Source organism: Ruegeria spongiae, assembly GCF_023502395.1.
Classification (GTDB): Bacteria; Pseudomonadota; Alphaproteobacteria; order Rhodobacterales; family Rhodobacteraceae; genus Ruegeria_C; species Ruegeria_C spongiae.
In genome coordinates this window covers 1-56922 of the sequence record NZ_JAMFMB010000008.1, presented here as the reverse complement: position 1 = coordinate 56922, position 56922 = coordinate 1, and the positions used below count along the sequence as shown (strand labels likewise).

Below are 56922 nucleotides of genomic sequence, written 5' to 3'. Positions count from 1 at the left end.
GATGTCAGCGATCTCTCGGGACATTGGGCGCGCACGCAGGGCTTTATCGGCATCGCGGAACAGTTCCTGCAAGCCTCGGGCAGTGCGCTGGATCAGCAGGCGCGACAGCGGCAGATGGTCGAGCGCCTGATCACCGAATGGCACAGCGACCCGCCGGGACATCCGGTCCTGCTGGCCGGCTCCACCGGGTCGCGCGGCACGACGATGTTGCTGATGAAGGCGATTGCACAGCTGCCGCAAGGGGCGCTGATCCTGCCGGGTTTCGATTTCGATCAGCCCGACCGTGTCTGGGACAGGCTCGACGATGCGCTATCGGCCGAGGACCACCCGCAATACCGTTTCGCCAAGCTGCTGCGCGAGCTTGGGTTGACCCCGGCGGATGTGCAGCCCTGGACCGGCGAGCCCGCGCCCTGCCCGCCCAGAAACCAGCTGGTGTCCCTGGCCCTGCGCCCTGCCCCGGTCACCGACGCCTGGATGAGCGAAGGTCCGGCGCTGAATGATCTGGCGCATGCGACTGGCGAGCTGACGCTTCTCGAAGCACCCTCGCCCCGGTCCGAGGCGCTTGCCATCGCCCTGCGCCTGCGCGAGGCCGCCGAGACCGGGCAGAAAGCCGCGCTGATCACGCCCGACCGGATGCTGACCCGACAGGTCAGCGCCGCACTGGACCGCTGGAATATCCTGCCCGACGACAGTGCCGGACTGCCCCTGCAACTGTCACCGCCGGGTCGGTTCCTGCGTCATGTGGCGGGCCTGTTCACCAAGCGGCTGGACGGCGAAGCGCTTCTGACGCTGTTGAAACACCCGCTTTGCCACGACGGGGCCGAGCGCGGCGCGCATCTGCTCAACACCCGCGAACTTGAGCTGGACCTGCGGCGCAACGGGCCACCCTTCCCCGAAGGTCCGGGCCTTGCCGGGTTTGCCGAACGCAAAAAGATCTCGGCCGATTGGGTCGGCTGGATTACCCACCATTTCTGCGGCCAGCTTGTTCGGAAACACCTGCCGCTCAGCACCTGGGTGCAGCGCCTGCGCCACCTGGCCGAGGGGATCTCGGCCGGGCACACGGGCGTCGCGGGCGGCCTGTGGGACAAGAACGCCGGCCAGAAGGCGCTGTCGCTGATAGACGAGCTGGAGCGTGAGGCGGCCCATGGCGGCGAACTGTCCGCCCGCGATTTCGCCGACCTGATTGGCGCATTGCTGGCGGGCGAAGAGGTGCGAGACCGCGATGCGCCGAATGAAAACATCATGATCTGGGGCACGCTCGAGGCGCGTGTACAAGGGGCCGACCTGTTGATCCTGGGTGGGCTGAACGATGGCAGCTGGCCCGAGGCACCCAACCCCGATCCCTGGCTGAACCGGCAGATGCGCCATCGGGCGGGGCTTTTGTTGCCGGAACGGCGGATCGGCCTGTCTGCGCATGATTTCCAGCAGGCAATCGCCGCGCCCGAGGTCTGGCTGACCCGTGCGGTCCGCTCGGACGATGCCGAAACCGTGCCCTCGCGCTGGGTGAACCGCCTGACCAACCTGTTGCGGGGGCTACCTGCGCAGGGCGGCGATCAGGCGCTGTCGGAGATGCGCGCGCGCGGCGCGCTCTGGCTAAAACGCGCCGATCTGCTGGAGGCTGCGCCTGCGATCCCACCGGCGCCACGCCCCTCGCCGCGCCCGCCAGTCGCAGCCCGGCCCCGGCAGCTATCGGTCACTGAAATCAAGCACCTGATCCGCGACCCCTACGCGATCTATGCCAAACATGTGCTGCGGCTGCGCCCCCTGGACCCTCTGGTACAGGCACCCGACGCTTTGCTGCGCGGAATCGTCATTCATGAAATCCTCGAAACCTTCATCAAGGACAGCCTGCTCGATGGTGCAATCCTGCATCGCGATGCCTTCCTGAAGCGCGCATTGGCCTTGTTAGAGACACATGTTCCCTGGCCCACCGCGCGTAAGCTTTGGCACGCCCGGCTGGCCCGCATTGCCGACGCCTTCCTCGCAGCAGAGGTTGAACGCCGCAATGACGGCGGTCCGATCGCCTTTGAGGCGCGCATGAAAAAACGCCTCGATCCACTTGATTTCACGCTGGTGGGCCGGGCCGACCGGATCGACCAGAACGGCCGTGGAGCCCTGTGCATCTATGACTACAAGACCGGCTCACCACCCAGCGAGAAACAGCAGGCCCGCTTTGACAAACAGCTTCTGATCGAGGCGGCGCTGGCCGAGGAAGGCGGGTTCGAGAGCATTGATCCGACGCCGGTGGCGCGCGCAGTCTTCATTGGCATGGGTGGCAGCTATTCCGAGATACCCGCCCCGCTGGACAACGAACCGCCCGAACGGGTCTGGGCTGAGTTACGGCAGTTGATTGAGGCGTATTTTCAACCCAATCAGGGATTTACCGCGCGCCGGATGCTGCACCGGGACACTGATCGCGGCGACTACGACCATCTCGCCCGCTTCGGTGAATGGGACCGCACCGCAACCCCCTGCCCCGAGGACCTGACATGAGCGCCCGCAACGATGCGACCGAGCGGCAGGTGCAGGCCGCACGGCCCGATGCCTCGACCTGGCTGGCGGCCAATGCCGGGTCCGGCAAGACGCGGGTACTGACCGACCGGGTCGCGCGATTGCTGCTCAGCGATGTGGAGCCGCAGCACATCCTCTGCCTGACCTATACCAAGGCTGCCGCCAGCGAAATGCAGAACCGGCTGTTCAAGCGGTTGGGCGAATGGGCGATGCTGGACGATGCGGGTCTGATGGCACAGCTGACTGATCTGGGGCTGGACGACACCGTCGATACCACCCGGCTGGCCCATGCCCGCACTCTGTTCGCCCGAGCGATCGAAACGCCCGGCGGGCTGAAGATTCAAACCATCCATTCCTTCTGTTCCGCGCTGCTGCGCCGGTTTCCGCTGGAGGCCGGGGTCAGCCCGCAATTCTCGGAAATGGAGGATCGCGCCGCCGCGTTGCTGCGCGCGGAAATCGTTGAAGATTTCGCCGATGGCGCACAAGCTGCGCTGATCGAAGAGATCGCCCAGTTCGTGACCGACACCGATTTCGATTCTCTGACTCAGGCCATCACGCAGAACCGGATCGGATTTCAGACAACACACGACTGGTCCGCGCTTCTGGACCTATTTGACCTGCCGCAAGGCTTTGACGAACAGGCACTGTCAGCGTCGGTGTTTCTTGGCGGTGAGGCAGAGCTGATCCGCACGATCCGCCCCATCCTGACCGACAGCGGTGGCAACAACGCCAAGGCGGCGGCCAAACTTGCCGCCTTCTCCGAGGCCACGCTGACGCAGTTGCCGGTTCTGGAAAGCGTCTTCCTCACGGGTGCCTCGGCCAAAGAGCCGTTCAGCGCCAAGATCGGCAGCTTTCCCACCAAGGCGGTGCGCGAGGGGCCAATGGCCGCGCTGATGCCGCAGCTTGAGGCGCTGATGCGACGGGTTGAAGAGACGCGCGAACGCCGTCTCGCGCTGACCGCGGCCCGCAAATCGCTGGCGCTGCACCACTTCGCCGCAGCTTTTCTGCCCGAATATGAGCGTCGCAAACAATTGCGCGGCTGGCTGGACTTCGACGACCTGATCTTCAAGGCGCGGCAGTTGCTGAACGACCCTGCCGTCGCCGCCTGGGTGCTCTACCGCCTTGATGGCGGCATCGACCATATACTCGTCGACGAAGCACAGGACACCAGCCCAACCCAATGGGACGTGATCGAGAAACTGGCGCAGGAATTCACCGCCGGAGAGGGCGCCCGCCCGGAGGTGGAGCGCACGATCTTTGTCGTGGGCGACAAGAAACAGTCGATCTATTCCTTCCAGGGTGCCGACCCCGATGCATTTGACAAGATGCAGGCGCAATTCGGGCAGCGCTTGGATGATTCAGGCTCTAAGCTGCACAATCTGACGTTGGAACACTCGTTCCGGTCCTCTCCGGCGATCCTCAGACTGGTCGATCTGGTCTTTGAGAATCAGGGCGAGGCCGGGTTCCGCAAGGACGCGCAACACCGCGCCTTCAAAGGTGATCTACCCGGTCGGGTCGACCTTTGGCCGGTGGTCGAGAAGGTCGAAGAGGACGAGGATCGCGACTGGACCGATCCGGTGGACAGGCCTGGCGCGCGCCATCACACGCTGGTTTTGGCCGACCGGATCGCGGCTGAGATCAAGGCGATGATCGACGGCGACGTGACCATCCCTGAAGATGGCGACAAAGCCGGTACAATCATCCGCCGCAGGGTGCGGCCCGGTGACTTTCTAATCCTCGTGCAGCGCCGTTCGGATCTGTTCGCCGAGATCATCCGTGCCTGCAAAAAGGCCGACCTGCCCATCGCCGGGGCCGACCGGCTGAAAGTGGGTGCCGAGCTTGCCGTCAAGGATCTGGCCGCGCTGCTGAGCTTTCTGGCAACGCCCGAAGACAGCCTGTCGCTGGCCACCGTGCTGCGCTCGCCGCTCTTTGGCTGGAGCGAGCAGCAACTGTTCGATCTGGCGCATCGGCGTGAGGAGATGTTCCTGTGGCAAGCGTTGAGGGGCAGGGGCGAAGCATTTCCCGAAACCCTCGCGATGCTTGGCGATCTGATGTCGCAGACCGATTTCCTGCGCCCTTATGATCTGATCGAGCGCATCCTGACCCGCCATGACGGGCGGCGAAAGTTGCTGGGGCGGTTGGGGGCAGAGGCCGAGGATGGGATCAACGCCCTGCTGTCGCAGGCGCTGGCCTATGAACGCAGCGACGTGCCCAGCCTGACCGGATTTCTGGTCTGGATGCAGACCGACGATCTGGAGATCAAACGCCAGATGAGCGGGGTTGGCGATATGATCCGGGTGATGACGGTGCATGGCGCCAAAGGGTTGGAGGCCCCGATCGTCATCCTGCCAGATACCGGCGCGCGCCGGGCACCCACCGATGCCGAGGTGATGCGGGCAGGGGATACGCCGGTCTGGCGGGTGTCGAAAGATGTCTCACCCGCAGTGATCGCAACCGCACGGGCGGAGGCACGAGAGAAGCAGATGAACGAGCGCCTTCGCCTGCTATATGTGGCTCTAACCCGAGCTGAAAAGTGGTTGATCGTCGCCGCGGCAGGCGATTTGGGCAAGACAGGTGACAGTTGGTACCAGATGGTTGAGGCCGCGATGGGTCCCTCCGGTGCGACCCTGCTGCCAGACGGGCAAACCCGGCGTCTGGAACATGGCGATTGGGACGGGTTGCCGCTGGTCGAGGAAAGCGCAACACCAACACCAACCGCCGATCTGCCCGATCTGTTCCTGCAAAACCCGCCTGAACCTGCACCGCGACCAAAACCGATCAGCCCGTCTGATTTGGGCGGCACAAAGGCGCTGCCGGGGGATCAGGGACAGGACGAAGAAATCGCGAAGCGGCACGGGACAGCGGTGCATCTGCTCCTCGAGCATCTGCCGCGATGTGATTCTGCGGATTGGCCTGCGCGCAGCGAAACCCTGCTGCCCGATCGTGACATGGCAGACCGGGATCTGGCATTGAATGAAGCAAGCGCGGTTCTGCGAAATCCCGCGCTGGCCCATAACTTTGTGCCTGAGACATTGGCCGAGGTCGCCGTGACCGCGCCGATGAACGGCCATCGCATTCACGGCATCATAGACCGTCTGATCGTCACCCCCGATCACGTTCAGGCCATTGATTTCAAATCGAATGCCACGGTTCCGGATACTCCGGAAACCTGCCCCGAAGGCCTGTTGCGCCAGATGGGCGCTTATGTCAGTGCCTTGAAACAGGTCTATCCCGACCGGCGGATCGAGGCGGCGATCCTGTGGACCCGAACCGGTACGCTAATGCCCCTGCCACACGATCTTGTGACGGATGCGCTGTGCCGCACCCAGATATCTTGACGTTGCATAGAAGGCTACATAGGTTCACTGCCCAAGCCCACCCCATTCAGGAGACATCGTAATGTCCACCGTAGCCGTCACCGACGCCACTTTCGACGCAGAGGTCAAGAACTCCGACATTCCCGTCGTTGTGGATTTCTGGGCCGAATGGTGTGGCCCCTGCAAGCAGATCGGCCCCGCTCTGGAAGAGCTGGCCAGCGAGTATCAAGGCAAGATCAAGGTTGCCAAGGTCGATGTCGACAGCAACCCGAACGCCGCCGCCGCCATGGGCGTGCGCGGGATTCCGGCGCTGTTCATCTTCAAGGACGGACAGGTTGTTTCGAACCGCGCGGGCGCGGCCCCCAAAGCGGCGCTGCAAAGCTGGATCGACGACTCGATCTGAACCGACCCAGCCCGGACCGAACAAAGGCGCCCCAACCGGGCGCCTTTTTTGTTGCGCCGGACCCCCGGCTGGGCACACTGCATGGATCGAGGAGGACCATCATGGCGAAAACACGGGTTCTGGTAGAGTTCGGCATGGGCACATCGCTCAGGCGCGCGGATTACACCGAAGCGGCGGCGCGCGCGCTCAGGGATGCGCTGTGGCGCAACTCGGTGAACATGGCCGAGCTTTTTGGGTTTCCCAAGGACGCCATGATCGTCGAGGCCGAGATCGGTGTACAAGAGCCCGAACAGGTCGATGCCGAAGCGCTGAAAGCCGTCTTTCCCTATGGCCAGCCACGGATCACGGTGGTTCAGGGAGGTCTCGACATCGACAAACCAAGCGGCGCGGGCCGCACGGTCATGGCCAACGCCGCCATCTCGGTCTTCTTTGACATGGAATCCACAGGTGAGGAGCCCGCGCAATGAGCATGAAACGCATCATCCTGGAAATGGGTTTTGGCACCAACCTGCATGGCATGGATTATACCAAGGCGGCCCGCCGCGCGGTGCAGGACGCGCTGCATCGCTCTTCGGTTACGGTGATGTCCTCGCTGGGCATGGACCATACCGAGATGGAGGTGCGGGTCACCATTGGGGTGCAAGACCCCGATCAGGTCGATTGTGATCTGGTGGCTGCTGATCTGCCGCGCGGCAAAACACTGTCGGTACGCGCCGTCAAGGGCGGGCTGGATGTGGGTGGGTTGCCATCGGGCGACCGCCATATCGTGGCAACCGCGGCGATCGAGGCGTTTCTGCCCGATCAGCAGGGTGCATTTAGGCTATCCAGCTAAAGAAAAAGCCGCCCGGGGAGAACGGGCGGCTCATCTATCTTGGTGGTTCTGAGATCCGGATCAGATCAGGGCGATTTGCTCGCGGGTCAGACCGATATCATCCAGCTGAGCGTCGCTCAGGGCCGACAGTGCCTTGCGGGTCTGACGGGCTTCGTTCCAGTCCACGACCGAACGAACGGCCGATACGCATGCGTCAATGACGCGGTGGATGGTGATTGCGCCCAGCGGCGCGTGTGCTTGTACAGAGGCATTTGCCATTGCGCTGTTCCTTTGATGTGTGGTGTCCGATCTTGTCGGTATGAGGCTCATCTAGACCCGCCGGGTGAGTCTCATAATTGCTCGTTCGACAGCCCCGAATTGCACGCTGTGCATAACAAATAGGCAACGTCACAACCGGCACCATCAGCCGCGCGGCGACGACGCCCCTTGTGCGCCCTCACGCTGCGATCCATATAGACCACGATCAGATGGAGGCATTCATGGCGGATAACGAGTTTCCCGGTTGGCACGGCACAACGATCATCGGCGTCAAGAAGGACGGCAAGGTCGTGATAGCCGGGGATGGGCAGGTCTCACTTGGCCAGACCGTCATCAAGGGCACCGCGCGCAAGGTGCGCCGCCTCAGCCCCGGCGGGTTTGATGTGGTGGCCGGATTTGCCGGATCGACGGCGGATGCCTTTACCCTGCTGGAGCGGCTCGAGGCCAAGCTGGAGGCAACGCCAGGTCAGCTGGCGCGTGCCAGCGTCGAACTGGCCAAGGACTGGCGCACCGACAAGTATCTGCAAAAGCTCGAGGCGATGCTGATCGTCACCGATGGGTTAGACATGTTCGTGATCACCGGGGCAGGCGACGTGCTGGAACCGGAACATAACGTGGCCGCTATCGGGTCGGGTGGGAACTTTGCCCTGGCTGCGGCGCGTGGGCTGATGGACAGCGACCGCAACGCCGAAGACGTGGCGCGCGCCGCCATGGCCATCGCCGCCGATATCTGCGTCTACACCAATGGCAACCTGACCGTGGAATCAATTGGGGGCTGAGTGTGTGCCCCAGCCCCCCGGGCTCCGTGCGTGAGTGGTGGCGCCCGTGCTTCGACTTCCGGGGGGAAGCGCGAAGACTGACAGGGATATGATGTGGACAGGGCCACGTTTGTAGCCCCGATCACGACGCGCTGATCGGGCGTGTGCTGGAATGTGAGCGGTTATTTCAGAAGTGCCCGCAAATCCTTGCTGCGCCAGCCGCGATAGGTGCCGATCAGGCCAAGGACCGCCGACACAAACACGATGTAGAAGGGCAGCCGGATGTCGACGCTCATCAGCCCGCCGCCGATCAGCGACATGACCCCGCCCGCAAGGCAGAACACCGCCGTCGTTACCCCCATGACCCACCCCTGATCGCCTTCGGCAACACTGGAGGAGAACAGCCCAAGCAAGGTGGGATAGGCAACGCCAAAGAAGAAATAGAACAGGAAGACCGGCACATAGGTGAGCGCTCCGCTGGGGCTGAAGGCGAAGGCCAGCGTGCAGACCATCATCGTGGTCAGGGATACCCGCAGGATCGTGTGTTTGGTAAACCTCTCCTGCGCCGGCTTCACCAGGAAGGTGCTGGAAAAGGCCAGCGCCACACCAATGGTCACCATCAGGATGCTGGCCCCGACCACGCCGTAGCCAAAAGCGCTGGTCTGAAAGTTCTCGGCAAAGACGTAGAAGGTGACGTTGGCGATCATGAAAAACGCGTAGACCGGCAGCAGTTTCAGAACCAGCGGGTGATCCTTCACCGCGATCAGGCTGTCGGTGATATCGGCGGGGCGAAAGACAAAGGGCGCCCGCTCGGTCCGCAGATCCTTGAAGAAGAACAGCACCAGGAAGATCGCGACCAGAACCAGCAGGAAAGCCCCGTAAAAGGGCGTCTTTAACGAGGCCGCCCCAAACAGGGGCAGGTTCGACAGCGCCGCCCCAATCAGCGGCCCGCCGACCAGACCAAAGCTGATGCCGGTGACAATGTAACCCATATTACGGTCGCGGTCGGCGGCATCGGTGCTGCCGTCGATCATCGCCGCCTGCGCGATCGGCTGGTTTCCGGCGGTGAAGCCGGTGATGCTGCGCCCCAGGATCAGCAGCAGCAGACTGTCGAGATAAAGCGACGCGATGGTCAAGGCATACCCTACCAGCGCCCCGCCAAGGCAGATCAGCAACGCGTTCTTGCGCCCGATCGCGTCCGAAACTTTGGACACATAGACGACGCCCAGAAACCAGGCGAGAAAGAAGCATCCGATCACCAGCCCGTAATAGAAATGCCGCCGCCCGGTCGGCGTTGCCTCGGGCAAAAACCCGGCATCGGTCTGCATGATCAGCGAGTTGATGATCGGAAAGACCAGCCCCTGACCAATCAGATCGACAAACACCACAAAGAGCAGGGTGATCTTGGCAATTTTGGTCATGATGGGCCCCGCGCGCTGTGGTCTTTTGCGGCCAGCCTAACAAATGTCTGGAATATTTCCATATTTTCCGGGCTGCACGGGGATCGGCATGTGTCTGAGGGCAGAACCGAAATGCGGCCCCCAGACACAGAGCACGTGAGCGGCGCTCAGTTGATCTTGGCCACGCCCAGCGGCACGCCGGCCACCTCGCACCAGATGTAGACCTCGTCATAGGCCGATACATCCCAGGTCGCGGGCACCGCATATTGTTGCTTGCCCGTCAGGTGCAGCAGGGCACCCAGTTTGGTGTCGGGGTCATAGCTGCCGCCCTTGCCAAAGGCGACGCGGGGGTCAGGGCCGCCATCCAGCGAGAAGTCCTCGCCAAGCTCGACGATGTAGCGGTCCCCGTCCTTGAAGACCCGCACCGATCCCGAGGTCTCGTGGTTGGAGCGGCCCTCGAAACTGCCCTTGGCTCCACCGGCGATGGCCGTGCCCGCAGTGGCAAGCGTCAAAAGCGTGCCGGTGGCGGCAGCGGTGGCGAACAGTGAACGGCGGGTCATCATGATAGGGGGTCCTTCCGGTTGAGACATTGGCAGAATTGCCTTGCCGCAATCTGTGTGCAGGCCACATAAATAAAACCGTCCTTCACAAACCCCTGAAAACGCGTGTTCATTCCGTGTGAACCCGTGAGATTGCCGTGATCTGCTTGCGTTTTCCCGCGCCATGCTTAGGTTCCCCACGAAACAGAGAGACCGAGAGATCATGACCGACCTGACGCCCCGCGAAATCGTATCCGAGCTGGACCGCTTCATCATCGGCCAGCGGGACGCCAAGCGCGCCGTGGCCGTGGCCCTGCGCAACCGCTGGCGGCGCAAGCAGCTGAGCGATGATCTGCGCGATGAAGTCTATCCCAAGAACATCCTGATGATCGGCCCCACCGGCGTCGGCAAGACCGAGATCAGCCGCCGGTTGGCCAAACTGGCCCGCGCGCCCTTCATCAAGGTTGAAGCCACGAAATTCACCGAGGTTGGTTATGTCGGTCGCGATGTCGAACAGATCATCCGCGATCTGGTCGATGCGGCCATCATCCAGACCCGCGACTACATGCGTGAAGATGTCAAACCCCGCGCCCATGCCGCCGCCGAGGAACGCGTGGTCGAGGCCATCGCAGGCTCGGATGCCCGCGAGTCGACGCGCGAGATGTTCCGCAAGAAGCTGAAGTCGGGAGAGCTGGACAATACCGAGATCGAGCTGGAGCTGAGCGACAGCTCCAACCCGATGTCGATGATGGAAATCCCCGGCCAACCCGGCGCCAATATGGGCATGATGAATCTGGGCGATATGTTTGGAAAAGCCTTTGGCGGGCGCACCGTGAAACGCCGGATGACCGTCGCCGACAGCTATGAGATCCTGATCAGCGAAGAGGCCGACAAGCTCTTGGACGACGAGATCGTCAACCGCACCGCATTGGAGGCGGTGGAACAGAACGGTATCGTTTTCCTCGACGAGATCGACAAGGTTTGCGCCCGTACCGAGGCCCGCGGTGGCGATGTCAGCCGCGAAGGCGTTCAACGCGACCTGCTGCCGCTGATCGAGGGCACCACCGTCAGCACCAAACACGGCGCGGTGAAGACCGACCATATCCTGTTCATCGCCTCAGGTGCCTTCCACATCGCCAAACCCTCGGACCTGCTGCCCGAACTGCAGGGCCGCCTGCCGATCCGGGTTGAGCTGCGGGCGCTGACTGAAGAGGATTTCGTACGCATCCTGACCGAGACCGACAACGCGCTGACCCGGCAGTACACTGCGCTGATGGGCACCGAAGAGGTGACGGTCACCTTCACCGATGATGGTATCGCGGCACTGGCAAAAATCGCGGCGGATGTGAACCAGAGCGTCGAGAATATCGGCGCGCGTAGGCTCTATACCGTGATGGAACGGGTGTTCGAAGAGCTGTCTTTCACTGCGCCCGACCGGTCCGGTGACGCGGTCACCGTCGATGCCGGGTTTGTTGAGGCAAATCTGGGCGAATTGACGAAATCAGCCGATGTCAGTCGCTACGTTCTCTAGACCTCGGCACGAAATCCTCTAGCGTGGGGCCGCATTCAAACCGGAGTTTTGATCATGCGGCCCGTATTGTTCGGTCTATTCGCAATTGTCCTTACCGCTTGCGTTGACCGCAGCGTCAATCCGATCGTCCCAGAGGCGCTGGAGGTCGGCGCGCCCTATACGGTCTTTGTCGCCTCAAGCCGCGCCAGGGAACCGGACGGAACGTATGGGTTTCGACGCTCTGACCGGCTGAACCTTCTCGAACTCACCGTTTCGATCCCGCCCGCGCATCAACCCGGCGAGCTGAATTTCTCTTACGCAAACCCCGATCCCGAGCGCCAGTTCGCCCTTGCGGGCCAGCGGGAGTTTGCAAGCCAGCACGATTTCAACGCCCGCGTGGCACAGAAATTGCGCGGCTTTGACCCCAAAAACCGCGAGGTCGTGATTTTTGTCCACGGCTACAACACAACCCAGGTCGAAACCGCCTTTCGCGCCGCGCAAATGGCGCATGATGTGGACATCCCCGGTCAGCTCATGATGTATTCCTGGCCCAGCCGGGGCCGGGCTTATGGGTATGCCTACGACCTCGACAGCATGCTGTTCGCCCGCGACGGGCTGGAGAGCTTTGTCCGGCAGGTCAAGGCTGCGGGGGCGAAACGGGTGGTATTGGTGGCCCATTCCATGGGCTCGGCCCTGACGATGGAGATGCTGCGCCAGGCCGAGCTGAAAAATCCCGGCTGGGCGCGCCGGACCTTTGCAGGCGTGATCCTGATCTCACCGGATCTGGACATCGACCTGTTCCGCGAACAGATGGGCGAGATCACAGACGTGCCGCAACCCTTTGCCATTCTGGTTTCGGAAAAGGACAAGGCGCTGGGGTTTTCCGCCCGGCTGCGCGGCACGGCAGACAGCGAACGGCTGGGCAATATCAGCTCAATCCAGAAAATCGCCGACCTGCCGGTCGAGGTGATCGACACAACCGCATTCAGTGACGACGCGGCATCCTCGCATTTCGTGGCGGCGACCTCGCCCTCGCTTCTGGCGATGTTCAGGGCGGTCCGCCCCCTGCAGCGCGCAATTGAACCCGACCGCCTGGCGGTCGAGGCTCTGTTTCCGGCAAGCGGGCGCACAGGGTCCGGCGCAAGCTCGGTCACGTTGCGCGGACCGCTGTCCGGCGACGAAAGATGAGCGATGGCGGGTTGCGACGCTACCTGATCCGCAATGCCCGCTGGCTGGGCGCGGGCGGGTTGCTGAGCTTTCTCTCCTGTTTCGGACAAACCTTTTTCATTTCGGTTTTTGCCGGAGAGATTCGCGGTGAATTCGGACTCAGCCATGGCGGCTGGGGTGGGATATATTTCATTGCCACCGCTTTGTCGGCCATCGTCATGATCTGGTCTGGTGTCATGACCGACTGGTTTCGGGTCCGCATCCTTGGCCCGGTTGTACTGCTGGGGCTGGCTGTCGCGTGCCTCGGCATGGCTTTGAACAGCTGGGTCGTCCTGCTGCCGGTCGTGGTCTTTGGCCTGCGTCTGTTCGGTCAGGGGATGAGCATGCATATTGCGCTGGTGGCAATGGCGCGCTGGTTTCAGGCGACACGGGGCAGGGCATTGGCGATCGCGACGCTTGGCTTTGCCATCGGCGAGGCGGTGCTGCCCTTTGGTTTCGTCAAGGCAATGACGCGCTTTGACTGGCGTGATCTCTGGATATTCTGTGCGTTTGTCTGTTTGGCGGGAATTCCGATTCTGATGTGGCTGCTCCGCCGTGAGCGTACGCCGCAGACCCTGACCAAGGGCGAATCGAGCACCGGCATGAACAATCATCACTGGACCCGGGGCGAGGCCATCTCGCATACCTTGTTCTGGTTCATCGTACCGTCAATACTTGGCCCGTCCGCCTTCATGACGGCCACCTTCTTTCATCAGGTACATCTGGCCGAGGTCAAAGGGTGGGAGCATCTGACCTTTGTGTCCATGTTCCCTGTCTATACCGGGCTGTCGATCCTGACCGCGATTGCAACCGGTGTGGCGCTGGACAGGTGGGGCACCGCCCGCATGATGCCATTGTTCCAATTGCCCATCGCACTGGCGTTCCTGATATTTGCCTTCGGCACCAGCGTTGTCGGCCTTTTGTTGGCGTTCGTGCTGATGGCGCTGACGGCAGGGGCAAATGCAACCCTGCCAAGTGCGTTCTGGGCCGAGTACTACGGCACCGCCCATATCGGATCAATCAAGGCCCTGGCCACGGCTGTCATGGTGCTGGGCTCGGCCATCGGTCCGGGACTGACCGGGCTGCTGATCGACGCCGGAATCGGAATGGAAACCCAGTTTTTCTGGTTTAGTGCCTATTTCCTGATGGCCTGCCTGCTGGTGTGGGTCGGCATCAGCCGGGCTCAGAGCCCGCCGCGCGAGCGTCGCAGATACACGTAATAGGCCCCGTCACCGCCATGGCTGACATGGGCAGGCGTGACCTGCAGCACCGCCTGCGCCAAAGGCGGCAGTGACAACCATTGCGGCACCTGATTGCGCAGCACACCACGCGGCGTCGGGATCGGACCGGGTTCGTCGCGGTCCTTGCCCTTGCCGGTGATCACCAGAACCAGCCGTTTGCCCGAAATTTGCGCCGACAGGATAAACCGCACCAGCGCCGGATGGGCGGTATCGATCCGCATCCCGTGCAGATCCAGCCGCCCCTCGGGCTTGATGCGGCCGCGCTTCATCTTTGCAAACGCCTTTTGATCCATTTGCAGCGGCAACGCGGAAAGCCGATCCGTCACAGCAGGTTTCAGATGGCTGCGCTGGGGCTTCTGCTTGGCCGATTGACCAATATCAAAAGTTTCGATCCGGGGCAGTGGCGTTTTGGTGGGTTTGGGTTTCGGCAGAACCGCAGGGCGCACCGGGTCTGGTTGCTGCGGATGCAGCCGCTCGGTGCGGTCGACGACCTTTTTCCAAAGGTCGATCTCATCTGGTCGCAGTTTCCGCCGTGTCATCACAGACCATCCGGTGCCAGCGCATAGGCGCGTTGGATCGGCAGCAGGACCACCATCCGCCCCGGATCCCTGAGCCGGCCGGCAGCCCGGCCCGCGGCATCCCCGGTTCCAAAAAAGACATCGGCCCGTTGCGCCCCTTTGATGGCGGATCCGGTATCCTGCGCGATCATCAGGCGGCGGATCGGGTCCTTGCCATCCTTCTCCAGCCAGACCGGTGCGCCCAGCGGCACAAAAGCCGGATCAACGGCAATGCTGCGCAGGGTGGTGACAGACCGGTTCATCGCCCCCAACGGGCCGACGCCCGCAGGCAGGTGTTTGAGTTCGCGGAAGAACACGTAAGATGGGTTGTGAAACAACAGATCAGCGCCCGCCGCCGGGTTGGCCCGAACCCAGCGCTTGATTACCTCGGCGCTGACCTGATGCGCGGCAAACAGGCCCCGACGCACCAACTCACGCCCGACCGAGCGATAGCTGTGCCCGTTGGCCCCGCCATAACCCACCCGGACGGTACCGCCATCCGGCATCCGAATGCGGCCTGACCCCTGAATCTGCAGAAAGAACAGCTCGACCGGGTCATCGACCCAGGCGATCTCCAACCCTCGGCCTTCCATCACGCCGCTGGTCAGAATATCGCGGCGATGCAGCCACTGGCCAGCCTCCCGCGCCTCGGGCGGCATCTTGTAGACGGGGTATTTGTAAGGGCCACCGGGACCGCGCGCGCCGTTCAACTCAGGCTCGAAATACCCGGTGAACAGGGGGTCGGCCCCATCCTCGATCAACACAGGGCGAAAGAACAGCTCGAAAAATGCTCGCGCGCCCGTTGCACCTTGTTCCCGGCCCAACGCACAGAGCGCCCGCCAGTCCGGGTCATCCAGATCGCCACAGGTGTTCAGAAAAACCGAAAGAGCGGCGGAATGGTCATCCGCCGCCCAGCCATCCAGGCTGTCATACTCCAGCACGGTATGCGTGGTCTCTGCCCCTGATGGGGGTCCCGCAACCATCACGACACCTGCCAGAAAAGCCGACCGGAGCGCCGCAATCATGCGTCCGTGGCGACAAGCAGCCAGTTGGGATCATCGGTGCCCATGGAGCGGGCAAAGGTCCAGGTGTCTTTCTGACGTTTGATCGTGTTCGGATTGCCCTCGACGATCTCGCCATCGCTGTTGCGCACGACCGAGGTCAGTTCCCCGACAAAGCGCATGCTGATCTGGGCCAGGTTGGTGTCCTTGTCGAATGTGACATTGGCTACCGAGGTCTCGCGCACACCGACAAATTCGGACTCGATCGTCAGGCCCTGATCCTCGCGGGCCGCGACAACCGACACAAAGGTGTCAAACACCTCTTCGGCAAGGAACGGCTCGATCTCTTTCAGGTTGCCATGTTCGAACCCCATGACGATCATCTCATAGGCGCCGCGTGCGCCCTGCACGAATTCGCCGACCGAGAAGGCCGGTTCGATCCGTTTCATTGCCGCCAGCGCGTCGGCCGCGTCGCTGCCTTCGTCAACATGGTCGGTGATGTCGTGGTCGGGCCCACCCTCGATCACTTCGAAGTCGCGCTTTGACCGGCCGTCCGGTTGCTGCGTGACAGGTGGTTTTTCAAAGCCTTCACGCGTCCCCAATACGCTTCTGAGGCGCAGGATCAGGAAGATGGCAATGCCGGCCAGCACAAGTAACTGGATCAGGGGTGAGTTCATTTTGTCCTCGTCTTAGACCTCAGGCTTTGTAAGCAGAGCCTCTCGTCATTATGTAGGGGCTAGGCGGGGGCAAGTCCACCGCTCAACCCGGCGGAAAGGACCCTGAAAATGTATCTGCTTCTGGCGTTTCTGCTGGTACCGATCATCGAGATTGCGCTGTTCATCCAGGTCGGCGGCCTGATCGGCCTGTGGCCGACGCTCGCCATCGTGGTTGGCACCGCGTTTCTAGGGACCTGGCTGGTGCGGACACAGGGGCGGATGGCGCTTGGCGAATTGCAACGCTCCTTTGCGGAACTGGACGATCCGACCGAGCCGCTGGCGCATGGCGCGATGATCCTTCTGTCGGGCGTGCTGCTGCTGACACCGGGATTTTTCACCGATGCGGTGGGTTTCGCACTGCTGATCCCCGGCGTGCGGGTGGCGGTGTTCCGCTATCTGCAGAAACGCGTGGTGGTCACGCGGTTCCAGATGGGTCCCGGCCCGCAGCACAGGCATGATTTCCGCGATCAGGGCAGGGGCGACGTGATCGACGGCGAGTATGAAGAGGTGCACCGCCCGCGCGATCCCAACGCACCACCTTCAGGCTGGGTCGAAGGGCCCGACCGGCATTGAGGTGACCGGATCAAGCTGCTAAGCATTGGCGGATTTTTCATTCAGGAGTGGTTTCATGGCCGAAGACGACGCTGCAGCAGATCAGGAACAGCAGCAGGCCCCGCAGGTCCAGATGCGCGTGCTGGCGCAATTCATCCGGGACCTGTCCTTTGAGAATGTGATGGCGCAAAAGGGCGCCTCGGGTCAGATTGAACCGGACATCAATGTCCAGGTCAGCGTCGATGCGCGCAGACGTCAGGTCGAGCACCAGTATGATGTGACGCTCAAGCTGAATATCACCAACAAGGCCAAAGGGATGGACGACGTCCTGTTCTTGATGGAACTGGATTATTACGGCATCTTTCATGTCGAGGGCATTCCGCCAGAGCAGTTGCAGCCGTTTCTGCTGATCGAATGCCCGCGGCTTCTGTTCCCTTATGTGCGCCGGATCGTCAGCGACATCACCAGCGATGGCGGCTTCCCGCCGCTGAATCTGGACCAGATCGATTTCGTGCAAATCTATCGCCAGCGCCTGGCGCATGTGCAGGCGCAACAGAAAGATCAAAAGGCCGACGCCTGATCTTGCCTCCCGCGCCTGACCGGATCAGGCGCGGGTCCACAGGGCGTTTTCGCCCAGTTTTTCCACAAACGCCTCGTGTGCCTTGCGTTCCGCGTCGCTGATCCGCGCGGGCAGGGACTCCGCGCGCGGCTGCGCGCGCCAGTTATCCTCGGCGGCTGATCCGCCACGACCCCCGGAACTGGACAGTCCGAAATCGGGCTGCCGCCCCCCGATCAGTTCCAGATAAACCTCGGCCAGAATTTCGGAATCGAGCAAAGCCCCGTGCAGCGTGCGCGCGGTGTTGTCGATATTGAAGCGGCGGCACAGCGCGTCCAGCGTCGCAGGCGAGCCCGGAAACCGCTTGCGTGCGATGGCCAGCGTGTCGATGGCCTGCTCCGACGGGATTTCCGCGACTCCTATCCAGCGCAGTTCAGCGTTGAGGAATTTCATGTCGAAGGCGGCGTTGTGAATCACCAGTTTGTCGTCACCGACAAAATCGCGGAATGCCTGGCCGATCTTGGCAAAAACCGGCTTGTCCTTGAGCAAGACCGCGCCGGGCGCGGGTGTCTGCGGTGGCTCCAGCAGGTCGGGGCCGATCCCATGCACCTCGAACGCCTCCTGCGGCATGGATCGTTCGGGGTTGATATACTGGTGATAGGTGCCGCCCGAGGCGACATGGTTCCAAAGCTCGACCGCCCCGATTTCCACAATCCGGTCGCCGCTTTGCGGATCGAACCCTGTGGTTTCGGTATCGAGTACAATTTCACGCATGTGCCAGCCCTGTCCGTATCTGCCCGACAATATCATGAACCTGCCGTCTGGCATGGTCCAGCGTGTCGGTGATGATCACGTAATCCGAACGGGCGCATTTTTCATCGTTCGGCATCTGTTTCGCCCGGATTTGTTCGAACTGCGCCTCGCTCATGGTGCCGCGGTCCAGAACCCTTTGACGTTGCAGATCGGCAGGGATCGTCACGCAGACCACCGCGTCCATTGCTGCATCACCGCCTGTCTCGAACAAGAGCGGGATGTCAAAAACCAGAATATCAGCCTGCGCCGATTGGCGAAACCGGGAGCGATCCTGGGCCACCAGCGGATGCACGATGGTCTCGATCTGTTTCAGCGCCGCCGAATCATCCGCGATGATCCGTTTCAATGCGGCGCGGTCCACAATGCCATCGACCACCGCATCGGGAAACCGCGCTGCAATTGGCGCAACCGCCGCGCCTTTGTCATAAAGCCGATGGACCGCCGCATCCGCATCCCAGAGCGCGCAGCCTTCTTCGACAAACATCGCCGCCGTGGTGCTTTTGCCCATGCCGATCGAACCGGTCAGCCCCAGGCAGAACCTCATCTGAGCGCCGCCGCCCGCGTCGCCTCGTCCACCACGGGGCGTTGCCCGAACCAGCGTTCGAATCCGGGCACGGCCTGATGCAGCAACATGCCCAGACCATCGACAATGGTGCATCCGGCCTCTTCAGCGGTCTGCAACAGCCGGGTCTTGAGCGGTGTGTAGACCAGATCGGTCACCACGCAATCGGGTGAAAGCCCGTCCAGCGGCACGCGCAGCTCGGGTTGACCCTGCATACCCAGCGAGGTCGTGTTCACCACCAGCCGCGCCTCTTCGACCACATTGCCCGCCTGCACCCAGTCGGCAACCACAACGCGCTGACCGAAATCATCCTTCAGCCGTTCAGCACGAGGACGGGTACGGTTGGTCAGAATGATCTGGGGCACACCGGCTTCGGCCAGCGAGGCGACCACCGCCCGCGCCGCGCCACCCGCGCCAAACACAACCGCCGGGCCTGCGGTCGGATCCCAGTCGGGCGCGCCCTCGCGCAGGTTCGAGATGAACCCATAGCCGTCGGTGTTGTCGGCATGGATCAGCCCGTCAGCGCGAAAAATCAGCGTATTCGCTGCCCCGATCAGTGTCGCCCGGTCGGTGACCTTGTCGGCGATGGACATCACTGCCTCTTTATAGGGGATCGTCACGTTGAGCCCGACAAACCCGGCCTTGGGCAGAGTGCGAATGACGGTTTCGAGATCCTGCGCGGTCACATCAATGGGGATGTAGAACCCCGATATCCCCATCGTGGTCAGCCAGTGACGGTGAATGAACGGAGACTTCGAATGTGCGATCGGGTGCCCGATGACACCGGCCAGTGGTATCCGCATGTCAGTCATTGGTCGATAACCCCCCGCAAAACCAGATAATTGAGCAACTCCAACAAAGGGATACCCAAAACGTTAAAATAGTCGCCGTCAATGGCGCTGAACAGGCGGACACCTTCTTCTTCCAGCTTGTAGCCGCCGACCGCGTGGCGGATGCTGTCCCAGTTCCGCCGAACGTAGCTTTCCAGATAGGTATCGCTGCTGTCCCGCATCCGCAGCCGTACCTGACCCACATGGCGCCAGACCGGCTTTCCCCCTTCATATATCACGGCCGCCGACAATAACATGTGCCGTTTGCCACGCATCCGCTGCAACTGCACCAGCGCCTCTTCGGGCGAGGCGGGTTTCGACAACAGCTGCCCCTCGAAATCCAGCACCTGGTCGCAGCCTAGCACCATTGCCTCTGGCGCACGTTCGCTGATCCGCCGCGCTTTCCATTCGGCCAGCGTATCGGCGATGTCACGAGGCGCGGCGTTTTCGGCCAGCAGCGCAGATTTGATCTGATCCTCGTCCACGCGCGGGACCCGAACGTCGAAGGGAACCGCCGCGTTGCGCAGCAACTGCGACCGGATCTCGGAACCAGACGCAAGCAGGAGTGGGACAGACATGTGGAAAACCCCGTGAGAAACTGTGTGGTTCGGCGTGAACCCTTTGCATGATTTTCCGCAAAAGGCGCAAGAGCGTTGAAACAAGCGATTGCATCCCGAAAACAATCGACACCTATCCCAACGGGACAAGGATAAGTCGCAACCCGTGGTCAAACCCGATCTTCCCAAGTTATGTCGGATTTATCCACATGTCACAAGTCTATTCCATTCCGTAAACAATTGATTATTAATGTTTTAATCTGCTCTCAACAGGTTCGCTCCACCCCCCTCGAAACTTTTCCCTATTGGGGATAAGCAAGGGCAGAACTCGATAATCCACCGAAATCCTTGCCCCAACAAAACCATCATCCTTTTTCTTTTCTTTCTTTTTTATTAGGGAGGGTCCGAGCAAGGCGGGACAACATGACCGATTTTCTTTTCATTCTCTATCCGTGGATCAAGTCGCTGCACATCATGGCCGTGATCTCCTGGATGGCGGGTTTGTTTTATCTGCCCAGACTGTATGTCTATCACGTCGAAAACGCCGGCTCGGTCGAGGGTGCGTCAGCGATCTTCGAGACAATGGAACTGAAGCTGCTGCAGGTGATCATGCGCCCGGCAATGATTGTCAGCTGGGTCTGTGGTCTGATCCTGGTGATGACACCGGGTATCGTCGACTGGGGTTATGTCTGGCCCTGGACCAAGGGCGCTTCGGTGATTGCGATGACATGGTTTCACCATTGGCTGGCGCTCAGACGCAAGGACTTTCTGGCCGGGCGCAACAGTCTGACCGGACGGCAATTTCGCATGATGAACGAGGTTCCGACGATTCTGATGGTGATCATCGTTGTCTCGGTGGTGGTAAAGTTCTGACGGGCATTTGACTCCACCCTCTGCGCCGCCTATGTAAGCCGGGTCTGCCCGTCCGGGTGGAATGTTTTCCAAGTCCATGAATGTCTGTGCCGCCTTTGTCGCGGCCAAGGGTCCTATCACCATGACAACCGAATCCCTCAATCTTGCCGATCTCAAAGCCAAGAGCCCCAAAGACCTACTGGCGATGGCCGAAGAGCTGGAGATCGAAAACGCCTCGACCATGCGCAAGGGCGAGATGATGTTCCAGATCCTGCGCGAACGTGCGGACGAGGGATGGGCCATTGGCGGCGATGGCGTCCTTGAGGTGCTGCAGGACGGTTTCGGCTTTCTACGGTCGCCTGAGGCGAACTACCTGCCGGGTCCGGATGACATCTATGTCTCGCCCGACATGATCCGCCAGTTCAGCCTGCGCACCGGTGATACCATCGAAGGTCAGATCAAGGCCCCGAACGACACCGAACGCTATTTTGCCCTGACCAATGTCACCAAGATCAATTTTGAAGATCCCGAAAAGGCGAAGCACAAGATCGCCTTTGACAACCTGACACCGCTCTATCCCGATGAGCGCCTGAAGATGGAGGTCGAGGACCCCACCATCAAGGACAAATCAGCCCGGGTGATCGATCTGGTCTCGCCGATTGGTAAGGGCCAGCGATCGCTGATCGTGGCACCGCCGCGGACCGGTAAAACAGTGATCCTGCAAAACATCGCCAATTCGATCGAAAAGAACCACCCCGAGTGCTACCTGATCGTCCTGCTGATCGATGAACGCCCCGAAGAGGTCACCGACATGCAGCGTTCGGTCAAGGGCGAGGTCGTGTCCTCGACCTTTGACGAACCGGCAACCCGGCACGTGGCAGTGTCGGAAATGGTGATCGAAAAAGCCAAGCGTTTGGTCGAACACAAACGAGATGTTGTGATTCTTTTGGACTCGATCACAAGACTTGGTAGAGCTTTCAATACCGTGGTGCCTTCCTCGGGAAAGGTCCTGACCGGTGGTGTCGATGCCAACGCGTTGCAGCGTCCCAAGCGGTTCTTCGGCGCGGCGCGGAACATCGAAGAGGGCGGATCGCTGACCATCATCGCCACCGCGCTGATCGATACCGGCAGCCGGATGGATGAGGTGATCTTTGAAGAATTCAAGGGCACCGGTAACTCGGAAATCGTTCTGGATCGCAAGATCGCCGACAAGCGCGTCTTCCCGGCCATCGACATCCTCAAGTCTGGCACAAGGAAAGAGGATCTGTTGGTCGACAAGGGCGATCTGGCCAAGACCTTTGTTCTGCGCCGGATTCTCAACCCGATGGGCACCACCGATGCCATCGAGTTCCTGTTGTCCAAGCTGAAACAGACCAAGACCAATTCCGAATTCTTCGATTCGATGAACACCTGATCCTGTTCGTGACCATCGCGGGGCTATCGGTATGGACACCATCTTTGCGCTGGCCAGCGCGCAAGGCAAAGCTGGCGTTGCTGTAATCCGTCTGTCTGGGCCCTCGGCCCGGATGGTGGCCGAGCAGATGTGTGGCGCAGACTTGCCCGCGCGCGGCATGCGGTTTCATGCGCTAAAGGATCTGTCCGGCGCGTTTCTGGACGACGCGCTTGTTCTGAGTTTCCAGGCCCCCGCCAGTTTCAGCGGCGAAGATGTGGTGGAATTTCAGACCCACGGTAGCCCGGCAACCATCACCGCCCTGCTGCGCTGCCTGTCTGAACATGAGGCGCTGCGGCTGGCGGAACCCGGCGAATTCACGCGCCGCGCGATGGAAAATGGCAAGCTCGATCTGGCTCAGGTCGAAGGGCTGGCGGACCTGATCGACGCAGAAACTGAAGCGCAGCGCAAACAGGCGCAGGCAATTCTGGCGGGCGATCTCGGCAAGCTGGCCGAATCCTGGCGTCGCGATCTGATCCGGGCGGCCTCACTTCTGGAAGCGGTGATTGATTTCGCCGATGAAGAAGTACCCGTCGATGTGACGCCCGAAGTGCGCGCGTTGCTCGGCAAGGTCACTGCAGATCTGGAGCGCGAGGCCGATAGCGTCAAGATCGCTGAACGTATCCGCACCGGTTTTGAGGTCGCAATTGTTGGCCCTCCCAATGTGGGAAAATCAACCTTGCTCAATACTTTGGCCGGGCGTGAGGCGGCGATTACCTCGGAATTTGCGGGGACGACCCGCGACATTATCGAAGTCCGCATGGATCTGTCAGGCTTGCCAGTTACGCTGCTTGATACAGCGGGATTGCGCGACACCGAGGATTACGTCGAAGGCATCGGTATCCAGCGCGCCAAAGACCGGGCAGAAGGCGCGGACCTGCGCGTCTTTCTGAGCGAGACGCCGACCGACCTGCAAATCGCTGCCCAGCAAGATGATATTCATGTGCGCCCCAAAGGAGACTTGCGCGGTGATCGGGTCGGTTCGGTCTCCGGTCTGACCGGGGAGGGGGTCACGCAGCTGGTCGAGCAGGTTTCCGAAAGATTGCTCAACCGCGCGAGCAGTCGCGGCATCGCGACACGCGAACGCCACCGAGTGGCGATGATCACAGCACTGGCCGCGCTGTCGAATGTGTCTTTGATCCTCGACTCCGGCCCGGATCAGTATGATATAGCTGCCGAAGAGCTGCGCACAGCGATCCGTGCGCTCGAGTCGTTGGTGGGTCGTGTGGATGTCGAGAACTTGCTGGACGAGATCTTTGCGAGTTTTTGCGTGGGAAAATAAGGAGTGTTTCACGTGAAACATTCAGAATTTGATGTCGCCGTAATCGGGGCAGGGCATGCAGGCTGCGAAGCGGCCCATGCCGCCGCGCGTCTTGGCGTACGCGTGGCGCTGATCACTCTCAAGCGTACAGATATTGGCGTGATGTCCTGCAATCCGGCAATTGGTGGGTTGGGCAAGGGGCATCTTGTACGCGAGATCGACGCGCTTGATGGGGTCATGGGTCGTGTCGCGGATTATGCCGGCATCCAGTTCCGCCTGCTCAATCGCCGAAAAGGGCCAGCGGTGCAGGGGCCACGCGCCCAGGCAGATCGCGCCCGGTATCGGTCAGGCATGCTTTTCGAAACAGAGAACCAGCAGGGGCTTACGATAGTCGAGGGCGAAGCCGTTGATTTTCTGATGAAAGGGGCAGGGATTGCGGGTGTTCTTCTTGGTGATGGGTCCGAAATTCGCTCGCGCACTGTCATTCTGACCTCAGGCACATTCCTACGTGGAGTTGTCCATATCGGCGATGTCAGCCATCCAGGCGGGCGTATGGGTGATAAACCGTCGGTCAAACTTGCCGAGCGGCTGGACTCGTTCGAACTGCCACTTGGGCGCCTGAAAACCGGAACACCGCCGCGACTTGATGGACGCAGCATCGGCTGGAGCGACCTGCAAATGCAGCCGGGCGATGACGACCCGGTCCTGTTTTCATTCCTTTCAGGGGCCCCGCCGGCGCGGCAGATTTCCTGCGGGATCACCCATACCAATTCGCGAACTCATCAAATTATCGCCGACAATCTGGAACGTTCCGCAATGTATGGTGGCCATATTGATGGGGTGGGTCCCAGGTATTGCCCATCCATCGAGGACAAGATCGTCCGGTTTGCAGAGAAGGGATCGCATCAGATCTTCCTTGAACCGGAGGGCCTCAATGATCACACCATTTATCCCAACGGGATTTCGACGTCACTCCCCCAGGATGTGCAGGAAGATTATGTCCATTCGATCAAGGGACTTGAGAAGGCCGTCATTTTACAGCCCGGTTACGCCATCGAGTATGACTACGTGGACCCACGTTCACTGTCGAGCCGGTTGTCTTTGGACGCGGTGCCGGGTCTTTATCTTGCGGGTCAGATCAACGGCACAACCGGATATGAAGAGGCAGCGGCGCAAGGACTGGTTGCCGGGTTGAACGCGGCGCTTCAGGTCAAGGGTGCGGAACCGCTGCATTTTGGCCGATCAAACAGCTATATCGGTGTGATGATTGATGATTTGACCACGCGAGGCGTCACCGAGCCCTATCGAATGTTCACGTCACGCGCAGAATTCCGGCTGTCACTCCGCGCCGATAACGCCGACCAGCGATTGACGAATATGGGTATGGAAATTGGCTGTGTGGGTGAGCCGCGCCGTATTCGGTTTCTTGAGAAGATGGCGCAAATAGACGAAGCAAAATCGCTTCTCACTAAATGTACATATACGCCCAAGCAACTGCAGGACGCAGGGATATCCGTGAAGCAGGATGGAAACCGCCGGGACGGAATGGCGGTGCTGGCATTTCCAGATGTGGACTTCAAAGACCTTTTGCCCTTGGTAGACGGCTTGACGGCCGTGCAGGAGCCGATACGGCGGCAGGTGGAGTGCGACGCGCTATATGCAAACTATATCGCCAGGCAACAGAAAGACGTTGATGCGTTGAAGCGAGACGAGAACCACCTCATTCCTTTGGGGTTTGTTTTTTCAGATCTGGAAGGGTTATCCAACGAGCTTAAGCAAAAACTCGCCACGGCGCGGCCCGAGAACTTGGCTCAGGCTGCACGGGTCGAAGGGGTGACGCCTGCAGCCCTGGCATTGATCCTGGCGCATCTCCGCCGTTTGGGTCGGGCGCGTAGTGCATGAAGGATGCTGCACGCGCCCTGAGCGGCTTCGATGTTTCACGTGAAACAATCGAACGGCTAACCATTTTCGCGGAACTGGTAAAAAAATGGAACCCGCGGATCAATTTGGTGTCAAGAAACAGCCTTGAAACTCTTTGGGACCGGCATTTCGTGGATTCCCTGCAGGTTCTTCAATGCGCTGATCTTGGCAATCACTGGGTGGATATTGGCAGCGGCGGAGGGTTTCCCGGCTTGGTCACGGCAATTGCTGCAATGGACAACCACGCTGATCACCGCTTTACTTTGATCGAAAGCGATCAGCGGAAATGCGCGTTCTTGCGAACGGTTGTTCGTGAGACCGGATGCAATGTCAAAGTTCTGACCGAACGGATCGAGTCAGTGGATCCGCAGCAGGCAGATATTCTTTCAGCGCGTGCACTAACTGATCTGGACGTTCTTTTTTCTTTTTGCGACAGGCACTTGAAGCCCAATGGTCTGGCCTTGTTCCCGAAGGGCGTCAGTTGGAAAAAAGAAGTGGATAACGCAGCGAAGCAATGGAATTTCACCGCGGATGCGATTACTAGTTTAACCGAACCCAACGCGGTTATACTGAAAATCCGAGGAATTGCGCGTGTCTGATCTGTCCCGCCCTGACGGCCCCCGTATCATCGCGGTTGCAAATCAAAAGGGCGGTGTGGGCAAAACCACGACTGCGATCAACCTGGCGGCGGGCCTGGTCGAGCAGGGTTTGCGCGTTCTGGTGATCGACCTCGATCCGCAGGGCAACGCCTCGACCGGTCTTGGCATCGAGGAACGGTCTGGAACCACCTATGAGCTTTTGATTGATGAGGCGCCGCTGGCCTCGGTTATTCGAAAGACTGACATCGAAGGTCTGTCGATTGTGCCCGCCACGGTCGACCTCAGCTCTGCAGATATCGAGATGATGTCTAATGAAAAGCGTAGTTTTCTGTTGCATGATGCGCTGCGGCAGACAGCGATGGACGCGTTTGGATGGGATTATATCCTGATCGACTGTCCACCTTCGCTGAGCCTGCTGACCGTGAACGCGATGGTCGCGGCGCATTCGGTACTGGTGCCGCTGCAAAGCGAATTCTTCGCGCTGGAAGGTCTGTCGCAGTTGATGCTGACAATCCGAGAAGTCAGACAGACGGCAAATCCAGACCTTCGAATCGAAGGTGTTGTGTTGACCATGTATGACAAACGCAACAACTTGTCTCAGCAGGTCGAACAGGATGCGCGGAACAATTTGGGTGCGCTTGTGTTTGACACCAAGATTCCGCGCAATGTACGACTGAGTGAGGCACCTTCATTCGCGCTGCCGGTGATGAATTACGATACGAATTCGCAAGGTGCGGCGGCGTATCGGGCCCTGGCCGAAGAATTGTTGCGCAAACACAACAAAGTCGCCGCATAACGGCGGGGAGGAATGAGCATGACAACGTCGAAACCACGCGGACTTGGTCGCGGACTTTCTGCGCTGATGGCGGATGTGACGCCTGAGCCGCCAACTGCGGTATCCTCGCCACGCCGGTCGGATATGAATGTCCCGATCGAAAAGCTGCGCGCAAACCCAGACCAGCCTCGGCGCAGCTTTTCGCAGGAAAATCTGGATGAGCTTGCGGCTTCGATCCGGGAAAAGGGAATCCTGCAACCGCTGATCGTGCGCGCGCGGGATGAAGGTTACGAGATCGTTGCAGGTGAACGTCGGTGGCGCGCTGCACAGATGGCGCAGCTGCACGAGGTTCCGGTTCTTGTCCGTGACCTGGACGATACCGAAGTTCTTGAAATCGCGATTATCGAGAATATTCAGCGGGCTGACCTGAACGCGGTGGAAGAGGCGGCGGGCTATCGTCAGTTGATGGACAAATTCGGTCATACCCAGGAAAAACTGGCCGAAGCGCTGGGTAAAAGCCGCAGCCATATCGCGAACTTGCTCAGGCTGCTGTCATTGCCCGCCGATGTTCAGGCCCATGTGATCGACGGCAAGTTGTCGGCGGGTCACGCGCGGGCGTTGATTACGTCGGAAAACCCGTCTGAGCTGGCGAAGCAAGTGGTGCGGGACGGTTTGTCGGTTCGGGCGACCGAAGCGCTGGTCAAGAAGCAGCAACAGGGTGAGGCCGGGGACAAACCGGATCGGCCGCGCCCTTCGGCGCCGACAAAAGATGCGGATACGCGTGCCTTGGAGCGGGACCTGTCGGCGATCCTGGCGATGAAAGTCGCGATCAATCATAAGCCAGGGGCGGAATCAGGGCAGGTTGTTCTGACCTACGAAAACCTCGACCAGTTGGATGATCTTTGCGCCAAGCTCAGCCGCTAGGGCGGCTCCAGATGAAGATCAAAACACAGCTCAGCACCACCGCCTGGATCATCAGGACATAGGTGGGCGCGCCAAAAAAGAGAGACAGCAGGAATACGGCGGCTACCGACAGGGTGGCCGCCTTTTTTGCGCCGGGCCGGATCGCGCCGGAACTGTGCCAATCGTCAATCATCGGGCCAAACAGACGATGACTCAGCAGCCAGTCATGCAGGCGGCTTGAAGATCGGGCAAAGAAAAACGCTGCGAGCAGCAGGAACGGGACGGTTGGTAGCAGCGGCAAGACGACGCCGATGACAGCAAGGCCAACACATATCAGACCCAGTGTTGCCCAGAGATACTGCATCCGGATCAGCCCACCATCAATTCGCGCAGGATGGCGTTCAGGACCGGGCGTCCGGTCGTTGTCGCCCGCAGCATTGCACCGTCCTGTTCCACCATGCCCAGATCTACAAGCTGCGACAGCTTGTGTGAGTTGATCGGGGACCCCGAAAATTTGGTGTATCTTTCGATATCTAGACCTTGAGACAGGCGCATACTCATCATCATGTATTCCTCTGCCTGTTCAGTAGTGGAAAGCGGTGTCCGAAGCGCATCGCCAGAGCCGGAATTCACCGCTTTCACCCATTCGCCCGGCATACGGAAGGTTTCGGTGGCGTATCTCTGACCGTTTATTGTCAGCCGCCCATGGGCGCCGGGGCCGATCCCCAGATAATCACCATAGCGCCAATAGATCTGATTGTGCCGCGATTCCGATCCCGGCCGTGCGTGGTTCGAAACCTCATAGGCGGGCAGGCCGTGGCTCGCGCAGATCTCTTGCGTGGACAGATACATGTCGGCGGCGGTTTCGTCCTCGGGCAGCCCGCGCAACTTGCCACGGGCATACCGATCACCAAAGGCGGTGCCGTCTTCGATCGTGAGTTGATAAAGCGAGAGATGATCCACCGCCATGGACAGTGCTTCGGTCAGTTCGGCGGTCCAATCGGAGAGCGTTTGATCTTGCCGGGCGTAGATCAGGTCAAAGCTGACCCGGTCAAAACAAGATCGCGCGATGTCAAAGGCGGCGCGCGCTTCGGCGACCGAGTGGATACGGCCCAAACGGCGCAGGTCATTGTCGTTAAGCGCTTGAATTCCCATTGAAATACGGTTGACCCCGGCATCGCGATAGCCAGAGAAGCGCCCTGCCTCGACCGAGCCGGGATTGGCCTCGAGCGTGATCTCCAGATCGTTGGAAACAGGCCAGTGTTTGCGCGCGGCCTCAATCACGGCGGCAACGGTTTCGGGCTCCATCAACGACGGCGTGCCGCCACCGAAAAAGATCGTGTTCAGAACCCGCCCCGACAGATCCGGCGCATTGCGGTCCAGCTCGCTCAGGTAGGCCGCGACCCAAATCTTCTGGTCGATTTGCGACGATACATGGCTGTTGAAATCGCAATAGGGGCATTTGGCCTGACAGAACGGCCAATGCACATAGAGGCCAAAGCCACCCTGTTGCCAGTCATCCGTCAAAACAGCCCGCTACGAATTTGGCAACCGCATCGGCGCGGTGGCTGATCTTGTTCTTTTCCCAACGGTCCATTTCCCCGAATGTCTGGTCATAGCCCTGCGGCACAAACATGGGGTCATATCCGAACCCGTCAATACCGCGCAGCGGCCAGACCAGATGGCCGGGGGCGATGCCCTCGAACACTTCGTCGTGACCGTCGGGCCAGGCCAGCACCAGCGTGCAGCGGAATTGGGCATGGCGGGGGTGGGGGGCGTTTTGTGCCTCAAGCTCGGTATGGGCGCGGGTCATCGCCATCATGAAATCGCGGCCCGCGTCGGTTTCTGCCCAATCGGCGGTATAGACACCGGGCGCGCCATTCAGCGCGTCGATGGTGATGCCGGAATCGTCCGAGAGCGCGGGCAGCCCGGTGGCCTGCGCCGCGGCATGGGCCTTGATCCGGGCGTTGCCGACAAAGGTGTCCTCGGTCTCTTCGGGTTCCGGCAGATCCATTTCACCGGCGCCGATGATCGTGACCCCAAAGGGCGAGAGGAGATGTGCCATCTCTTCCAGCTTGCCTTTGTTGTGGGTCGCGACCAGTAGCCGATCGCCGGTGAACTTGCGGGTCATGCGGTGGCTGCCTTTTGCGCGGCGGCCAATTCGCCGACGCCTTTCTCGGCCAGATCCATCAGCTGGTTCATCTGGTCGCGGCTGAAGACCGAGCCTTCGGCGGACATCTGCACCTCGATCAGCTTGCCCGACCCGGTCATGATGAAGTTGCCATCAACGCCTGCTTCGCTGTCTTCGGGGTAATCCAGATCCAGTACCGGTTGGCCCGCATAGATGCCGCAGGACACGGCCGAGACCGGGTCGACCAGAGGGTCCGAGATCACGTCGCCGGTCTTCATCAGCTTGTTGACCGCCAGACGCAGTGCCACCCAGCCACCGGTGATCGAGGCGCAGCGGGTGCCGCCATCGGCCTGGATCACGTCACAATCGACGGTGATCTGGCGTTCGCCCAATGCCACCCGGTCCACCCCGGCGCGCAGGGCGCGACCGATCAGGCGCTGGATTTCCACGGTCCGGCCGCCTTGTTTGCCCGATGCAGCCTCACGCCGCATGCGGGTGTTGGTTGACCGGGGCAGCATGCCGTATTCGGCGGTGACCCAGCCCAGGCCTGACCCTTTGATGAAGGGCGGCACGCGATCCTCTATGGTGGCGGTGCACAGCACATGGGTGTCGCCCATGCGGATCAGGCAAGAGCCTTCGGCATGTTTGGTCACGCCGGTTTCAATTGAAACGGCGCGCATTTCGTCGAGTGTTCGTCCAGAGGGTCGCATGGAAAATCCTTATCCTGTCCGGGTTCGGGATACCGTCCGAGGCACGCGGAACGCAACCCCGATTGACCTTTGCAGTACATGGGTTTTAATGGCCGCCCGACCGAGGATGCGCGTATGAGTGATGCGACGAAACTGCTCGAAGACATGAACGAACGCTCGCGCGAAGTGTTCCGTATGATTGTTGAATCCTATCTCGATAGTGGCGAACCGGTGGGAAGCCGGACCCTGACCCGCACCCTGAACGAAAAGGTCAGCGCTGCAACCGTGCGCAATGTGATGCAGGATCTGGAGTATCTGGGCCTGCTCGACAGCCCCCATGTCAGCGCCGGACGGGTGCCGACGCAGATGGGTCTGCGGATGTTTGTCGATGGTCTGCTTGAGGTTGGTGAGATGGAGGATGCCGACCGGACGCGCATCGATTCCACGTTGGGCAATGAACATTCCGATGTCAGTGGCATGCTCGACCGGATCGGCTCGGCGCTGTCGGGGGTCACGCAGGGGGCCTCGCTGGTGCTGACGCCGAAACATGAGTCCGAGATCCGCCATATCGAGTTTGTCTCGCTGGCCCATGACCGGGCGCTGGTGGTTTTGGTGTTCTCGGACGGGCAGGTGGAAAACCGCCTGTTCACACCGCCGCCGGGCCAGACCCCCAGTTCGATGCGCGAGGCGGCGAATTTTCTGAACACGCTGATCGAGGGGCGCACAATCGGCGCGGTGCGGCGCGATATCCAGACCCAGATTGCCGCGCGTCGCCAGGAGATCGATTCGCTGGCGCGCGAGATGGTGGAAAGCGGATTGGCGGCCTGGGACAGCAAGGATACCGATTCCGCGCGGCTGATCGTGCGGGGTCGGGCGAATCTGTTGGGCGAGGCCGATCAGGCCGAAGAGCTGGAGCGGATCAGAACCCTGTTTGACGACCTTGAGCGCAAGCGTGACATTGCGGATTTTCTGGAACTGACCGAAGAAGGTGAGGGTGTGCGCATTTTTATTGGCTCAGAGAACAAACTTTTCTCACTTTCGGGTTCCTCTCTGGTGGTGTCTCCATATATGAACGCTGATCGAAAGATCATCGGTGCGGTGGGGGTGATTGGCCCGACGCGCCTGAACTACGGACGGATCGTGCCGATTGTGAATTATACGGCACAACTGGTCGGGAAATTGATCTCCGACCGGAGCTAGAGGTGAAAAGATGGCAGAGCCCAAAAACGAAGATTTTCTGGACGATATTGCTGAGGTCGAGGCCGAGGAACTTGCCGAAGAGCTGAGCGAGATCAGCAGCGAAGAGGCCGAGCTGGACGCGCTGCGCGCCGAGCGGGACCAGTACAAGGACCGATTCATGCGTGCGCTGGCCGATGCCGAGAATGCGCGCAAACGCGGCGACAAGGCGCGGCGCGATGCCGAGCAATACGGCGGCTCGAAGCTGGCCCGCGACATGCTGCCGGTCTATGACAACATGAAACGCGCCCTGGAAGCGGCGACCGACGAACAGCGTGAAGTGTCCGCAGCCCTTATCGAAGGGGTCGAACTGACCATGCGGGCGTTGCTGGATGTGTTTTCCAAGCACGGCATCCGGGTCGTCTCGCCCGAGGTGGGCGATCGGTTCGACCCGCAGATGCACGAAGCCATGTTTGAAGCCCCGCTGCCAGGCACCCGCGCAGGCGATATCATTCAGGTGTCGGCCGAAGGGTTCATGCTGCATGACCGCTTGTTGCGCCCGGCACAGGTTGGCGTGTCGTCGATGCCAGCGGGTTGATTGGCTTCAAAGAAGCCAAGCCTCCGGCGGAGGTATTTTTGAACAGAAGAAGGGGCGGTCAGGTTTTGGCCGCCTCTTTTAATTTGTAGATCAGCTCGAGCGCCTCTCGCGGCGAAAGCTCGTCGGGCAGAACGTTGTCGAGCAGGTCGAGCGCAGGTGAGGGCGCAGGTTTTGGCACCGGGGGTGGTGCGGCGGAGAACAGCGGGAGATCGTCGATCAGAGTTTGCTGCTTGCCGCCTTCGCGTTCGGTCTTTTCCAATTGTTCCAGAACCGTGCGGGCGCGCTCGACCACCGACGCGGGCAGACCAGCGAGCTGGGCGACCTGCACACCGTAGGAGCGGTCGGCGGCACCTTTGCGGACCTCGTGCAGAAAGATCACCTCACCTTCCCATTCCTTGACCGAAACGGTGGCGTTTTCGACCCCGGTGAGTTTCCCGGCAAGTGCGGTAAGTTCATGATAATGCGTGGCAAAGAGCGCGCGGCTTTTATTGGCGGCGTGCAGGTGTTCCAGCGTAGCCCAGGCGATGGAGAGCCCGTCATAGGTGGCTGTTCCACGCCCGATCTCATCCAGGATCACCAGCGCGCGGTCATCAGCCTGATTTAGGATCGCGGCGGTTTCGACCATCTCGACCATGAAGGTTGAGCGCCCGCGCGCCAGATCATCCGAGGCACCGACGCGGCTGAATAGCTGGCTGACCAGCCCGATATGGGCGCTGTCGGCAGGTACATAACTGCCCATCTGCGCCAGCAGCGCGATCAGAGCGTTCTGGCGCAGAAAGGTGGATTTGCCCGCCATGTTGGGGCCGGTCAGCAACCAGATCGCGGCGCCGTTCTTGGCGCTCAGGTCGCAATCATTCGCCACAAAGCTCTCGCCGCCCTGTTGACGCAGGGCCTGTTCCACAACCGGGTGGCGGCCGCCGGTGATCTCGAAAGCGCGGCTGGTATCGACACTTGGGCGGCACCAGTTTTCTGCCACGGCCAGATCTGCCAGTGCAGTGGTCAGGTCGATCTCGGCCAGACCGCGCGCGGCCTGGTTGATCTCTGCCGCTTCGTCCATAATTGCAACAGAAAGCCTTTGATAGAGCCGCTTTTCGATCTCCAACGCCAGATTGCCCGCGTTCAGGATGCGGGTTTCGATCTCGCTGAGTTCGACGGTGGTAAAGCGGACCTGATTGGCGGTGGTCTGGCGGTGGATATAGGTTTCGCTGAAGGGCGCGCCCAGCATTTTGTCCGCATGGGTGGCGGTGGTTTCGATGAAATAGCCCAGTACGTTGTTGTGCTTGATCTTCAGCGAGGCGATGCCGGTGTGTTCGGCGTATTTCTTCTGGAACCCGGCGATGACCGAGCGACCTTCGTCGCGCAGGGTGCGGGCCTCGTCCAGTTCCGAGTCGTAGCTTTCGGCGATGAATCCGCCATCGCGGGCCAGCAGCGGGGGTTCGGCCACAAGGGCGGCCTCGAGAAGGCTCAACAGATTATCGAAGCCCGAGAGGGTGCTGGCGGATTGCACCAGCAGGTGGGGCAGCTCCTGAGCCTCGGCGATCTGTGAGATCGCCTCGGCCTGGGTCAGACCGTTGCGGATCGCGGCCAGATCGCGGGGGCCGCCGCGCTCCAGTGCCAGCCGCGACAGGGCGCGATCCAGATCCGGGGTCTTGCGCAACGCTTCGCGCAGGTCAGTGGCGGTCAGTCGATCCTCGGTGGCAAAACTGACCGCATCCAGCCGGTTGCTGATCACATCCAGATCGCGCGACGGGCTGGACAGGCGTTGTTCCAGCAATCGTGCGCCGCCGGGTGTGACGGTGCGGTCCAGCACCGCCAGCAGCGACCCGGCGCGACCACCGGACAGCGCACGCGTCAGTTCCAGATTGCGGCGGGTGGCGGCATCGATCTGCACAACGCGGTCTTCGGCCTCTTTGACGGGCGGTTGCAGCAGCGGCAGTTTGCCCTTTTGGGTGATCTCGAGGTAGTCGATCAGCCCGCCCATGGCCGAAACCTCGGCGCGGGTGAAGGACCCGAACGCGTCTAGCGCGCCCACATTGAACAATGCACACAGGCGCTTTTCCGCGGCCGTACTGTCGAAACTCGCCCGTCCCAACGGCGTGAGAGGTACGCCCATATCAGAGACTATTTCAGCGAATTCGCCCTCGGACCCGTCCGCGACGACCATTTCGGCGGGCGCAAGACGAGCCAGTTCGGGGCCAAGCCGCACCGGCGCCAGCGGCATCACATGAAACGCCCCGGTCGAGATGTCGGCCCAGGCCAGCGCAGCCGCATCGCGCACCACCGCGTAAGCCGCCAGAAAATTGTGCCGCCGCGCTTCCAGCAGCGACTCTTCGGTCAGCGTGCCGGGGGTGACCAGCCGGACAACATCGCGTTTGACCACGGATTTATAGCCGCGTTTCTTGGCCTCGGCGGGGCTTTCCATCTGCTCGCAGACCGCCACGCGGAACCCTTTGCGGATCAACGTCAGCAGATAGCCTTCGGCGGCATGCACCGGCACGCCGCACATGGGGATATCGCGGTCTTCGTGCTTGCCGCGTTTGGTCAGCGCGATATCCAGCGCCTCGGCCGCAGCGACGGCATCGTCAAAGAACATCTCATAGAAATCGCCCATCCGGTAGAACAGCAGCGCGTCCGCATGGGCTGCCTTGATGTCGAGATATTGCGCCATCATGGGCGTGACTGTGGTCAAGCTCTGTTTCTCCCGTGGATGAACCGGCGCGACCTTACAAACCCGATCCATGTGACGAAAGGTGAAAACGCATCGCCGTTGAGGCGGAGGCCATGCTGCGCTATGAGGCGTGAGCCCAGATAGAAAAAAGAAGACCCACATGCCCAAAGCCAAGATCAGCCGCGAAGAAGCGCTTGCCTTTCACATCGAACCCACGCCGGGCAAGTGGGAGGTGCAGGCCACCGTGCCCATGACGACGCAGCGCGATCTGTCACTGGCCTATTCGCCGGGCGTGGCCGTGCCGTGCGAAGAGATCGCAGAAAACCCCGAGACCGCCTATGACTATACCAACAAGGGCAATCTGGTTGCCGTGATCTCGAACGGGACGGCGGTGCTGGGTCTGGGCAATCTGGGCGCGCTTGGCTCGAAGCCGGTGATGGAGGGCAAGTCGGTCCTGTTCAAGCGTTTCGCCGACGTGAATTCTATTGATATTGAGCTGGACACCGAGGACCCGGACGAATTCTGCCGCGCGGTGCGCCTGATGGGGCCGACCTTTGGCGGCATCAACCTCGAGGATATCAAGGCGCCGGAATGTTTCATCATCGAACAGCGCCTGAAGGAAGAGATGAACATCCCGGTCTTCCATGATGATCAGCATGGCACCGCAGTGATCTGCGCGGCAGGTCTGATCAATGCGCTGCATCTGAGCGGGAAAAAGATCGAAGACGTCAAGATCGTGCTGAACGGGGCAGGTGCGGCGGGCATTGCCTGTATCGAACTGCTGAAATCCATGGGTGCACGGCATGAGAACTGCGTGGTCTGCGACACCAAGGGCGTGATCTATCAGGGCCGGACCGAGGGGATGAACCAGTGGAAATCGGCCCATGCGATCCAGACCGACCTGCGCACGCTGGACGAGGCGATGAAGGGCGCGGATGTGTTCCTGGGCGTGTCGGTCAAGGGCGCGCTGACGCAAGAGATGCTGACCGAGATGGCCGAAAACCCGGTGATCTTCGCCATGGCCAACCCCGATCCCGAGATCACGCCCGAGGACGCCCACGAGGTGCGCGCCGATGCCATCGTGGCGACGGGCAGGTCCGATTATCCCAATCAGGTCAACAACGTGCTGGGTTTTCCCTATCTTTTCCGGGGCGCGCTGGACATCCATGCCCGCGCCATCAATGACGAGATGAAAATCGCCTGCGCCAACGCACTGGCGCAGCTTGCGCGCGAGGATGTGCCCGATGAGGTCGCCATGGCCTATGGCAAGAGCCTGTCTTTTGGCCGCGACTATATCATCCCGACGCCGTTTGACCCGCGCCTGATCCACCGCATTCCGCCCGCCGTTGCGCGGGCCGGGATGGATACCGGTGCGGCGCGCCGTCCGATCGTCGATATGGACGCCTATGAGCTGAGCCTGAAATCGCGCATGGACCCGACCGCCAGCATCCTGCGCGGCATGAACGCCCGTGCGCGTGCGGCGCAAAGCCGGATGATCTTTGCCGAGGGCGACGACCCCCGCGTGCTGCGCGCGGCGGTGATGTATCAGCGCTCGGGCTTTGGCAAGGCGCTGGTCGTGGGGCGGCCCGACGAGGTCAAGGAAAAGCTGGATAGCGTCGGCCTCAGCGATGCCACCCGCGAGCTGGAGGTGGTGAACGCCGCCAACACCACGCATCTGGAGTCGTATAAAGAGTTTCTCTACGAGCGCCTGCAGCGCAAGGGGTTCGACGAAAAGGACGTCCACCGTTTGGCTGCGCGCGACCGGCATGTGTTCTCGGCGCTGATGCTGGCGCATGGCCATGGCGATGGTCTGGTCACCGGCGCAACGCGGAAATCGGCCCATGTGCTGGACCGGATAAACCATGTCTTCGACGCCGATGCCCATAGTGGGACCGCCGGAATCACAGCGCTGCTGCACAAGGGTCGGATCGTTCTGATCGGTGATACGCTGGTGCATGAGTGGCCCGAACCCGAGGATCTGGCCGATATCGCCGAGCGAGCGGCGGGTGTTGCACGCCATATCGGACTGGAGCCGCGCGTGGCTTTTGTCAGCTTCTCGACTTTTGGCTATCCGGTGTCGGAACGCGCCGAAAAGATGCATCAGGCCCCCCGTGTGCTGGAGGCACGCGGGGTTGATTTCGAGTTCGAGGGCGAAATGACCGTGGATGTGGCGCTGAACGCGCAGGCGCAGGCGGGCTACCCCTTCCAGCGGCTGACCGGGCCGGCTAATATTCTGATCGTTCCGGCGCGGCACTCGGCCTCGATCTCGGTCAAGCTGATGCAGGAAATGGGTGAGGCCAGCGTGATCGGCCCGATCCTGGCCGGGATCGGCAAACCGATCCAGATTTGTTCCACCGGTTCGACCGCCAATGACATTCTGAACATGGCAGTGCTGGCCTCGAACGATCTGGGATAAGTGCAGGAAATCGAATCCTTTTTTTGGATTCCTCGTTGGATTCCAGAAGTTTATGGGCAAATCTGTTTGCCTATCCACTTTTTTGTGGATAACCTAACGACGAGGGCCGCCCGTGGGCGACCCTCTCAGTTAGACCTACTAACTACTACAGCGGCAAAAGTAGCTGCTGCGGCTTTGGCCAACGGCGGGTGTGCGCGGTAACGCACTCCTGCCTGCCAAAGCGAAAACGATAGTATCTGTGTACGAATACACGCATCGCTTTCTCCTCATACTAGACTATCCAAGTTTGTCTTGGCCCACACTGAAAGCATGATTGCTTTCGAATTCTATGTGGGTGCAGGCACAATTTGTAGAATGCCCAGTAGAGATGCACACAATATCGCGTGCTGCATCATAGAAGATCAATGGAATTTTTAGGTCCTATCCGGACTCTTTCCTCTTGACTGCAATCTTTCTTGTTCACAAATGTTCCGAATCTGATTCCCTGTGTTCAAGACTTCTTAAAAAGCGCCCCTACGCCGAATCCCGGGAGCAGAGACACCTGAAGTTGTTCAAATAATGGTGTTCGACTCGAATTAGCTGCCCGCAAACGGTGCGGCGCTGCCCCAGAGCTGTTTGACTCGCGCGTCCCGGCCACAGGCCTCGCGGTAGAGCTTATAGGCGGTTTTCTGGCGCTTGGGGCCGAACCGCGTGAAGACAAGGCCCTTGCCTTTGTAATAGTCCTGATGCGAGGCATCGGCGGGGTAAAAGGCCCCGGCAGGCAGAACAGGAGTCACGATTTTCTGCCCCAGCGCCGATTGCGCCTCGTTCTTGACCTGCTGGGCGAGCGCCTTTTCCCCTTTATCAGAGACAAAAACAGCCGTGCGATAGCTGTCGCCGCGATCACAGAACTGGCCGCCCGCATCGGTTGGATCAACCGAACGGAAGAACATCCCGATCAGCGTCTCGCGCGAGACCTTGCCGGGGTCAAAGGTGATCTGAACCGCCTCGTAATGCCCGGTGCCGCCATTGGTGACCTGCTTGTAGGTCGGCTTCTTGGTGGAGCCCCCGGCAAAGCCCGAGACCGCCTCGATCACGCCGGGCACCTTCTCGAAATCGGCTTCGACGCACCAGAAACAACCGCCTGCAACCGTCAGCGTTTCTTGCCCGGCGGCAGAGGCGGGAAGGCAGCGCAACACGGCGGCGAAGGTTATCAGGGAAAAGAGCGCAATCGGTTTGATGTGATCGGACAGGGTCATGTTGGGTCTCCTTTGTCGCGATGGTGTGGCGAAGGGCACCCGCAGGCAAGAGGGTGACATGGTTTGTCACATGCAGGTGACCGGAGTTTACCCCTTGGCCCGCGCGCCCCACGGCAGTAGCGTGCGCGCCGGAGGAGATACCATGGCAGACAGGATGAGCAGGCCCGGCAAGGCGTTGATCGGCAGCGAGGCGCAGGCATGAAGATCGCCATGTGGTCCGGGCCGCGCAACCTGTCGACGGCCATGATGTACAGTTTCGGCGCGCGCACCGATTGCGCGGTAATCGACGAGCCGTTTTATGCCGCCTATCTGGCGCGCACCGGCATCGATCACCCGATGCGCGGCGACATACTGGCCGCGCAGGAGCAGGATGCAGCGCAGGTCGCGCAATACCTGTCCGGCCCGAACCCCGGCGCGCGGCCGTTCTGGTACCAGAAACACATGACCCAGCACATGGTCGACGGTATTCCCCGCGACTGGATGCGGGCGGTGCGCAACGTATTCCTGATTCGCCACCCCGCGCGGGTGATTGCCAGCTATGCGGCCAAGCGTGAAAACCCGGTGCTGGATGATATCGGGTTCCGTCAGCAGGTCGAATTGTTCGATGCGGTCAAGGATTGGGGCGGGTCGCCAGTTGTTGTCGACAGCCATGACATCCGCGCCAACCCCGCCGAGGCACTGGAGAAGCTCTGTGATGCGATCGGCGTGCCGTGGTCGCCGCATATGCTGAGCTGGCCCAGAGGAGGCCACAAGGATGACGGTGTCTGGGCGGCGCATTGGTACGGCGCTGTCTGGCAGTCGACAGGATTTGCGGAACCCGAGGGGGAGGTGCCGGAGGTGCCGGAAGACCTTCGGCCTCTGCTGGCGGACTCTATGCCGTATTACGAGCAGATGACAGCCGACCGTATCTGATCACTGCAGGTCGTCGAGCAAGCGCAGGTTGCGCTTGCGCTCTTCGAACCCCGGATGGGTGCTGAGCCAGCCCGAGGCGCCGTCCTGTTCCGGCAGATCGAGACTGTCGAAGAAATCCAGCAACGCGTCCGGGTCATATCCGGCCTGATGCGACAGGGTGGCACCGAACGTGTCGGCCTGCAGTTCATGGGTGCGGGAATAGGACAGTGACAGGATCAGGTTGCCCTGCAGCAACGCATCCTCAAGCATCGGGCCGGTGTCGCCCACCAGCATGCTGATCAGCACATAGCCGCCAACCGAGCGATAGACCTGTTTCAGCCCGTGGTGGCCTGCGACATGGCCCATTTCATGCCCGATCACACCGGCCAGAGCGTCGGCTGAGGCGGTTTCGGCAAGCGTATCGGTGACGATGATGGTACCACCCGGCAGGGCAAAGGCGTTTGGCCCCATTCTGGGCATATGACGGAAGGCAATCCGATAGTCATGGGATTGATCCTGCGGGTCGATCTGCTCCTGCAAGTGGTCAAAGATCTTCAGAATCTCGGCCTGTCGGTCGAGATCAAGCTGGCTCGGTTCGCTCATCACCCGGTCCATGCTGGCCAGCATGCCCTGATCCATCGCGCTGACCACCGGGCCGGGTGTCAGCCAGACGGCCATATGCACCAGCGCGCTCAGCCCGTATTTCCAGACTGCCCAGGCCCCGAGGATGCAGGCCAGAGCCACGGCGATAAGGCGCGGATGAAACTGCTCGAACCCGTGCAGCGATGTGCGGGTGCCCAGCAGATCGTCAACCGTGTCATGCGCATCGGTCAGAAACAGGGTGCCATCGGGCAGGATGATCCGCCGTTCCGCCTGTCCCAGACGCGGTTCGATCTTCACATCCATCAGTCCGGCCTGGGTCATAATTCTTTGCCCCGGATCGATCAGCCAGACCTGATCCTGTCCCACCGCCAGCCGCGCGCGAATTTCGCGTGAGCTGAGCGGCGGATAGGCGCGCCCCTGGATCGAGATACTGCCTTGGCTTGAGCGGATGAAGGGCATCGGCGCGATCTGCTGCGGTTACACCGCGACCTCGATCCCGAACCCTTCGAGATCGCCATAGGCGTCGCCGACAGCATTGCCGCTTGCGGTTTCCTCATCCACGAAGTCATCCAGCGACCCGCCGGGATAGAGCGTGGTATGGTCGGCCAGATAGCGCGCCCGCCGCACATGGGCCCAGGGCATCATCAGACCCAGCGTCAGAACCACCACAAAGAAGTTCGACACCGAAATCCACAGCAGTTTCAGCGGCGATACCGAGGAATGGAACGTGTGACGCTCATCCAGTGTGAGGTTGTTATAGACCGTGTTGCGCACCAGCGCGTGATAGATGATCGCCGCCGGAGCAAATGCCACCAGCACGATCAGATAGAGCAGTCCGATATCGACAAGGGCCGCGGCCTCTTCCGAGCCGGCTTCAAGCGCTTGCAGGGCGCGCGGGATATCCAGGCTGGTGCTGGCGAACGCAAAAAGGATCATCATCGATCCGGCGCCCCAGACAAGCGCGGCCAGCAGCGCCTTGTAGAAGGGACCGATTGCGCTGTCGAAGCTGAACCGCGTGGTGCCCAGACCGTGGCCATTGGCCAGAAAGCGCTGGGTGGCGCGGGTGGCAAAAGGCCATGCGGTGTAAAGCGATAGGGCGGCCAGAAACGGGTAGAGGTAATAGACCTTCACCGCCGACCCAAAGCTGCCGTGAAAGGTGAAGCGGATATTCGACCAGCTCGACATGCGGGCATTGAAACGCAGCGACCGCACCAGAAGATAGGGGATCAGCGCGATCAATCCCAGGACCATCACCAGCACAACGAGGGCGTTCGTGCTGAGCAGCGTATAAACGACAATCCCGGCAATGATGATCAGCCGCCCGATCAGGATCTGAAACCCGTTGGCGTGATAGTCGAAATTGCGCCCGGCCACATAGGTGTTCTGGTGGAAATACTTCTTGGTCCGCACCTTGGCCCAGGCGCTATAGATGCCAAGCGTCAGGATCGACAGCAGCAGGTTGACGATCCAGATACCAAAAAACTCGCGTGCCGATCCGCGAAATTCGAACCCCGCTTTCGAAATATATGAGCTGCTTGCCTGCATGTTCGCCTCTGTGTTCTGCCAGATACCCGTTATGCGGACCGCCGGTTTCACCGTGGGCGGCCCGCAATCGGGGATCGCAGAACAAAGGGGCAAATCTTTGTCAGAGTTGTAGCGCTTCGGGGGTATCTACAACTTTGGCGCGTATTTATTTCAGGCGCTTTTCCCGCGCAGCAAGCAGCTTCAGACGCAGAGCGTTCAATTGGATAAAGCCCGCCGCGTCTTTCTGATCGTAAGCGCCTGCGTCTTCCTCAAACGTCACATGTGCCTCGGAATAAAGCGAGTGATCAGACCAGCGGCCCACGGTCGAGGCGAGGCCCTTGTAAAGCTTCACGCGAACAGTGCCGGTGACATGGTCCTGCGACTTGTCGATGGCGGCCTGCAGCATCTCACGTTCGGGGCTGTACCAGAAACCGTTATAGATCAGCTCGGCATATTGCGGCATCAACTGGTCTTTCAGATGCATCGCGCCGCGATCCATGGTGATCGACTCGATGCCGCGATGGGCCTCCAGCAGGATGGTGCCGCCGGGCGTCTCATAGATACCGCGCGACTTCATACCAACGAAGCGGCCTTCGACCAGATCGAGACGGCCAATGCCGTGCTTGCCGCCATATTCGTTCAGTTTGGTCAGGATGGTGGCGGGGCTCATCGCTTCGCCATTGATGCTGACCGCGTCACCTTTTTCAAAACCGATTTCGATGTATTCCGGCTCGTTCGGCGCGTCTTCGGGGTGAACCGTGCGCTGATAGACATAGTCGGGCGCCATGTCGGCGGGGTCTTCCAGAACCTTGCCCTCGGACGAGGTGTGCAGCAGGTTGGCATCGACCGAAAAGGGTGCCTCGCCGCGTTTGTCCTTGGCAATCGGGATCTGGTTCGCCTCGGCAAATTCCAGCAGCCGGGTGCGGCTGGTCAGGTCCCATTCGCGCCACGGCGCGATCACCTTGATGTCGGGGTTCAGTGCGTAAGCCGCCAGTTCAAACCGCACTTGGTCATTGCCCTTGCCGGTCGCGCCATGGGCGACCGCATCGGCACCGGTGGCTTCGGCAATCTCGACCAGACGTTTCGAGATCAGCGGCCGCGCAATCGAGGTCCCCAGCAGATAGAGGCCTTCGTACTGCGCATTGGCGCGGAACATCGGGAAGACGAAGTCGCGGACGAATTCCTCACGGACATCCTCGATATAGATGTTCTCGGGCTTGATCCCCAGCATCTCGGCTTTCTTGCGGGCGGGGTCCAGTTCCTCGCCCTGGCCCAGATCGGCGGTAAAGGTCACCACCTCGCACCCGTATTCGGTTTGCAGCCATTTCAGGATGATCGAGGTATCAAGACCACCGGAATAGGCCAGAACAACTTTCTTGGGCGCGGACATGGGACTTCCTCTTATTCGAATGACGGATGGCCCCTAGCGGTTTTTTGGCAACAGGGCAAGGAGATCACATTGACCGCGCCTTCAAGCTGCGTTCAAGTGCGCCGGATAATTCGCCAAAAGGTTGAGGAGACGGGTTCAGATGTTGGGTTGGAAGATATTTGTGCATTCCGTGGGAATGGTTCTGCGGAACCTGAAAGAGGCGCTTCAGATTTCCGTGATACCGGGATTTCTTGGATTTGCGGTGATTATCGGTTTGTTCTTTGTGTTTGGTATTCCCTTTGAAAACTTCGATACGGAGACCACAGGGCTGCCAGCTGGTGTGACCGGAGGCGAGATGACTCTGTTCTTCGTGTTCTTTATGGTGACGATTTTTGTCGTCATGTTCTGGATCGTCGTTTCATGGCATAGGTTTGTCCTGCTCGAAGAATACCCGAGCGGTATTATCCCGCCGTTTCGTTTCGACCGTATCCTGGCCTATTTTGGTCGGTATCTGCTGTTGATGCTTCTGGCCCTACTTGCATTCATACCTGCCGGCTTGGTCATGCTGGTTCTGCGCGAAGCTTCCGGTTTGGTCACCGTGGTGGCCGTCGCGGCGTTTCTAGTGCTGGTCGTCTGTTTTATCCGGCTTTCCATCATCTTGCCGGCAGCGGCCATCGGCAAGCCGATAACCTTGTCTCAGGCTTGGGCGGCGACCACCGGTTCGGCGGGCGCAATCATCGTTCTGATAATCGTTTCGGTGTTGTTCCAGATCGCGATACAGTTTGGCGCCGCGCTGCTGGCGATGATCCCGGTGCTTGGCATCATCATTGTGCTCTTTGCCACCATGCTGGTTCTGCCGCTGATCAATGTCAGCATCCTGACCACGATGTACGGGCATTTCGTCGAGAAGCGCGACCTGACCTGAGTACACCCATGTATTCCTTGCCCTTTCGGCGGTGATGCGGCACGACACGGCCATGACTGATTTCATGACCCGTGCCCGTGCCGCCGAACAGGCGATGCGTTCCGTCTTTCCACCGACGCCCTTGCAGCGCAACGCGCATCTGTCCGAGCGCTATGGCGCCGATATCTGGCTCAAGCGCGAAGACCTGAGCCCGGTGCGCTCCTACAAGCTGCGCGGCGCTTTCAACGCGATGCGCAAGCAGCCGGGGCAGGACCTGTTTGTCTGCGCCAGCGCGGGCAATCACGCGCAGGGCGTGGCTTTCATGTGCCGCCATATGGGCGTGCGGGGGGTGATCTTCATGCCGGTTACCACGCCGCAGCAGAAGATACAGAAGACCCGCAAATTCGGCGGCGATCAGATCGAGATCCACCTGACCGGCGATTATTTCGACGACACGCTGGGTGCCGCGCAGGGCTGGTGCGCGCAAAATGGCGGGCATTTCCTGTCGCCTTTCGACGATGAAGACGTGATCGAGGGTCAGGCCTCGCTGGCGGTTGAGATCGAAGAGCAGATGGGCCGCCTGCCGGATCACGTGATCTTGCCAGTGGGCGGCGGCGGCATGTCCTCGGGCGTGTCTACGTGGTTCGGGGACCGAACCCATTGCCTGTTCGTGGAACCTGCGGGCGGTGCCTGCCTGCGCGCGGCGCTCGCAGCGGGGCATCCGGTGACGTTAGGTCATGTGGATAACTTTGTGGATGGCGCAGCGGTGGGCCGGATCGGGGCAAAGACCTTTGACCTGCTGCGGCACACCCATCTATCGGATGTGCTGGTCCTGTCCGAGGACCGGATCTGCGTCACCATGATCGACATGCTGAATGTCGAGGGCATCGTGCTGGAACCCGCCGGCGCAATGGCCATCGACGCGGTCGAAGAGGTACAGAGCTTTGTCCGGGGCCGTAGCGTGGTTTGTGTGACCTCGGGCGGCAATTTCGATTTCGAACGCCTGCCCGAGGTCAAGGAGCGCGCCCAGAGATATTCGGGTGTAAAGAAGTATTTCATCCTGCGCTTGCCGCAAAGACCGGGCGCTTTGAAGGAGTTTTTGGGGATTTTGGGCCCCGAGGACGATATCGCGCGGTTTGAATACCTCAAGAAATCCGCGCGCAATTTCGGGTCGGTCCTGATCGGGATCGAGACCGTCAAGCCGGAGAATTTTGAACGGCTTTTTGCGCATCTGGACGATGCCGGTTTCACCTACACCGATATCACCAGTGACGAAACGCTGGCGCAATTCGTGATCTGATCAGGTCAGATGTGTGCCCGCCTCGGCCTGAAATGCGATCCGCGAGCTTTCGAATTCTGAAATGATTTCACCGATATCCACCGTGTCGGCCTTGCCGTTCGCGGCCTCACGTTCGCCATTCTGGCACAATGTGGAAAAGGTGCTGAACCCAAGGCTGAGCGCACTGCCTTTCAGAAAATGCAGATCACGTTCCAGCGCGTCGCGATCGGGGTTCACCCGCAAACGCGCGATCACCTCGCCGACCTCTTCCAGAAACAGGTCGAACACCTCGTCAAAGTCGTCCTCGCCAACCTCGTCACGCAACTGGATGACGCGGGACCAGTCAATCATCTTTCACCTCTCGGGGTCGTACTACCCTGTGCACAGTTTGACGAAGAGTATGTAAACACAAGGTAAAGATTTCCCCGCAATAAGTGTTTCATAAGATGTTAAGACCATCTGCATAGCGTGGGCTTGGGTCGGTAACGAAATCGTATCCGGGGTTGAACGGTGCTGCAGGTTGGATCGGCAGAAGATAATTCGCAGAAGGTATTGGGCTCGATCCGCCATGTGCTGGTCGTCGATGACAGCCGGCTGCAACGGCGTATCCTGGCCAGCTCCCTGAAGAAATGGGGGTTGGAGGTGATCGAGGCCGACAGTGGCGACGAGGCGCTGCGTATCTGCGCGGAAAACCCGCCCGATCTGGTGCTGAGCGATTGGGTCATGCCGGGTATAAGTGGCCCGGATTTCTGCCGCGCTTTTCGCGATCTTGAGACGGATTGGTATTCCTATTTCATCCTGCTGACCTCGAAGAGCGAAAAGAACGAGGTCGCGCAAGGGCTGGATGCCGGGGCAGATGATTTCCTGATCAAGCCGGTCAGTTCCGATGAGTTGCGCGCGCGCATTTCCGCAGGCGACCGCGTGCTGGGCATGCAGCGCGAATTATCAGAAAAGAACCGCCTGATTGAAAAGGCTTTGGAAGAGCTGAAGCTGGCGCATGACGCCATCGACAAGGATCTGATTCAGGCGCGCAAGATACAGGAATCACTGGTCCCCGAACTCAGCCGCAATTTTGGCGCCTCGCGGGTCAGCCTGCTGCTTGAACCTTGCGGACATATCGGTGGCGATCTGGTCGGAATGTTCTCGCCCGGGCCAGGGCGGCTGGGGTTCTACAGTATCGATGTGTCGGGTCACGGTATCACCTCGGCGATGATGACCGCGCGGCTGGGCAGCTATCTGTCCGGCAGCTATCCGGATCAGAACCTTGCGATGGAGCGTCGGTTTAACAGGTTCTATTCCCTGCGCCAACCCGAAGAGGTTGCGCGCATTCTCAACGCCAGATTGCTGGCCGACCGGGGGGTGGAGGAGTATTTCACCATGGCCTACGGGATTGTCGATCTTGAAAGCGGTGCTTTGCGACTGGTTCAGGCGGGTCATCCACATCCGCTGCTGCTGCGCCGGGATGGGACAACCGAGTTTCTGGGCGAGGGCGGCGTGCCGATCGGTCTGCTGCCGGATGTGCCTTATACGCAGATCGAAACCCGGTTGGAACCTGGTGACCGGGTGCTGATGTATTCCGACGGATTCACCGAATGCCGCACGGAAAATGGTGATATGCTGGATGAAGACGGATTGTTGGACATTGTGCGCGCCTGTGATCCCGATCTGCAGGGGCGGGCGTTTCTGGACGCACTTTACGACAAGCTCAGCCAGCGCATGTCGCCCGAGTTCGGGATGGAGGATGACGTGTCGGCCACGCTGTTCGAATTCAATGGCCTGTGACCGTGATCAAAGCGTGCCCATGAAATAGTGGCGGGCGAAATGCCGATCGCCCGCATTGCCCAGCATCTGCGCTGCCTCATCCGCGCCCAACCAGACTGGCTCGTGAATCGCGTCGGTCGGCGGACCTAAGCGACGAACCGGCCGGGCGCAGTAGATCAGGCAGATCTTCTCGGCCCATAGATCATATTCCGGCATGTAGACGAACCGCCGGAACGCGCCGACGCGACGCGGAGAGGCGATCTGCCAGCCGGTTTCCTCATAAACCTCGCGATGCAGCGCGGGCAGGGGTGATTCGCCCGGATCAATGCCGCCGCCGGGCAATTGCAGGTCCGGGCCGGGTTCGGTCTGGCAGGTCAACAGCAGCGATCCGGACAGCGGCAGCAGGGCATAGACGCCAGCGCGCCGGATATATTTCCGACCCGGTTCCGGGCTTTCACCAAAACGTCTGATCATGTATGCGCCTCTTCCAACTCGGCTTGCCCGCCTTATATGGTCGCGGTATGCCAACCTGTGGCGCGTAAGGAAACCCCATGACACTCGGTACCAAAATCGCGTGGGACGATACGGTCCTGCCATTTCAACTCGATGTTCCGGACATGCGTGGCCGGGTCGCCCGGCTGGACGGCGTCCTTGACGGGATCCTCAGGCAGCATGAATACCCGCCCGTGGTCGAGGCGCTGGTGGCCGAAATGGCGCTGCTTACCGCGCTGATCGGCCAGACTATCAGCCTGCGCTGGAAGCTGTCCCTGCAGGTGCAGTCCAAGGGCCCGGTGCGGATGATCGCAACCGACTATTATGCCCCCGAGCACGAGGGCGATCCCGCTCGCATCCGGGCTTATGCCAGTTTCGACCGCGACCGGCTGAGCGATGGCGCGCCATTCGAGCAGGTGGGCGAGGGGTATTTTGCGATCCTGATCGATCAGGGCAGCGGGACCCAACCCTATCAGGGCATCACGCCGCTGGATGGCGGATCGCTGAGCGCCTGCGCCGAGGCCTATTTCGCGCAGTCCGAGCAATTGCCGACCCGGTTCTCGCTCAGTTTCGGGCGCTCGTCGGAACCCGGTACGCGCGAGCATTGGCGGGCCGGCGGCATCATGCTGCAACACATGCCCAAGGCCTCGCCCTTTGTGGCCAGCGGCGATGGTGAAGGCCAGATACTGACCGCAGACGATCTGGTTGACGGCGAAAGCGGCGAGAATTGGAACCGGGTCAATATCCTGCTCGATACGGTCGAGGATCTGGAACTGATCGGGCCCTCGGTCCCGCCCACCGACCTGCTGGTGCGCCTGTTCCACGAGGAACAACCGAGGGTCTACGATTCGCAATCGGTGCGCTTTGGGTGCTCGTGTTCCGAGGATCGTGTGCGTCAAAGCCTGTCGATCTATTCGGCGCAGGACATTGCCAAGATGACCACCGACGAGGGCGTCGTGACCGCCGATTGCCAGTTCTGCAGCGCGCATTACGTGCTGGACCCCAAAACAGTCGGGTTCGAGGCGGACGCCGATGAAAGTGACTGATCCGGTCGAGGATCTGCACGCGGCTCTGGCCCGCCCGGGGCCAGGGACCAGCGATTTCGACCTCAACCCCGAGGCTGTGTTGCCGGAAGGGCGCAAATTGCGGCCCGCAGGCGTTCTGGTGCCGATCCTGATGCACAAGGATGGGCCAAGGCTGATCCTGACCAAACGGTCTTCGGCCCTGAAACACCATCCGGGCCAGATTGCCTTTCCCGGCGGCAAGCAGGATGAGGGCGACGCAGACGTGACCGCCACAGCTTTGCGCGAGGCCGAAGAAGAGATCGGCCTGCCGCGCGATCTGCCTCGGGTGATCGGCCATTTGCCCTCGCACGAAACGGTGACCGCGTTCGACGTGACCCCGGTTGTCGCACTGCTTGACCATCCGTTCGAGGTGGTGCCCGAACGCAGCGAGGTCGAAGAGGTGTTCACCGTGCCACTGTCTCATGTCACGTCGCCTGCAAATTTCATTGTGGAATCGCGCCGGTGGCGGGGACAGCGCCGCAAATATTTCGTGGTGCCTTTTGGCCCCTATTACATCTGGGGCGCGACGGCGCGTATTTTGCGCGGGCTGGCTGCGCGGATGACACCGTGACGCGGATCAGTGATAACTGGCTGACCCGGCCCGCAACGCAGGCGGTCTGCCGCAGCCTGACGGATGCAGGCGCGCAGGCGCTGTTTGTTGGCGGATGCGTGCGCAACGCGCTGCTGGGCGCGCCAGTCTCGGATATCGACATCTCGACCGACGCGCTGCCGGACCACGTCATGGAGTTGGCGCAGGCAGCCGGTATCAAGGCAGTGCCCACCGGCATCACCCACGGTACGGTGACGCTGGTCAAGGGCGGCATCCCGCATGAGGTCACCACGTTTCGCCGCGACGTTGCCACCGATGGCCGCCGTGCCGTGGTCGCCTTTTCCACCGATCTGGCCGAGGACGCGGCGCGGCGCGATTTCACCATGAACGCGCTTTATGCACGACCGGATGGCACGGTGCTTGACCCGCTGGACGGGATCAAAGACCTGACCGCCCGACGGGTCCGGTTTATTGGTACGGCGCAGGACCGTATCCGCGAGGATTACCTGCGGTCGCTGCGCTATTTCCGGTTTCACGCCTGGTACGGAGATGCCGCGCTGGGCTTTGACCCCGACGCGCTGTCGGCAATCTCCGAAAATCTCAACGGGCTGCAGGGACTATCGCGCGAGCGTGTGGGGGCGGAAATGCTGAAACTGCTCTCTGCCCCGGACCCTGCCCCGTCCATCGCCACCATGCGCTCGATCGGTGTTCTCAATACACTGCTGCCGGGCGCTGATGACCGGGCGCTGGCGCCGCTGGTGCATCTTGAAACCGAGGCGGGCCTTGCCCCCGACCCGCTGCGGCGGCTTGCCGCGCTGGGAGCGGCCGATCTAGCCACCTCGTTGCGCCTGAGCCGGGCGCAGATTGGGACATTGGCCAGCCTGCGCGAGGCCGCGACCGGCACAATGGATGCGGCCGAGCTTGGCTATCGGGCAAAGGCGAAACCGGCAATGGATTCGCTCGCGCTGCGCTGTGCTCTGCTGGAACAACCCTGGGTTCCGGGCTGGAAAGCACTGGTCGAAACCGGGGCCGGTGCGCGGTTTCCGGTGGCCGCGGGCGATCTTATGCCAGATTTTCAGGGACCGGCGCTGGGCGCGAAACTGGCCGAGTTAGAGACGAATTGGATAAGGTCTCAGTTTGATTTGTCGCGCGACGAACTGCTTGGAATGGTGTGATTTTTGCGGCACGAAAATTTTCCGGGTGACAAATCCGGCGGTTTGCGTTTAGCCTGCGCTCAGTCACATGAAGGGAGGGCTGCGAATGTATCACGGGATCTGGTTCCGCTAACGCTGGGATAACCGACCCGTATCGGGTGGTGTCCTGACACCGCCGCTTTCGCACGTCTTTCCATCTGCTCATTCCGGAGCACGTTTCATGTTTCGTTACTTCGAAAATCTCGTCGACCCTTTTGTTGCCTATCCCGAAAAGGACCGGCCACCGCGTAAGCTATTGCCGTTCATGTTGGACTATTCGCAACCGTTCAAGCGGGTGTTTGTCTGGGTCTCGCTGATCTCGATTGTTGTTGCCGCGATTGAGATCGGGTTGATCTACTATATGGGTCGGGTCGTTGATCTGCTGACCGGTGACCCGCAGCAGGTCTGGGCCGCGCATGGCACCGAGCTGATCCTCGTGGCCCTGTTCATCCTGTTCCTGCGGCCGCTGATCCAGTTCGTCGATGTGCTGCTGCTGAACAATGCGATCCTGCCGAACTTCGGCACGCTGATCCGCTGGCGGGCGCATCGCCACGTGTTGCGCCAGTCGGTGGGCTGGTTCGAGAACGATTTTGCCGGTCGCATTGCCAACCGCATCATGCAAACGCCACCTGCTGCCGGTGAGGTGGTGTTTCAGGTCTTTGACGCGATCTCATACTCGCTTGCCTATCTGATCGGTGCCGCGATCCTGCTGATGGCGGCCGAGCCGCGGCTGCTTTTGCCGCTGCTGATCTGGTTTGCGCTTTATGCCTGTCTGGTGCGCTGGACGGTAAAGCGGGTTGGCCCGGCGTCCAAGGCGGCATCGGATGCGCGGTCTGCGGTGACGGGTCGGGTGGTGGACAGCTATACCAACATCCATTCGGTCAAGATGTTCGCGCATCACAACCTGGAGCTCGATTATGCCCGCGAGGCGATCGAGGAAACCCGGCGGACGTTTCAGGTCGAGATGCGGATCTTCACCACGATGGATGTGGTGCTGACGCTGCTGAACGGTCTGCTGATCGTTGGTGTTGTCAGCTGGGCGATCTGGCTTTGGTATCACGGGATGTCTTCGGTCGGCGTCGTCGCTGCTGCCGCCGCGCTGACCCTGCGGCTAAGCGCGATGACCGGCTGGATCATGTGGGCGCTGACCAGTTTCTTCCGCGAGCTTGGCGTCGTGGCCGAAGGGATGGAAACCATCGCACAGCCCATCGATCTGGTGGACACGCCCAAGGCCGAACCGCTGCAGCTAACCAATGGCCGGATCGAGATCTGCGAGCTGTCGCACCATTACGGGCGCGGTGTCGGTGGTCTGGACCGGATCAGCATGGTGATCGAGCCGGGTGAGAAGATCGGCCTGATCGGTCGCTCGGGTGCCGGGAAATCGACGCTGGTCAAGCTGCTGTTGCGGTTCTACGACGCAGAATCCGGCGAGATACAGATCGACGGTCAGTCGATTGCCAATGTCACGCAAGACAGCTTACGGCGCAATATCGGCATGGTTCAGCAGGACAGTTCGCTGCTGCACCGCTCGGTGCGCGACAACATCCTGTATGGCCGTCCGGATGCCAGCGAGGATGAGATGATTACCGCCGCCAAACGGGCCGAGGCGCATGAGTTCATCCTTGATCTGGCCGATCCCGAAGGGCGTCATGGCTATGACGCCAAGGTCGGCGAGCGTGGGGTGAAACTGAGCGGTGGTCAGCGGCAACGGGTGACGCTGGCGCGGGTGATCCTGAAAAACGCGCCGATTCTGTTGTTGGACGAGGCGACCTCTGCGCTAGATTCCGAGGTCGAAGCGGCCATTCAGGATACGCTATACGGCATGATGGAAGGAAAAACCGTGATCGCGATTGCACACAGGCTCAGCACGATTGCCCGGATGGACCGTATCCTGGTCATGGATCAGGGCCATATTGTCGAGCAGGGGCCGCATGCCCAATTGCTGGCGCAGGGCGGGCTTTATGCTCAGTTCTGGGCACGGCAATCGGGCGGATTCATGAACCCGGAGGCCGCTGAATGAGACTGGCGGACCTGATTGATCCGTTTCGCAAGATCGACACGCCCCCGCCTGACCGGCTGGGGGCGTTCATGCGCTGGTGCCTTGCGGGGGCTTGGCCGATGCTGTTTTTGGCCGCCGGGTTCTCGGCTACAGCCGGGATCATGGAGGCTGGCACCGCCTGGATTCTGGGCCGAGTGATTGACACCGCGACATCGGGCGGGCAAGACCTGTTCTTCTCGGCCCGCAATCTCGCCATGATTCTGGGCGCGGTGGCGTTTTTTCTGCTGATCCGCCCGGTCTTCTTTGGCCTCACCGCATTGTCGAACAATTATATCGTCATGCCCAACATCCCGCCGCTGGTTCTGGCGCGGCTGAACCGCTGGACACTGGGCCAATCGGTGACGTTTTTCGACGATGATTTCGCCGGTCGGATCGCGCAGAAGCAGATGCAGACCTCGAACGCCATGTCTTCGGTGGTGTCCGAGACGATCAGCGCGATGGTCTTTGCGTTGGCCTCGCTGGTTGGCACGCTGGCGTTGCTCGGCTCGATCCATCCGCTGGTCTTGCTGCCCTTCATCGGCTGGCTTGGCGTCTATTTCTTTCTGATCCGCTGGTATCTGCCGCGCATTCGCAAACGCTCGGCGGCGCGGGCGGGGGCGCGGGCCATGGTGTCGGGCCAGATCGTCGATGCGATCACCAATATCAAGACGGTCAAACTGTTCGCCCATGCCGATCACGAGGAAGGCGCGGCGCTTGAGGCGCTACACGAGATGCGCGAACGCTCGCTGGAGTTTGGCAAGCTCTCGGCCAGTTTCCGGTTCATCCTGATGTGTCTGGCGGGGATTCTGCCGGTCATGTTGCTGGGGGTGACGCTGCTCTTGTGGCAATCGGGCAGCGCTACAACGGGGGACATCGCCGCCGCCGGAACCATCTCGATCCGGATCGCGCAGATGACCGGCTGGGTCAGTTTCACGCTGATGGGGATGTACGCCAATGTGGGCGAAATCGAGAACGGGATGAAGACGCTGGCCGTCGCCAACCGGATCGAAGATGCGCGCGGGTCCAGGGATCTGCGGGTCACGGCGGGCGAGATCGTGTTTGATGATGTGGGCTTTGCCTATGGGCGCGACATTGGTGGGGTTCAGGGCATCGATCTGACCATCAAACCGGGCGAGAAACTGGGCATTGTCGGTGCCTCAGGAGCCGGGAAATCGACATTGGTTTCGTTGCTATTGCGTCTCTACACAGGTGAAAAAGGCGAAATTCGCATTGATGGGCAGGACATCGCGGGCGCCACACAAGACAGTTTGCGGCGCCAGATCGGCATGGTCACGCAGGAAACCGCGATGTTCAATCGTTCGGCGCGCGACAATATTCTCTATGGCCGACCTGACGCGAGCGAGGCTGAGCTGATCGCCGCCGCCGAAAAGGCCGAGGCGCATGCGTTCATTCTGGGGTTGCAGGACGGGCAGGGGCGGACCGGCTATGAGGCGCATCTGGGCGAGCGGGGCGTGAAGCTGTCCGGCGGGCAGCGCCAGCGGATCGCGCTGGCCCGAGCGATCCTGAAAGACGCGCCGATTCTGGTGCTGGACGAGGCGACATCGGCGCTGGATTCCGAGGTCGAAGCTTCGATCCAGGCGGCGCTCAGCCGGGTGATGCGGGGCAAAACCGTGCTGGCGATCGCGCATCGGCTGTCCACACTCAGTGAAATGGACCGGATCATCGTGATGGATCAGGGGCGGGTTGTCGAAAACGGAACTCATGACAGCCTGCTGGCCAAGGGCGGGCTCTATGCGCAGTTCTGGCATCGGCAGTCGGGCGGGTTCATCCGGACCGAGGCTGCGGAATAAGGGTTCTTTGTCGCCCGCCGCCCCTGTATCAGGCGAGCCATGAGCGAGATTTACCATATCGAAAGGCTGGGCCATCAGGGCGACGGCATAGCCGAAGGGCCGACCTATGCCCCCCGCACCCTGCCCGGTGAACGGGTCAGTGGCGCGCTGGACGGGCGCGTCCTGACCGACATCCGGATCGAAGAGCCATCGGAGGATCGGGTAAAGCCGCCCTGCCGCCATTATCGTGCCTGCGGGGGCTGCCAGTTGCAGCATGCCAGCGATGGGTTTGTTGCGAACTGGAAACAGGAGGTGGTGCGCACGGCCCTTGCCGCGCAGGGTATCGAAACTGATCTGCGTCCGTTGCACACCTCGCCTGCTGCCTCGCGCCGTCGGGCAACGCTGGCGGTGCGGCGGACCAAGAAAGGTGCGCTGGCCGGGTTTCACGGCCGCGCCTCAGGGGTGATCACCGAGATCACCGACTGCCAGTTGCTGGACCCGGCTTTACTGCGTGCGATCCCGGTGGCGGAGGCGCTGGCGCAGCTGGGTGGCAGCCGCAAGGGCGCGCTTGCGGTGACTCTGACCCTGTCCGATGCCGGTCTGGATGTGGCGGTGAAGGGCGGCAAGCCGTTGGACGGGCCGCTGGAACTGGCGCTGGCACAAGCCACCGAACAGCACGGTCTGGCCCGGCTTAGCTGGGAGGATGAGGTGATCGCCATGCGCGACCCGCCCCTCCAGCAGTTTGGAAACATGACTGTCCTGCCGCCGCCCGGTGCTTTCCTGCAGGCTAGCAAAGATGGCGAAATGACACTGTTAGAGGCTGTTTTTGAGGTTGTCGGGGACGCAAAGCGAGTCGTCGATCTGTTTGCCGGATGTGGTACCTTCAGCCTGCCGCTGGCCCGTAAGGCCGAGATTCATGCGGTCGAAGGTGATCGTGAGATGACCCGCGCGCTTGATGCCGGATGGCGCAAGGCAAGCGGGCTCAAGAAACTCACCTCTGAGGCGCGCGACCTGTTCCGCCGTCCCCTGATGCCGGATGAATTGGCCAAGTTCGACGCAGCGGTGCTCGACCCGCCACGTGCCGGGGCCGAGGCGCAGGTGGCAGAGATCGCCGCCGCGCGGGTGCCGGTGCTGGCCTATGTCTCGTGCAACCCGGTCAGTTTTGCGCGCGATGCAAAGACATTGATCGACGCCGGTTACGCCCTGAACTGGGTGCAGGTGGTGGATCAATTCCGCTGGTCGTCCCATGTGGAGCTTGCGGCCTCATTCACAATCAACCATATGGGCGCCAAGTAGGCAGGAGCAGGCGGATATGGGGTTCAGAGAGCGGCTGGGCGCATTTGTGGACCATGCGAGGTTCGGGCAATTCATTACCGGTGTCATCATCGTCAATGCGGTGTTGCTGGGGATGGAAACCTCGCCTGCATTGATGGATCGCTTCGGCCATGCGATCCAGGGTCTCGACCGGCTGTGTCTGGCGATTTTTGTCATCGAAATCACCATGAAACTGATCTCGCGCGGGCATCGGTTCTTTCTGAACGGCTGGAACGTCTTCGACTTCCTCGTGGTGGGAATCGCGCTGGCCCCGGCCACCGAGGGGCTTTCGGTGCTGCGGGCGCTCAGGATTCTGCGGGTGCTGCGGGTGATCTCGGTCGCGCCCAGCCTGCGCCGCGTTGTCGAAGGGTTCATCACCGCCTTGCCCGGCATGGGCAGCGTCTTTGTCCTGATGGCGATCATCTTCTATATCGGCGCGGTCATCTCGACCAAGCTGTTTGGGGGCTCTTTTCCGGATTGGTTCGGCGATCTGGGCCTGTCGGCTTATACGCTCTTTCAGATCATGACGCTGGAAAGCTGGTCGATGGGCATCGTGCGCCCGGTGATGGAGGCCTATCCTTATGCCTGGGTTTTCTTCGTGCCGTTCATCATGGTCACCACCTTTGCGGTTGTGAACCTGCTTGTCGGTTTGATCGTGAACTCGATGCAGGACGCGCATCATGCCGAGGATGAGGTCAAGACAGACGCCTATCGCGACGAGGTTTTGATGCGGCTCGAAGCGATCGAGGCCCGGATTGCCCAGCAGTTTACGACAAAAAAGTGATTTTGCTTTTTAGTAAATTCGTTCTATCCGGGTAAAAAAGAGAAAAACGAGGCAGATGGCAATGGATCGGCGGACATTTTCACTGGGCGCGGTTGCGACGCTGAGCGTTTCGGCCTGCGGCAGCAGTTCGGCACGACGGTTTCGCAGCTATAACGGGCCCAAGGTGACCTCGGTGGTGGTCAACAAGGGCGCGCGGCGCATGTATCTGATGCACAATGAGCAGATACTCAAGGAATACGACATTGATCTGGGCTTTGCCCCGGATGGCGACAAACGGGTCAAGGGCGATGGCAAGACGCCCGAGGGCACCTATTGGATCGACCGGCGCAATCCCAATAGCAGCTATCATCTGTCGCTGGGCATTTCGTACCCCAACTCGCTCGACCGGGCCGAAGCCAAGGCCATGGGCAAGGAGCCGGGTGGCGACATCTTCATTCACGGTGAACCCAACCGGAACCGGCGACAGGCAAGGGACCCGGACTGGACCGCCGGCTGCATTGCGGTAAAAAACGAAGAGATCGAAGAGATCTATGCCATGGTCACGGACTGGACGCCGATCGCGCTGCGCCCC

At 60.8% G+C, this 56922-nt stretch carries 55 protein-coding genes (1 of these 55 only partly in view); 34 read left to right on the top strand and 21 right to left on the bottom strand.

The annotated features are described in order from the left end of the window. From addB to M3P21_RS08175, 5 genes are all read left to right on the top strand, one after another. Positions 1–2493: the 3' portion of a double-strand break repair protein AddB gene (gene addB / locus M3P21_RS08195; RefSeq protein WP_249708767.1), read on the top strand. Its footprint begins 435 nt before the window's first position; the window shows 2493 of its 2928 coding nt (coding positions 436–2928); its start codon lies off the left edge, out of view; the stop codon is at positions 2491–2493. Continuing rightward, positions 2490–5849 (top strand): double-strand break repair helicase AddA, encoded by a 3360-nt coding sequence (addA, locus tag M3P21_RS08190; RefSeq protein WP_249708757.1) that lies wholly within the window; start codon positions 2490–2492, stop codon positions 5847–5849. The genes addB and addA overlap by 4 nt, the downstream gene beginning before the upstream one ends. A gap of 61 nt (positions 5850–5910) precedes the next feature. Beyond that, complete coding sequence (trxA, locus tag M3P21_RS08185; RefSeq protein ID WP_249708743.1) at positions 5911–6231, top strand: thioredoxin; 321 nt, start codon at positions 5911–5913, stop codon at positions 6229–6231. Positions 6232–6332: 101 nt separating this feature from the next. After that, entirely contained in the window at positions 6333–6698 is a 366-nt protein-coding gene (locus M3P21_RS08180; protein WP_249708742.1) for a Lin0512 family protein, read from the top strand. Beyond that, complete coding sequence (locus tag M3P21_RS08175) at positions 6695–7063, top strand: Lin0512 family protein (RefSeq protein WP_249708741.1); 369 nt, start codon at positions 6695–6697, stop codon at positions 7061–7063. Before M3P21_RS08180 ends, M3P21_RS08175 begins: the two co-directional genes overlap by 4 nt. 60 nt (positions 7064–7123) lie before the next feature. Here the strand turns inward: M3P21_RS08175 and M3P21_RS08170 are convergent, their stop codons facing one another. Continuing rightward, complete coding sequence (locus M3P21_RS08170) at positions 7124–7321, bottom strand: DUF1127 domain-containing protein (RefSeq protein WP_249708739.1); 198 nt, start codon at positions 7319–7321, stop codon at positions 7124–7126. Between the two features lie 221 nt (positions 7322–7542). Here M3P21_RS08170 and hslV point away from each other — a divergent pair, with 221 nt between their 5' ends. Beyond that, positions 7543–8100: an ATP-dependent protease subunit HslV gene (gene hslV, locus M3P21_RS08165; protein WP_249708738.1), complete on the top strand. Its 558-nt coding sequence runs from the start codon at positions 7543–7545 to the stop codon at positions 8098–8100. 161 nt (positions 8101–8261) lie between these two features. On the opposite strand, the gene M3P21_RS08160 is transcribed toward hslV, so the two are convergent. Next, on the bottom strand, positions 8262–9500 hold the full coding sequence (locus M3P21_RS08160) for an MFS transporter (RefSeq protein WP_249708736.1): 1239 nt from the start codon (positions 9498–9500) through the stop codon (positions 8262–8264). Positions 9501–9646: 146 nt separating this feature from the next. Then, a complete protein-coding gene (locus M3P21_RS08155; protein WP_249708734.1) occupies positions 9647–10042 on the bottom strand; it encodes a DM13 domain-containing protein in 396 nt (131 codons plus the stop codon). A 199-nt stretch (positions 10043–10241) separates the two neighbouring features. Between M3P21_RS08155 and hslU the strand changes: the two genes are divergently transcribed. From hslU to M3P21_RS08140, 3 genes are read left to right on the top strand one after another with little or no spacing between them, the layout of a single operon-like run. Further along, positions 10242–11549, top strand: coding sequence for an ATP-dependent protease ATPase subunit HslU (hslU, locus tag M3P21_RS08150; protein WP_249708732.1), 1308 nt, complete (start codon positions 10242–10244; stop codon positions 11547–11549). A 54-nt stretch (positions 11550–11603) separates the two neighbouring features. Next, positions 11604–12716 (top strand): alpha/beta hydrolase, encoded by a 1113-nt coding sequence (locus tag M3P21_RS08145; RefSeq protein ID WP_249708723.1) that lies wholly within the window; start codon positions 11604–11606, stop codon positions 12714–12716. Beyond that, positions 12713–13954 carry an MFS transporter gene (locus M3P21_RS08140; RefSeq protein ID WP_249708721.1) on the top strand — a complete coding sequence of 414 codons (1242 nt, stop codon included), beginning with the start codon at positions 12713–12715 and terminating at the stop codon, positions 13952–13954. Before M3P21_RS08145 ends, M3P21_RS08140 begins: the two co-directional genes overlap by 4 nt. Here the strand turns inward: M3P21_RS08140 and M3P21_RS08135 are convergent. From M3P21_RS08135 to M3P21_RS08125, 3 genes are read right to left on the bottom strand one after another with little or no spacing between them, the layout of a single operon-like run. Beyond that, positions 13918–14514 (bottom strand): Smr/MutS family protein, encoded by a 597-nt coding sequence (locus M3P21_RS08135; RefSeq protein ID WP_249708713.1) that lies wholly within the window; start codon positions 14512–14514, stop codon positions 13918–13920. The two genes, M3P21_RS08140 and M3P21_RS08135, sit on opposite strands and share 37 nt — an antisense overlap. Beyond that, complete coding sequence (mltA, locus tag M3P21_RS08130) at positions 14514–15557, bottom strand: murein transglycosylase A (protein WP_249708710.1); 1044 nt, start codon at positions 15555–15557, stop codon at positions 14514–14516. The genes M3P21_RS08135 and mltA overlap by 1 nt, the downstream gene beginning before the upstream one ends. Continuing rightward, positions 15554–16210: a Tim44/TimA family putative adaptor protein gene (locus M3P21_RS08125; protein ID WP_249708708.1), complete on the bottom strand. Its 657-nt coding sequence runs from the start codon at positions 16208–16210 to the stop codon at positions 15554–15556. The genes mltA and M3P21_RS08125 overlap by 4 nt, the downstream gene beginning before the upstream one ends. 108 nt (positions 16211–16318) lie before the next feature. Between M3P21_RS08125 and M3P21_RS08120 the strand changes: the two genes are divergently transcribed. Both M3P21_RS08120 and secB read left to right on the top strand, forming a co-directional pair. Continuing rightward, a complete protein-coding gene (locus M3P21_RS08120) occupies positions 16319–16822 on the top strand; it encodes an FxsA family protein (RefSeq protein ID WP_249708706.1) in 504 nt (167 codons plus the stop codon). Between the two features lie 55 nt (positions 16823–16877). Beyond that, on the top strand, positions 16878–17381 hold the full coding sequence (gene secB / locus M3P21_RS08115) for a protein-export chaperone SecB (protein WP_249708703.1): 504 nt from the start codon (positions 16878–16880) through the stop codon (positions 17379–17381). 24 nt (positions 17382–17405) lie between these two features. Here secB and dnaQ read toward each other — a convergent pair whose 3' ends face one another. Genes dnaQ through M3P21_RS08095 form a run of 4 tightly spaced genes read right to left on the bottom strand, consistent with a single transcriptional unit; the run spans position 17406 to position 20140 of the window. Continuing rightward, positions 17406–18131, bottom strand: a complete 726-nt coding sequence (gene dnaQ / locus M3P21_RS08110) for a DNA polymerase III subunit epsilon (RefSeq protein WP_249708701.1) — start codon at positions 18129–18131, stop codon at positions 17406–17408. Then, complete coding sequence (gene coaE, locus M3P21_RS08105) at positions 18124–18714, bottom strand: dephospho-CoA kinase (RefSeq protein WP_249708698.1); 591 nt, start codon at positions 18712–18714, stop codon at positions 18124–18126. The genes dnaQ and coaE overlap by 8 nt, the downstream gene beginning before the upstream one ends. Next, the gene (locus M3P21_RS08100; protein WP_249708696.1) at positions 18711–19544 is read right to left on the bottom strand and encodes a shikimate dehydrogenase; all 834 of its coding nucleotides are present in this window, start codon (positions 19542–19544) and stop codon (positions 18711–18713) included. The genes coaE and M3P21_RS08100 overlap by 4 nt, the downstream gene beginning before the upstream one ends. Further along, entirely contained in the window at positions 19541–20140 is a 600-nt protein-coding gene (locus tag M3P21_RS08095) for a Maf family protein (protein WP_249708694.1), read from the bottom strand. The genes M3P21_RS08100 and M3P21_RS08095 overlap by 4 nt, the downstream gene beginning before the upstream one ends. 402 nt (positions 20141–20542) lie before the next feature. Here M3P21_RS08095 and M3P21_RS08090 point away from each other — a divergent pair, with 402 nt between their 5' ends. The 7 genes from M3P21_RS08090 to M3P21_RS08060 all read left to right on the top strand — a co-directional run bounded on the left by M3P21_RS08090 (position 20543) and on the right by M3P21_RS08060 (position 27900). After that, positions 20543–20992 (top strand): CopD family protein, encoded by a 450-nt coding sequence (locus M3P21_RS08090; RefSeq protein WP_249708692.1) that lies wholly within the window; start codon positions 20543–20545, stop codon positions 20990–20992. A gap of 121 nt (positions 20993–21113) precedes the next feature. Next, positions 21114–22385: a transcription termination factor Rho gene (rho, locus tag M3P21_RS08085; RefSeq protein ID WP_249708689.1), complete on the top strand. Its 1272-nt coding sequence runs from the start codon at positions 21114–21116 to the stop codon at positions 22383–22385. Positions 22386–22416: 31 nt separating this feature from the next. Then, positions 22417–23703, top strand: a complete 1287-nt coding sequence (gene mnmE, locus M3P21_RS08080; protein WP_249708687.1) for a tRNA uridine-5-carboxymethylaminomethyl(34) synthesis GTPase MnmE — start codon at positions 22417–22419, stop codon at positions 23701–23703. Positions 23704–23715: 12 nt separating this feature from the next. Further along, positions 23716–25584: a tRNA uridine-5-carboxymethylaminomethyl(34) synthesis enzyme MnmG gene (gene mnmG / locus M3P21_RS08075; protein WP_249708685.1), complete on the top strand. Its 1869-nt coding sequence runs from the start codon at positions 23716–23718 to the stop codon at positions 25582–25584. Further along, positions 25581–26201 carry a 16S rRNA (guanine(527)-N(7))-methyltransferase RsmG gene (rsmG, locus tag M3P21_RS08070; RefSeq protein WP_249708683.1) on the top strand — a complete coding sequence of 207 codons (621 nt, stop codon included), beginning with the start codon at positions 25581–25583 and terminating at the stop codon, positions 26199–26201. The genes mnmG and rsmG overlap by 4 nt, the downstream gene beginning before the upstream one ends. Then, positions 26194–26997, top strand: a complete 804-nt coding sequence (locus tag M3P21_RS08065; protein WP_249708676.1) for a ParA family protein — start codon at positions 26194–26196, stop codon at positions 26995–26997. The genes rsmG and M3P21_RS08065 overlap by 8 nt, the downstream gene beginning before the upstream one ends. Before the next feature lie 12 nt (positions 26998–27009). Then, positions 27010–27900, top strand: coding sequence for a ParB/RepB/Spo0J family partition protein (locus tag M3P21_RS08060; protein ID WP_249708673.1), 891 nt, complete (start codon positions 27010–27012; stop codon positions 27898–27900). Here M3P21_RS08060 and M3P21_RS08055 read toward each other — a convergent pair. From M3P21_RS08055 to rph, 4 genes are read right to left on the bottom strand one after another with little or no spacing between them, the layout of a single operon-like run. Beyond that, positions 27890–28243 (bottom strand): YbaN family protein, encoded by a 354-nt coding sequence (locus tag M3P21_RS08055; protein WP_249708670.1) that lies wholly within the window; start codon positions 28241–28243, stop codon positions 27890–27892. The two genes, M3P21_RS08060 and M3P21_RS08055, sit on opposite strands and share 11 nt — an antisense overlap. A 5-nt stretch (positions 28244–28248) precedes the next feature. After that, complete coding sequence (gene hemW, locus M3P21_RS08050) at positions 28249–29406, bottom strand: radical SAM family heme chaperone HemW (protein ID WP_249708668.1); 1158 nt, start codon at positions 29404–29406, stop codon at positions 28249–28251. Further along, positions 29396–30010: an RdgB/HAM1 family non-canonical purine NTP pyrophosphatase gene (gene rdgB, locus M3P21_RS08045; protein WP_249708666.1), complete on the bottom strand. Its 615-nt coding sequence runs from the start codon at positions 30008–30010 to the stop codon at positions 29396–29398. Before rdgB ends, hemW begins: the two co-directional genes overlap by 11 nt. Beyond that, a complete protein-coding gene (gene rph / locus M3P21_RS08040) occupies positions 30007–30720 on the bottom strand; it encodes a ribonuclease PH (RefSeq protein WP_249708664.1) in 714 nt (237 codons plus the stop codon). Before rph ends, rdgB begins: the two co-directional genes overlap by 4 nt. A gap of 114 nt (positions 30721–30834) precedes the next feature. Here rph and hrcA point away from each other — a divergent pair, with 114 nt between their 5' ends. Continuing rightward, positions 30835–31899 (top strand): heat-inducible transcriptional repressor HrcA, encoded by a 1065-nt coding sequence (hrcA, locus tag M3P21_RS08035; protein ID WP_249708661.1) that lies wholly within the window; start codon positions 30835–30837, stop codon positions 31897–31899. A gap of 10 nt (positions 31900–31909) precedes the next feature. Then, positions 31910–32473 carry a nucleotide exchange factor GrpE gene (locus tag M3P21_RS08030; protein WP_249708659.1) on the top strand — a complete coding sequence of 188 codons (564 nt, stop codon included), beginning with the start codon at positions 31910–31912 and terminating at the stop codon, positions 32471–32473. Between the two features lie 58 nt (positions 32474–32531). Here M3P21_RS08030 and mutS read toward each other — a convergent pair whose 3' ends face one another. Next, a complete protein-coding gene (gene mutS / locus M3P21_RS08025; protein ID WP_249708989.1) occupies positions 32532–35144 on the bottom strand; it encodes a DNA mismatch repair protein MutS in 2613 nt (870 codons plus the stop codon). 157 nt (positions 35145–35301) lie between these two features. On the opposite strand from mutS, the gene M3P21_RS08020 reads away from it, so the two are divergent. Further along, on the top strand, positions 35302–37557 hold the full coding sequence (locus M3P21_RS08020) for an NADP-dependent malic enzyme (protein ID WP_249708658.1): 2256 nt from the start codon (positions 35302–35304) through the stop codon (positions 37555–37557). A 575-nt stretch (positions 37558–38132) separates the two neighbouring features. Here M3P21_RS08020 and msrA read toward each other — a convergent pair. Continuing rightward, positions 38133–38795, bottom strand: a complete 663-nt coding sequence (gene msrA, locus M3P21_RS08015) for a peptide-methionine (S)-S-oxide reductase MsrA (protein ID WP_249708656.1) — start codon at positions 38793–38795, stop codon at positions 38133–38135. On the opposite strand from msrA, the gene M3P21_RS08010 reads away from it, so the two are divergent. Together M3P21_RS08010 and M3P21_RS08005 are read left to right on the top strand one after the other, a co-directional pair. Further along, a complete protein-coding gene (locus M3P21_RS08010) occupies positions 38794–38997 on the top strand; it encodes a hypothetical protein (RefSeq protein ID WP_249708654.1) in 204 nt (67 codons plus the stop codon). The two genes, msrA and M3P21_RS08010, sit on opposite strands and share 2 nt — an antisense overlap. Continuing rightward, positions 38994–39707, top strand: coding sequence for a sulfotransferase-like domain-containing protein (locus M3P21_RS08005; protein WP_249708652.1), 714 nt, complete (start codon positions 38994–38996; stop codon positions 39705–39707). Before M3P21_RS08010 ends, M3P21_RS08005 begins: the two co-directional genes overlap by 4 nt. Here M3P21_RS08005 and M3P21_RS08000 read toward each other — a convergent pair whose 3' ends face one another. The 3 genes from M3P21_RS08000 to M3P21_RS07990 all read right to left on the bottom strand — a co-directional run bounded on the left by M3P21_RS08000 (position 39708) and on the right by M3P21_RS07990 (position 43203). Further along, positions 39708–40748: a M48 family metallopeptidase gene (locus tag M3P21_RS08000; protein ID WP_249708650.1), complete on the bottom strand. Its 1041-nt coding sequence runs from the start codon at positions 40746–40748 to the stop codon at positions 39708–39710. Positions 40749–40766: 18 nt separating this feature from the next. Next, positions 40767–41834 (bottom strand): YjgN family protein, encoded by a 1068-nt coding sequence (locus M3P21_RS07995; RefSeq protein ID WP_249708649.1) that lies wholly within the window; start codon positions 41832–41834, stop codon positions 40767–40769. Between the two features lie 145 nt (positions 41835–41979). Continuing rightward, positions 41980–43203 carry an argininosuccinate synthase gene (locus M3P21_RS07990; RefSeq protein ID WP_249708647.1) on the bottom strand — a complete coding sequence of 408 codons (1224 nt, stop codon included), beginning with the start codon at positions 43201–43203 and terminating at the stop codon, positions 41980–41982. Positions 43204–43342: 139 nt separating this feature from the next. On the opposite strand from M3P21_RS07990, the gene M3P21_RS07985 reads away from it, so the two are divergent. Together M3P21_RS07985 and ilvA are read left to right on the top strand one after the other, a co-directional pair. Then, positions 43343–44107, top strand: coding sequence for a hypothetical protein (locus M3P21_RS07985; RefSeq protein ID WP_249708645.1), 765 nt, complete (start codon positions 43343–43345; stop codon positions 44105–44107). Positions 44108–44159: 52 nt separating this feature from the next. Continuing rightward, the gene (gene ilvA, locus M3P21_RS07980) at positions 44160–45386 is read left to right on the top strand and encodes a threonine ammonia-lyase IlvA (protein ID WP_249708643.1); all 1227 of its coding nucleotides are present in this window, start codon (positions 44160–44162) and stop codon (positions 45384–45386) included. Here ilvA and M3P21_RS07975 read toward each other — a convergent pair whose 3' ends face one another. Then, positions 45387–45716: an Hpt domain-containing protein gene (locus M3P21_RS07975; protein ID WP_249708642.1), complete on the bottom strand. Its 330-nt coding sequence runs from the start codon at positions 45714–45716 to the stop codon at positions 45387–45389. A 159-nt stretch (positions 45717–45875) separates the two neighbouring features. Here M3P21_RS07975 and M3P21_RS07970 point away from each other — a divergent pair, with 159 nt between their 5' ends. After that, complete coding sequence (locus tag M3P21_RS07970) at positions 45876–47147, top strand: PP2C family protein-serine/threonine phosphatase (protein ID WP_249708640.1); 1272 nt, start codon at positions 45876–45878, stop codon at positions 47145–47147. Positions 47148–47153: 6 nt separating this feature from the next. Here M3P21_RS07970 and M3P21_RS07965 read toward each other — a convergent pair whose 3' ends face one another. Next, a complete protein-coding gene (locus M3P21_RS07965) occupies positions 47154–47600 on the bottom strand; it encodes an NUDIX domain-containing protein (protein ID WP_249708637.1) in 447 nt (148 codons plus the stop codon). 77 nt (positions 47601–47677) lie between these two features. Between M3P21_RS07965 and hslO the strand changes: the two genes are divergently transcribed. The 8 genes from hslO to M3P21_RS07925 form a co-directional block, all read left to right on the top strand. Then, complete coding sequence (gene hslO / locus M3P21_RS07960; RefSeq protein ID WP_249708635.1) at positions 47678–48664, top strand: Hsp33 family molecular chaperone HslO; 987 nt, start codon at positions 47678–47680, stop codon at positions 48662–48664. After that, complete coding sequence (locus tag M3P21_RS07955; protein ID WP_249708633.1) at positions 48651–49253, top strand: CoA pyrophosphatase; 603 nt, start codon at positions 48651–48653, stop codon at positions 49251–49253. Before hslO ends, M3P21_RS07955 begins: the two co-directional genes overlap by 14 nt. After that, positions 49250–50407, top strand: coding sequence for a CCA tRNA nucleotidyltransferase (locus tag M3P21_RS07950; RefSeq protein WP_249708629.1), 1158 nt, complete (start codon positions 49250–49252; stop codon positions 50405–50407). Before M3P21_RS07955 ends, M3P21_RS07950 begins: the two co-directional genes overlap by 4 nt. A gap of 199 nt (positions 50408–50606) precedes the next feature. Further along, entirely contained in the window at positions 50607–52445 is a 1839-nt protein-coding gene (locus M3P21_RS07945) for an ABC transporter ATP-binding protein (protein WP_249708627.1), read from the top strand. Next, on the top strand, positions 52442–54274 hold the full coding sequence (locus M3P21_RS07940) for an ABC transporter ATP-binding protein (RefSeq protein ID WP_249708625.1): 1833 nt from the start codon (positions 52442–52444) through the stop codon (positions 54272–54274). Before M3P21_RS07945 ends, M3P21_RS07940 begins: the two co-directional genes overlap by 4 nt. A 39-nt stretch (positions 54275–54313) precedes the next feature. Beyond that, entirely contained in the window at positions 54314–55549 is a 1236-nt protein-coding gene (locus M3P21_RS07935; protein WP_249708622.1) for a class I SAM-dependent RNA methyltransferase, read from the top strand. Between the two features lie 16 nt (positions 55550–55565). Then, on the top strand, positions 55566–56351 hold the full coding sequence (locus M3P21_RS07930) for an ion transporter (protein WP_249708620.1): 786 nt from the start codon (positions 55566–55568) through the stop codon (positions 56349–56351). A gap of 61 nt (positions 56352–56412) precedes the next feature. Next, positions 56413–56922: L,D-transpeptidase family protein (locus tag M3P21_RS07925; protein WP_249708619.1), on the top strand; the 510-nt coding region annotated here is incomplete at its 3' end.

Coding starts and splice junctions, on each gene's coding strand:
- addA (WP_249708757.1), top strand. CDS start 2,490: ATGAGCGCCCGCAACGATGCGACCGAGCGGCAGGTGCAGGCCGCACGG.
- trxA (WP_249708743.1), top strand. CDS start 5,911: ATGTCCACCGTAGCCGTCACCGACGCCACTTTCGACGCAGAGGTCAAG.
- M3P21_RS08180 (WP_249708742.1), top strand. CDS start 6,333: ATGGCGAAAACACGGGTTCTGGTAGAGTTCGGCATGGGCACATCGCTC.
- M3P21_RS08175 (WP_249708741.1), top strand. CDS start 6,695: ATGAGCATGAAACGCATCATCCTGGAAATGGGTTTTGGCACCAACCTG.
- M3P21_RS08170 (WP_249708739.1), bottom strand. CDS start 7,321: ATGGCAAATGCCTCTGTACAAGCACACGCGCCGCTGGGCGCAATCACC.
- hslV (WP_249708738.1), top strand. CDS start 7,543: ATGGCGGATAACGAGTTTCCCGGTTGGCACGGCACAACGATCATCGGC.
- M3P21_RS08160 (WP_249708736.1), bottom strand. CDS start 9,500: ATGACCAAAATTGCCAAGATCACCCTGCTCTTTGTGGTGTTTGTCGAT.
- M3P21_RS08155 (WP_249708734.1), bottom strand. CDS start 10,042: ATGATGACCCGCCGTTCACTGTTCGCCACCGCTGCCGCCACCGGCACG.
- hslU (WP_249708732.1), top strand. CDS start 10,242: ATGACCGACCTGACGCCCCGCGAAATCGTATCCGAGCTGGACCGCTTC.
- M3P21_RS08145 (WP_249708723.1), top strand. CDS start 11,604: ATGCGGCCCGTATTGTTCGGTCTATTCGCAATTGTCCTTACCGCTTGC.
- M3P21_RS08140 (WP_249708721.1), top strand. CDS start 12,713: ATGAGCGATGGCGGGTTGCGACGCTACCTGATCCGCAATGCCCGCTGG.
- M3P21_RS08135 (WP_249708713.1), bottom strand. CDS start 14,514: ATGACACGGCGGAAACTGCGACCAGATGAGATCGACCTTTGGAAAAAG.
- mltA (WP_249708710.1), bottom strand. CDS start 15,557: ATGATTGCGGCGCTCCGGTCGGCTTTTCTGGCAGGTGTCGTGATGGTT.
- M3P21_RS08125 (WP_249708708.1), bottom strand. CDS start 16,210: ATGAACTCACCCCTGATCCAGTTACTTGTGCTGGCCGGCATTGCCATC.
- M3P21_RS08120 (WP_249708706.1), top strand. CDS start 16,319: ATGTATCTGCTTCTGGCGTTTCTGCTGGTACCGATCATCGAGATTGCG.
- secB (WP_249708703.1), top strand. CDS start 16,878: ATGGCCGAAGACGACGCTGCAGCAGATCAGGAACAGCAGCAGGCCCCG.
- dnaQ (WP_249708701.1), bottom strand. CDS start 18,131: ATGCGTGAAATTGTACTCGATACCGAAACCACAGGGTTCGATCCGCAA.
- coaE (WP_249708698.1), bottom strand. CDS start 18,714: ATGAGGTTCTGCCTGGGGCTGACCGGTTCGATCGGCATGGGCAAAAGC.
- M3P21_RS08100 (WP_249708696.1), bottom strand. CDS start 19,544: ATGACTGACATGCGGATACCACTGGCCGGTGTCATCGGGCACCCGATC.
- M3P21_RS08095 (WP_249708694.1), bottom strand. CDS start 20,140: ATGTCTGTCCCACTCCTGCTTGCGTCTGGTTCCGAGATCCGGTCGCAG.
- M3P21_RS08090 (WP_249708692.1), top strand. CDS start 20,543: ATGACCGATTTTCTTTTCATTCTCTATCCGTGGATCAAGTCGCTGCAC.
- rho (WP_249708689.1), top strand. CDS start 21,114: ATGACAACCGAATCCCTCAATCTTGCCGATCTCAAAGCCAAGAGCCCC.
- mnmE (WP_249708687.1), top strand. CDS start 22,417: ATGGACACCATCTTTGCGCTGGCCAGCGCGCAAGGCAAAGCTGGCGTT.
- rsmG (WP_249708683.1), top strand. CDS start 25,581: ATGAAGGATGCTGCACGCGCCCTGAGCGGCTTCGATGTTTCACGTGAA.
- M3P21_RS08060 (WP_249708673.1), top strand. CDS start 27,010: ATGAGCATGACAACGTCGAAACCACGCGGACTTGGTCGCGGACTTTCT.
- M3P21_RS08055 (WP_249708670.1), bottom strand. CDS start 28,243: ATGCAGTATCTCTGGGCAACACTGGGTCTGATATGTGTTGGCCTTGCT.
- rdgB (WP_249708666.1), bottom strand. CDS start 30,010: ATGACCCGCAAGTTCACCGGCGATCGGCTACTGGTCGCGACCCACAAC.
- rph (WP_249708664.1), bottom strand. CDS start 30,720: ATGCGACCCTCTGGACGAACACTCGACGAAATGCGCGCCGTTTCAATT.
- hrcA (WP_249708661.1), top strand. CDS start 30,835: ATGAGTGATGCGACGAAACTGCTCGAAGACATGAACGAACGCTCGCGC.
- M3P21_RS08030 (WP_249708659.1), top strand. CDS start 31,910: ATGGCAGAGCCCAAAAACGAAGATTTTCTGGACGATATTGCTGAGGTC.
- mutS (WP_249708989.1), bottom strand. CDS start 35,144: ATGATGGCGCAATATCTCGACATCAAGGCAGCCCATGCGGACGCGCTG.
- M3P21_RS08020 (WP_249708658.1), top strand. CDS start 35,302: ATGCCCAAAGCCAAGATCAGCCGCGAAGAAGCGCTTGCCTTTCACATC.
- M3P21_RS08010 (WP_249708654.1), top strand. CDS start 38,794: ATGTTGGGTCTCCTTTGTCGCGATGGTGTGGCGAAGGGCACCCGCAGG.
- msrA (WP_249708656.1), bottom strand. CDS start 38,795: ATGACCCTGTCCGATCACATCAAACCGATTGCGCTCTTTTCCCTGATA.
- M3P21_RS08005 (WP_249708652.1), top strand. CDS start 38,994: ATGAAGATCGCCATGTGGTCCGGGCCGCGCAACCTGTCGACGGCCATG.
- M3P21_RS08000 (WP_249708650.1), bottom strand. CDS start 40,748: ATGCCCTTCATCCGCTCAAGCCAAGGCAGTATCTCGATCCAGGGGCGC.
- M3P21_RS07995 (WP_249708649.1), bottom strand. CDS start 41,834: ATGCAGGCAAGCAGCTCATATATTTCGAAAGCGGGGTTCGAATTTCGC.
- M3P21_RS07990 (WP_249708647.1), bottom strand. CDS start 43,203: ATGTCCGCGCCCAAGAAAGTTGTTCTGGCCTATTCCGGTGGTCTTGAT.
- M3P21_RS07985 (WP_249708645.1), top strand. CDS start 43,343: ATGTTGGGTTGGAAGATATTTGTGCATTCCGTGGGAATGGTTCTGCGG.
- ilvA (WP_249708643.1), top strand. CDS start 44,160: ATGACTGATTTCATGACCCGTGCCCGTGCCGCCGAACAGGCGATGCGT.
- M3P21_RS07975 (WP_249708642.1), bottom strand. CDS start 45,716: ATGATTGACTGGTCCCGCGTCATCCAGTTGCGTGACGAGGTTGGCGAG.
- M3P21_RS07965 (WP_249708637.1), bottom strand. CDS start 47,600: ATGATCAGACGTTTTGGTGAAAGCCCGGAACCGGGTCGGAAATATATC.
- hslO (WP_249708635.1), top strand. CDS start 47,678: ATGACACTCGGTACCAAAATCGCGTGGGACGATACGGTCCTGCCATTT.
- M3P21_RS07955 (WP_249708633.1), top strand. CDS start 48,651: ATGAAAGTGACTGATCCGGTCGAGGATCTGCACGCGGCTCTGGCCCGC.
- M3P21_RS07945 (WP_249708627.1), top strand. CDS start 50,607: ATGTTTCGTTACTTCGAAAATCTCGTCGACCCTTTTGTTGCCTATCCC.
- M3P21_RS07940 (WP_249708625.1), top strand. CDS start 52,442: ATGAGACTGGCGGACCTGATTGATCCGTTTCGCAAGATCGACACGCCC.
- M3P21_RS07935 (WP_249708622.1), top strand. CDS start 54,314: ATGAGCGAGATTTACCATATCGAAAGGCTGGGCCATCAGGGCGACGGC.
- M3P21_RS07930 (WP_249708620.1), top strand. CDS start 55,566: ATGGGGTTCAGAGAGCGGCTGGGCGCATTTGTGGACCATGCGAGGTTC.